The organism is Bifidobacterium hapali (assembly GCF_002259755.1).
GTDB classification, from domain to species: domain Bacteria; phylum Actinomycetota; class Actinomycetes; order Actinomycetales; family Bifidobacteriaceae; genus Bifidobacterium; species Bifidobacterium hapali.
Map to the genome: position 1 here is coordinate 1 of NZ_MWWY01000021.1, position 57,671 is coordinate 57,671.

The 57,671-nt window shown below is 54.1% G+C and carries 39 protein-coding genes, 2 tRNA genes and 1 pseudogene (1 of these 42 running past the window's edge); 12 read left to right on the forward strand and 30 right to left on the reverse strand.

All coding sequences use genetic code 11. The features are described from left to right. Together BHAP_RS04585 and BHAP_RS04590 are read left to right on the forward strand one after the other, a co-directional pair. A partial coding sequence (locus tag BHAP_RS04585) for an IS3 family transposase (RefSeq protein ID WP_143248737.1) occupies positions 1–589 on the forward strand: 589 nt, incomplete at its 5' end. Further along, positions 573–3,461 (forward strand): CAP domain-containing protein, encoded by a 2,889-nt coding sequence (locus tag BHAP_RS04590; RefSeq protein ID WP_094729579.1) that lies wholly within the window; start codon positions 573–575, stop codon positions 3,459–3,461. The genes BHAP_RS04585 and BHAP_RS04590, both read left to right, overlap by 17 nt. A gap of 194 nt (positions 3,462–3,655) precedes the next feature. Here the strand turns inward: BHAP_RS04590 and BHAP_RS04595 are convergent, their stop codons facing one another. Continuing rightward, positions 3,656–5,401, reverse strand: coding sequence for an ATP-binding cassette domain-containing protein (locus BHAP_RS04595; protein ID WP_094729580.1), 1,746 nt, complete (start codon positions 5,399–5,401; stop codon positions 3,656–3,658). A 185-nt stretch (positions 5,402–5,586) separates the two neighbouring features. Between BHAP_RS04595 and BHAP_RS04600 the strand changes: the two genes are divergently transcribed. From BHAP_RS04600 to BHAP_RS04610, 3 genes are all read left to right on the forward strand, one after another. Beyond that, positions 5,587–5,663 (forward strand) — tRNA-Arg (locus BHAP_RS04600). Between the two features lie 265 nt (positions 5,664–5,928). Continuing rightward, positions 5,929–6,774 (forward strand): SDR family oxidoreductase, encoded by an 846-nt coding sequence (locus tag BHAP_RS04605; RefSeq protein ID WP_094729581.1) that lies wholly within the window; start codon positions 5,929–5,931, stop codon positions 6,772–6,774. Between the two features lie 74 nt (positions 6,775–6,848). Then, positions 6,849–8,300, forward strand: a complete 1,452-nt coding sequence (locus BHAP_RS04610; RefSeq protein ID WP_094729582.1) for an aldehyde dehydrogenase family protein — start codon at positions 6,849–6,851, stop codon at positions 8,298–8,300. A gap of 924 nt (positions 8,301–9,224) precedes the next feature. Here BHAP_RS04610 and ileS read toward each other — a convergent pair. Beyond that, the gene (gene ileS, locus BHAP_RS04615) at positions 9,225–12,557 is read right to left on the reverse strand and encodes a mupirocin-resistant isoleucine--tRNA ligase (RefSeq protein ID WP_143248740.1); all 3,333 of its coding nucleotides are present in this window, start codon (positions 12,555–12,557) and stop codon (positions 9,225–9,227) included. 505 nt (positions 12,558–13,062) lie between these two features. Between ileS and BHAP_RS04620 the strand changes: the two genes are divergently transcribed. Continuing rightward, a complete protein-coding gene (locus tag BHAP_RS04620; RefSeq protein WP_094729584.1) occupies positions 13,063–13,470 on the forward strand; it encodes a GNAT family N-acetyltransferase in 408 nt (135 codons plus the stop codon). A 188-nt stretch (positions 13,471–13,658) separates the two neighbouring features. Further along, positions 13,659–14,618, forward strand: a complete 960-nt coding sequence (locus BHAP_RS04625; protein ID WP_244569310.1) for a D-2-hydroxyacid dehydrogenase family protein — start codon at positions 13,659–13,661, stop codon at positions 14,616–14,618. Positions 14,619–14,806: 188 nt separating this feature from the next. Here BHAP_RS04625 and BHAP_RS04630 read toward each other — a convergent pair whose 3' ends face one another. The 14 genes and pseudogenes from BHAP_RS04630 to BHAP_RS04695 form a co-directional block, all read right to left on the reverse strand. Then, entirely contained in the window at positions 14,807–15,745 is a 939-nt protein-coding gene (locus BHAP_RS04630; protein ID WP_094729586.1) for a hypothetical protein, read from the reverse strand. Between the two features lie 3 nt (positions 15,746–15,748). After that, positions 15,749–16,717 carry an ATP-binding cassette domain-containing protein gene (locus BHAP_RS04635; RefSeq protein ID WP_094729587.1) on the reverse strand — a complete coding sequence of 323 codons (969 nt, stop codon included), beginning with the start codon at positions 16,715–16,717 and terminating at the stop codon, positions 15,749–15,751. Then, positions 16,714–17,091 carry a GntR family transcriptional regulator gene (locus BHAP_RS04640; protein ID WP_094729588.1) on the reverse strand — a complete coding sequence of 126 codons (378 nt, stop codon included), beginning with the start codon at positions 17,089–17,091 and terminating at the stop codon, positions 16,714–16,716. Before BHAP_RS04640 ends, BHAP_RS04635 begins: the two co-directional genes overlap by 4 nt. A 98-nt stretch (positions 17,092–17,189) precedes the next feature. Continuing rightward, on the reverse strand, positions 17,190–17,963 hold the full coding sequence (locus BHAP_RS04645) for an ABC transporter ATP-binding protein (RefSeq protein ID WP_094729678.1): 774 nt from the start codon (positions 17,961–17,963) through the stop codon (positions 17,190–17,192). A gap of 4 nt (positions 17,964–17,967) precedes the next feature. After that, complete coding sequence (locus BHAP_RS04650) at positions 17,968–18,852, reverse strand: ABC transporter ATP-binding protein (protein WP_094729589.1); 885 nt, start codon at positions 18,850–18,852, stop codon at positions 17,968–17,970. Positions 18,853–19,152: 300 nt separating this feature from the next. Next, entirely contained in the window at positions 19,153–19,983 is an 831-nt protein-coding gene (locus BHAP_RS04655; RefSeq protein WP_244569311.1) for an ABC transporter permease, read from the reverse strand. Positions 19,984–20,078: 95 nt separating this feature from the next. Then, positions 20,079–21,056, reverse strand: coding sequence for an ABC transporter permease (locus BHAP_RS04660; protein WP_094729591.1), 978 nt, complete (start codon positions 21,054–21,056; stop codon positions 20,079–20,081). 170 nt (positions 21,057–21,226) lie between these two features. Then, the gene (locus BHAP_RS04665) at positions 21,227–22,858 is read right to left on the reverse strand and encodes an ABC transporter substrate-binding protein (RefSeq protein ID WP_094729592.1); all 1,632 of its coding nucleotides are present in this window, start codon (positions 22,856–22,858) and stop codon (positions 21,227–21,229) included. 143 nt (positions 22,859–23,001) lie between these two features. Beyond that, positions 23,002–23,655, reverse strand: a complete 654-nt coding sequence (locus BHAP_RS04670; protein WP_094729593.1) for a peptide deformylase — start codon at positions 23,653–23,655, stop codon at positions 23,002–23,004. A 114-nt stretch (positions 23,656–23,769) separates the two neighbouring features. Continuing rightward, on the reverse strand, positions 23,770–25,155 hold the full coding sequence (glmM, locus tag BHAP_RS04675; protein ID WP_094729594.1) for a phosphoglucosamine mutase: 1,386 nt from the start codon (positions 25,153–25,155) through the stop codon (positions 23,770–23,772). A 273-nt stretch (positions 25,156–25,428) separates the two neighbouring features. Next, entirely contained in the window at positions 25,429–28,038 is a 2,610-nt protein-coding gene (pepN, locus tag BHAP_RS04680) for an aminopeptidase N (RefSeq protein ID WP_094729595.1), read from the reverse strand. A 148-nt stretch (positions 28,039–28,186) separates the two neighbouring features. After that, positions 28,187–29,884, reverse strand: a pseudogene (locus BHAP_RS04685) (ribonuclease J); the annotation flags it as partial. 503 nt (positions 29,885–30,387) lie between these two features. Then, positions 30,388–31,281, reverse strand: a complete 894-nt coding sequence (gene dapA, locus BHAP_RS04690; RefSeq protein ID WP_420807711.1) for a 4-hydroxy-tetrahydrodipicolinate synthase — start codon at positions 31,279–31,281, stop codon at positions 30,388–30,390. A gap of 220 nt (positions 31,282–31,501) precedes the next feature. Then, complete coding sequence (locus tag BHAP_RS04695) at positions 31,502–32,281, reverse strand: hypothetical protein (protein WP_143248738.1); 780 nt, start codon at positions 32,279–32,281, stop codon at positions 31,502–31,504. Between the two features lie 163 nt (positions 32,282–32,444). Here BHAP_RS04695 and BHAP_RS04700 point away from each other — a divergent pair, with 163 nt between their 5' ends. Beyond that, a complete protein-coding gene (locus BHAP_RS04700; RefSeq protein WP_158216434.1) occupies positions 32,445–33,143 on the forward strand; it encodes a response regulator transcription factor in 699 nt (232 codons plus the stop codon). Positions 33,144–33,145: 2 nt separating this feature from the next. Then, positions 33,146–34,609, forward strand: coding sequence for a hypothetical protein (locus BHAP_RS04705; RefSeq protein WP_094729599.1), 1,464 nt, complete (start codon positions 33,146–33,148; stop codon positions 34,607–34,609). Positions 34,610–34,644: 35 nt separating this feature from the next. On the opposite strand, the gene BHAP_RS04710 is transcribed toward BHAP_RS04705, so the two are convergent. The 5 genes from BHAP_RS04710 to BHAP_RS04730 form a co-directional block, all read right to left on the reverse strand. After that, entirely contained in the window at positions 34,645–36,963 is a 2,319-nt protein-coding gene (locus tag BHAP_RS04710; protein WP_094729600.1) for a beta-galactosidase, read from the reverse strand. Between the two features lie 191 nt (positions 36,964–37,154). Beyond that, a complete protein-coding gene (locus BHAP_RS04715) occupies positions 37,155–37,799 on the reverse strand; it encodes a TetR/AcrR family transcriptional regulator (protein ID WP_094729680.1) in 645 nt (214 codons plus the stop codon). Positions 37,800–38,277: 478 nt separating this feature from the next. Further along, entirely contained in the window at positions 38,278–39,795 is a 1,518-nt protein-coding gene (araA, locus tag BHAP_RS04720; RefSeq protein WP_094729601.1) for an L-arabinose isomerase, read from the reverse strand. A 334-nt stretch (positions 39,796–40,129) separates the two neighbouring features. After that, positions 40,130–40,822 carry an L-ribulose-5-phosphate 4-epimerase gene (locus tag BHAP_RS04725; RefSeq protein WP_094729602.1) on the reverse strand — a complete coding sequence of 231 codons (693 nt, stop codon included), beginning with the start codon at positions 40,820–40,822 and terminating at the stop codon, positions 40,130–40,132. A gap of 48 nt (positions 40,823–40,870) precedes the next feature. Continuing rightward, positions 40,871–42,508, reverse strand: coding sequence for a xylulokinase (locus BHAP_RS04730; protein WP_094729681.1), 1,638 nt, complete (start codon positions 42,506–42,508; stop codon positions 40,871–40,873). Between the two features lie 601 nt (positions 42,509–43,109). On the opposite strand from BHAP_RS04730, the gene BHAP_RS04735 reads away from it, so the two are divergent. Next, positions 43,110–44,252: an alpha/beta hydrolase gene (locus BHAP_RS04735; RefSeq protein ID WP_094729603.1), complete on the forward strand. Its 1,143-nt coding sequence runs from the start codon at positions 43,110–43,112 to the stop codon at positions 44,250–44,252. Positions 44,253–44,351: 99 nt separating this feature from the next. Here BHAP_RS04735 and hisC read toward each other — a convergent pair whose 3' ends face one another. The 9 genes from hisC to BHAP_RS04780 form a co-directional block, all read right to left on the reverse strand. After that, positions 44,352–45,479 (reverse strand): histidinol-phosphate transaminase, encoded by a 1,128-nt coding sequence (hisC, locus tag BHAP_RS04740; RefSeq protein WP_094729604.1) that lies wholly within the window; start codon positions 45,477–45,479, stop codon positions 44,352–44,354. Between the two features lie 66 nt (positions 45,480–45,545). Further along, positions 45,546–46,367 (reverse strand): fumarylacetoacetate hydrolase family protein, encoded by an 822-nt coding sequence (locus BHAP_RS04745; RefSeq protein WP_094729605.1) that lies wholly within the window; start codon positions 46,365–46,367, stop codon positions 45,546–45,548. A gap of 52 nt (positions 46,368–46,419) precedes the next feature. After that, complete coding sequence (locus BHAP_RS04750) at positions 46,420–47,475, reverse strand: class C sortase (RefSeq protein ID WP_169713167.1); 1,056 nt, start codon at positions 47,473–47,475, stop codon at positions 46,420–46,422. Between the two features lie 175 nt (positions 47,476–47,650). Beyond that, positions 47,651–48,481 (reverse strand): YggS family pyridoxal phosphate-dependent enzyme, encoded by an 831-nt coding sequence (locus BHAP_RS04755; protein ID WP_094729606.1) that lies wholly within the window; start codon positions 48,479–48,481, stop codon positions 47,651–47,653. Positions 48,482–48,554: 73 nt separating this feature from the next. Then, complete coding sequence (locus tag BHAP_RS04760; protein WP_094729683.1) at positions 48,555–49,757, reverse strand: glutamyl-Q tRNA(Asp) synthetase; 1,203 nt, start codon at positions 49,755–49,757, stop codon at positions 48,555–48,557. A gap of 125 nt (positions 49,758–49,882) precedes the next feature. After that, positions 49,883–50,851: a DUF3152 domain-containing protein gene (locus tag BHAP_RS04765; RefSeq protein WP_244569301.1), complete on the reverse strand. Its 969-nt coding sequence runs from the start codon at positions 50,849–50,851 to the stop codon at positions 49,883–49,885. 723 nt (positions 50,852–51,574) lie between these two features. Beyond that, positions 51,575–52,309: an MIP/aquaporin family protein gene (locus tag BHAP_RS04770; protein ID WP_094729607.1), complete on the reverse strand. Its 735-nt coding sequence runs from the start codon at positions 52,307–52,309 to the stop codon at positions 51,575–51,577. A gap of 380 nt (positions 52,310–52,689) precedes the next feature. Continuing rightward, positions 52,690–52,763: transfer RNA gene (locus BHAP_RS04775), tRNA-Lys, on the reverse strand. 327 nt (positions 52,764–53,090) lie between these two features. Continuing rightward, positions 53,091–54,602 (reverse strand): tyrosine-protein kinase domain-containing protein, encoded by a 1,512-nt coding sequence (locus BHAP_RS04780; protein ID WP_244569302.1) that lies wholly within the window; start codon positions 54,600–54,602, stop codon positions 53,091–53,093. Positions 54,603–54,972: 370 nt separating this feature from the next. Here BHAP_RS04780 and BHAP_RS04785 point away from each other — a divergent pair, with 370 nt between their 5' ends. Then, positions 54,973–56,244 carry a hypothetical protein gene (locus tag BHAP_RS04785; protein WP_420807712.1) on the forward strand — a complete coding sequence of 424 codons (1,272 nt, stop codon included), beginning with the start codon at positions 54,973–54,975 and terminating at the stop codon, positions 56,242–56,244. 133 nt (positions 56,245–56,377) lie between these two features. Beyond that, on the forward strand, positions 56,378–57,671 hold the 5' portion of the coding sequence (locus tag BHAP_RS04790) for a xylulokinase (protein ID WP_094729608.1). Its footprint extends 218 nt past the window's final position; only the first 1,294 of its 1,512 coding nucleotides appear in the window; the start codon lies at positions 56,378–56,380; its stop codon lies beyond the right edge, outside the window.

Sequence of the window (57,671 nt, forward strand, 5' to 3'; positions counted from 1 at the left end):
GCCCGTGTTCAAGAGCGCGAAGCGCTACTCCTCGTACAAGGGCGAGATCGGCGGCGCGCCCGCCAACCTCGTCAACCGCGACTTCCATGCCGCGAACCCGAACGAGCTGTGGGTCACGGATATCACCGAGTTCAGGATCCCGGCGGGCAAGGTGTACCTGTCGCCGGTCATCGACTGCTACGACGGTATGCCGGTCGCCTGGACGATCGGCACGAGCCCCAACGCCGCATTGGTCAACGGGATGCTCGGGGACGCGTGCGCCACGCTCAGGCCCGGCGAGACGCCGATTATCCACTCGGACCGGGGATGCCACTACCGGTGGGACGAATGGATCCGCATCTGCGAGGAGCACGGCCTGACTCGGTCGATGAGCGCGAAGGGCTGCAGTCCGGACAACGCGGCCGCCGAGGGGTTCTTCGGCCGGCTCAAGCAGGAGTTCTTCCACAAGCGAGGCTTCCAAGGTGTCTCAATCGACGAGTTCATCACGTTGTTGGACGAGTACATGGTCTGGTACAGGGACAAGCGCATCAAGACCGAATACGGAATGAGCATCATGGACAAACGCATCGAACTTGGGCTCGTCGCCTGAACGCGCGTGCTATCGTTGCGAACGACTATTCAAACAACGAAGTCCAACAAAACGTCACCTCCCCCGACGCGACAACACTGCATCGCAGAACACGGAAAATGTCAATCAGCAAGCTGCTCCGACAAGCGTCACCGAAGCACAAGCAAAGGCCGATGCAGCCGCTGCCGCACTAGCAAACGCGCAACAGCAATTGACTGCAGCATCCGACGCGCTGCAGTCAGCAAAAAACGATCAGACCAACGCACAAACTGCAGTAGATCAAGCCGAGAAAACCGTCACGCAAGCGCAACAAGATGTTGCAGACGCTGAAGCAAAAATCTCACAGGCTACTGCTGACGCCGCAACCGCGCAACAGGCAATCGACGTAGCTAATCAGCACATTGCAGATACACAAACTGCTGTTAACAAAGCACAGGCTGACAAGACAACTGCGCAGAATCAGTTAACGAACGCACAAGCCAACAAGAATGCTGCCGACAAGACCGCAGCAAACGCTCAAGCGAAGATTGACGCCGCAAACAACGCCATTCTCGCAGCACAAACCGCTAAAGACACTGCAACAGCAAACAAAACGAAAGCACAAAACGCTAAAGACGCCGCCGATGTAGCCGCACAACAAGCGAAAAGCGACAAGGCTACAGCGGAAGCTAATTTGGCTGCTGCACAGCGCGAACTTAATGCAGCGCAAGCCGCCAAGACCACAGCCGATCAAGCAAAGACAACCGCTGCTAAGCAGCTCACGCAAGCCCAGCAAACCGAAGCAAACGCCAAAACCGCTAAAGACGCCGCCGATCAACTCGTCAAAAACCTCGAAAACAACACGCTCGACCTCACCAAACTCGAACAGGCACTCAACACAGCAAAAGACGAGAAAACCAAGGCCGACAAAGCAGTTACCGTCGCACAGAACGCGAAAAATGCTGCTGATCAAACCGTAAGCAACGACGAAACGGCGCTCGCAACAGCAAAGAAAACTGCCGCCGACTTGCAAGCTAAGGCTGATGCGGCGAAAACTGCCGCAGATGAGGCAACGACCAAGCTGGCGCAAGGTTCTCTTGCTTATTTCCAAGATCGCGCAGGAAAAGATAGCCTCGCGTATAAAGTACTGACCGATAAATCAGTAACACCGTATCTAGATTATGTACACATCGGTAAATCAGGCGATGCTACGACGCTGGATAACATGCTTGCAGCGCTTGACTATATTGATGAAGGCAATCGTATTCGCAAGGCTGATGGGCTTAGCGAATTACAAGTGTCTGACAGTTTGATGGCCATTGCACAAGCTAATGCTGGATGGGCTGAACATATTATTGATCACTCTCATCAGCATGATTCGTATGCTGCAGAGAACCTTGCATGGGGAGCTCGCGACCCATACGTTGGCTGGTATACCGAAGAAAAAGCCATCTGGGACAAGGCAGTGGCCGCAGATCCCACATTAAAGGATCTGTCAGCATATGAGATTTATACTCAGCATCCTGATTTGTATTGGCAAGTCGGTCACTATCTCAATCTTACAAATCCTGACGGCAAGGTGACAGGTTTCGGCGTCAGTCAAAATGGATACGTCACCTATCAGGGTTACACCATGAAAGACGTCTACGCACAGGAAATCAGCACAGCAAAAGATGATGGCCGCGTGATGACCACCACTGAAATGCGTGACGATATTCAAGCATATAAGTCGTCACTAGAGAACGCCGATCAAACGTACAAGGACGCGCAGGCAGCGGCAGATACGGCAGCTGCAAACGTGAAAACTGCAGAATCCAAGCTCACTGCGGATAAAACTACCGCTCAGCAGGCAGCAGATGCGTTAGCATCCGCACAGCAGACAGCCAAAGAGAAAGCTGCCGCGGTTGATATTGCGCAGAAAGCATACGATGACGCGCTGGCAGCACAGGGCGACAAGTCGGAAGCGCTGAAGAAAGCGAAGGCTGATCAGACTGCGAAGACTGCCGCGTATGAAGCTGCTCAGAAGGTCACTGCAGCCGCACAGTTGGCACTTGATAAGGCGACTGCCAAAGTTGAAGCAGCGCAGACTGCGGTAGACAGTGCAAACGCTAAAGTCGCAGATGCTCAGCAGGCTATTAATCAGGCTGATCAACAAGCGAAGGATGCAGCGGCGGCTGCAACTCAGGCAGAAGCACAAATCGCACAGGCTGATACTGAACTCGCTGCTGCTGTGAAAGCTGAGGAAGCGGCGCGTGCTGATCATTCTGTAGCAATAGCGGATAAAGCGAAAGCCGATGCGGCTGTTGCAGTAGCTCAACAGGCTGTTGATGCAGCGAACAAGGCGATCGCGAAGGCTGATGCTGAACTCGCCGCTGCACAGAAGACTCTTGATCAGAGTACTGCTGATAAGCAGACTGCGCAGGCTCAACTGGATGCCGCGAAGGCAACGATTGCTAAGTATCAGAATGCCCCAGCTGCTCTTGGCAAGGCCAAGACGGCATTAGCTGAAGCACAAGGTACGCTGGTTGCTGCCAAGCAAGCAGTCGCCAAGGCCGAAGCAACGTATGCAGCTGCTCAGCAAGCGTATAATGCGGAGAAGGCAGATAAAGATGCTTCCGATGCCGAGCTCGCTGCAGCAAAGAAAGCCCAGGCTGATGCCGAGGCTGCGGCGGCAGCAGCAAAGAAGAAAGCCGAGGAAGAAGCTCGTAAGAAGGCAGAAGAGGAAGCCGCTAAGAAGAAGCAGGCGGCCGAGGCCGCTAAGAAGTCTACGAATAAGACTGTGCCAAATACTGGCGCGGATGCGACTGCTGTCGCTACTCTGGCTGCAATCCTTACCGTATCTGGCACCGGATGTGTACTCATGCGCAAGCGGTATGCTCGCCACGCGACCGGATGGGTGTCAAGCGAGCAGTAAATTTCCACTCTCTGCCAGTATCCTGCGCATTAACAAGCTAACGAGTTCACTACCTCTTATAGCTCGTCTCCCCTTGTTAGGGGAGCCGAGCTATAAGAAATTTATCGTCGTTGCGTACACTTATCATCTCCGCAAATAGGTTGTGTAACCTTTACTCTGAGGATCATTAAAACAATCTTTTTTTCATTTATTTGTCACATCTCTTCTATATGTTTTTGACTGGAAAACAGTTCTGAAAAATATGTTCCTTTTTTAGACAAATTACAGTATGACCCTGATTCTATAATATGCCCATTATGGAATACATAAATACGATCTGCATTACGTAAAGTCCATGCTCGATGAGATATGATTATAGTCGCATATTCATGGGAATCTTTTTTAATTTCCTCAAATATGGATTCTTCTGTTTGCGCATCGATATTGCTGGTTGCTTCATCAAAAATGCGAATTGGCGAGTCTCTTAATATGAGTCGCGCGAGAGCCAGTCTTTGCCACTCTCCGCCAGAAAGTCCTTGGCCGTTCCATTGGTTTCCGAGCTGTGTATCCAAACCATTGGGCATATTCTTGACCATGGTGTCTCCATGTGCTTGTCGTAATGCCTCCCACAGTGCACCATCGCTTACTTCTTTGCCTTGAATTCCCAATAATAGATTTTCTCGAACTGTTAATTCATATCTTCCGTAATCTTGCGTAAGAACACTAATAAATTGATGTCGCTGTTCATATCCCATTGTTCTAAAATCGTGACCATATATCGTACACCTGTCGCATTTATTTTCAATCATGCCTAGTAGGCCCTTTATTGTAGTAGTTTTACCAGCCCCATTTTCTCCTACAAAACCTACTATCTCGCCCCGTTTTACAGTGAAAGAAATATCCGATATTGACGGCTCTTGCTGATCTGGATAATATGCCGACATATTTTCTATTGATATATAATCATCTTCACATATTATTTCTTGCTGTTGTGCTACGTCTGGTATCGCCGTGGTATTGCAACAATCTTCTACTATATTTATGAAACGCATATATGCCGATACGGCGTTAGATGATGACAATAATTCGCCTAGCGCATATCCAACATTGCTTGTTGCTCCAATACCAGACAGCACACCTACGATTCCACCTGCTATTGATGCTGTATCAGCTCCTGTTGAAATCATGGTGAGTAGTGCGCAAGATAGAAGAACTATAGAGCAAAGTCCCGCTATTCCATCTGTCAAAATTGAGAACTTATCGAGCTTTGTAAACAATTTCCTTATTGTACTTCTGTTGCTGTTTGCCCACTCAGCCATACAATGTTGACTATCATACAACGACAATTCAGATGCCGTGCTTTGCCCTGACAATACACTTTCTCGATATTGTGCTTGTCGAGTACATGCAGAGATCTTATCCCAGTAAGACCCTTCTTTCTTGGCATAAATCATGGTTGCAATACTGAGTGGTAATAAGCAGGTAAAAATAAACGCAGACGATAATGGACTAATTGACCATATTGTTATCAGCAGTGAACAACATACTGTGATTGCAAAAAGAACGGATTGCAATGCCACTATTTGCATTCCAAGCTTTGATGAATTGATTGCTTCTCGTGCTGCTTGCCCTGCGTTGCTTATATCTGAACGTATAATATGTATTGGTTCGAGACGAGCATATTCAAGATTTAATTGACTATGTGCTTTCTCTATAATGGCACTTTGGAGCATGCGCTGTAACGTGTAATCAATTTGTTGTATTGATAAATATCCTGCAACAAGTATTCCTACAATACAACCTAATAATAATGCAGTTGATGTATCATTATTGTTTAACGCTGACGTTAGTTTTGCTACCAAAATTGTCTGTGCACTCGGTATTAAGGCAACAAGAAAATTTAATACAGTAGATACTATGGTCTGTATAGGAGCATTATTATAGGCGTTTTTATACTCCATATGCTTGCTTGATGTACATTAAGCTTCTTCGCTTGCTGCGTCACTGCGGTGCTCATAAATATATGATATACGGAATAGTATAGAACAACCGACCGTTCCCAACACAATAACTCCCCCAATATCAACCACAGATACCGGCCATGTTGAATACAGTACTGCCGTACTGATATACTGTCACCTCGTTTGGCCCCGTAGCTCAGGTGGATAGAGCATGTGACTTCTAATCTCAAGGTCGCCGGTTCGAGCCCGGCCGGGGTCACCATATTGACAGCGTGAGTGGCGGAAATCTCTCACTGAGCAGCTCAGTGAGAGATTTCCGCCACTCACGCTGATATTGCTGACGTCACCGATATGCGGCAGTTTCCTCTGCTAAAGAATGATACGTCCACACCAGCCGTAAGCATATAATTCCACCGCAATCGCTCGCACTTACAACCTAAATATGTGACATTATACGACAATTCGTCAATTATCCGACGTTAACCAGCCTATGATGAAGGTGATATTACGGTAGGGTTGGAGGTTTCATGCACGTAACACATCGCTTCGCAGGAGCGTCAGCAGTAATCACAGGCGCCGGTTCAGGTATCGGCCGGCTCATGGCCGAACGTATCGCAGCCGAAGGAGGCAATGTCGCAATCTGGGATATCAACAGCGACGCAGCACACCACACTGCAGATGCAATCAACCAATCCCCCACTACTCACGGTCACGCGGTCGCGTTCGCAGTAGACATCACTGACAATACTGCAGTCCAGCAGGCGGCGCGCGATACGATCACCGCACTCGGTAAAGTCAACATACTCATTAATAATGCAGGTATCGTCTCCGGTGCAGATTTCGAACAGCTTACCGAGCAACAGATTCGCCGCACATTCGCAGTGAACACGTTAAGCCTGTATTGGACCAACAAGGCACTACTGCCAGAACTTCGTCGTCATCATCGCGCGGTAAGTGTTACCGTTGCTTCAGCAGCAGGACTTGTCGCCACAGCTCGACAAACCGACTACGCAGCAAGTAAGTTCGCCGCCGTCGGTTTTACCAATGCGCTACGTTCGGAGCTCAAGAAAACTCACTCGTCCGTGCGCACGCTAGTGGTGTGCCCGTATTACATCGACACCGGTATGTTTGCAGGCGTGACAACGCGATTCCCACAATTGCTACCGATTCTCAAGCCGGAATATGTGGCCGATCGCATCGTGGACGCGATCGCAAAGGGTCACGAACGGCTTATTTTGCCGCCATTTGCCGCTGTGGCAACTGTAGTCGCTGCATTGCCGCCAGAACTATCCGATCCAATCTATGCGTTGTTTGGATTGAATGACTGTATGGATGCGTTTGTTGGTCGCAGCGGACAGTCACAGCACGCATAACACGCATAACACGCAAGTGCAGATAACCGCTAACGTGTGAATCAGCGATACATCATCTCTGAACGGAAACGACAATGACATACGAGACAATCAATATACAGACTTCTCAAGTGAACGATCATTCGACCCAATCAGCACAACAAATCGTTACTCACTTGCGTCATACGTTCCGCTCTAACAAAACCAGATCACTTAAGTGGCGACGTTCGCAGCTGAACGCAATGGAGCGTTTATTGCGTGATCATGCGGATACACTGACTCGCGCAGTGCGCAACGATTTCGACAAGCCAATCTCCGAGACGATGCTCATGGAGATTAACTTGATACTCGAAGAAATTCGATTCGTACGCCCGCGTCTAGCACATTGGTCAGCACGGCGCATGAAGCCGATTCATTGGCTATTACAACCGGCAACTGGGTGGACAGTGGCTGAACCGAAAGGCGTAGCACTCGTAATTTCTCCGTGGAATTACCCGATTCTGCTCAGTCTTGAACCAATGGTTGATGCGATCGCTGCTGGCAATTGCGTATGTCTCAAGCCTTCAGAACTCTCCCCCGCTACCAGTCAAACGTTAGCGGATCTCATTCCACGCTATCTTGATCGCGATGCGTTCGCCGTTATCCAAGGTGGCCCTCACGAAACAAGCAAGTTACTCGATCAATCGTTCGACCATATTTTCTATACAGGCGGCGGCCGAGTTGGCAGTATCGTAATGGCAGCGGCAGCGAAGCAGCTCACACCAGTAACACTGGAGTTAGGCGGCAAATCGCCGGTATTTGTGGACAGAACTGCAAATCTTGACGTAGCCGCGAAACGTATCGCATGGGGTCGGTTTATCAACGCTGGACAGACGTGCGTCGCACCAGATTATGTGCTCGCAACGTCCGATATTGCCGACGATCTCGCGCAACGTATCGCGCGCGCCACGAAACTGTTTTTCGGCAACAATCCACAACAATCAAATAGTTACGCCCGTATTATTAACGAACGACATTACGATCGGTTGATGTCACTTATGCCGCGTGCTGATGATCCGTCGTCGGCCGCACATGTCGTTTGCGGCGGAACGGGCGATCGCAGCGACCGTTATATTGCACCAACCGTGCTCACGCATGTGTCAGCGAGTGCACCAGTGATGCAAGAAGAGATTTTCGGACCGATTCTGCCTGTGATAGAGATTGCTGACGCCGCATCGGCAATTGCGTTTATCAATGCGCGACCACGTCCGCTGGCATGTTACGTATTTTCGCGGCGGCGTACCGTACGTCGACTGTTTGAACGAGAGACAAGCTCAGGAGCGCTTGGATTTAACTTACCGCTCGGTCATTTGATTTCGAGCCGACTGCCGTTTGGCGGTGTGGGAGCGTCCGGCATGGGTTCGTATCATGGATACGCCGGTTTTCTTGAATTCAGTCATGTCAAAACGGTAATCAGTAAACCAGCGTTTCCTGATACGCTGGCATTGGTATATCCGGCGTATGACAACATCAAGCGCATGCTGATCACCGCGTTGGCACACATGTGACTGGCAGTATTTCAATCCGTGCTCTCCGTACACAGATCTGTCGCTAAACAATCAACAGATTCCACCTATCCATAGCACAATCGGCGAACCATCCACCGCTACCTGCACATTTGTGATGCTCAAGTCGTCTGCGCTGGCTTTGCTGACTGAGGACTAGGTCGATGCGCGTGGCGGTTTTGCTCGCTTGAGCAGTGCTCAGTGAGCAAAACCGCCACAACCCATTCTGCGTGGCAGAAAACGCTCGCTGAGACCACTGTCAGCGAGAGAAAACCGCCACTCAGTGCTCCCATCCGTGTTGTGCTCTTGCAACGTGCAATCTGAGAGGCAGATTTTCGATTGCGCATGAGTCTTTCTTCAATCTGAGAGGCAGGCGTTCTTACCGCATTCTGCATTCCGCCCTCATATTAAGAGGTTTCGGGGATATATATTAGCCTTGTAACCGAACTACGGTGCCTCTCAGATCGCAGAAAGACCCCTGCAAACAGCGAAATCTACCTCACAGATTATAAAAGACCCCAATTATCCCCAATTACCACACCCACAAACCAACCCGAAACAACACAAACTTCCCATACCCCACTCGCCGTTGAACCTACATTCATAAATTCGTGAATGAGAGCGCTAGGCAGGAACAAATCTAGAGCGTTCCCATCTAGCACTCTCAGCGAGCAAGTTATCACTCATCAACCACACTATATTTCAATCCACATGTCCGATGCTATGCGCACAAGACATGCCAAATCGGAGTTTATCGCCACTTGAATCATTACAAACTTCATAGTGTGGTCTATTAGAGCTGTAGAAGGAGAAAGACTCCCTTCTCCATCTACAGCAATGGGGTGGACCGGAATCCGGTCCACCCCATTATTCAGCAGTTACGTTATATCGTCGTCAGATTTGCTACAGACGGCGATATGCAGCAGCTCACGCCTTAACGACGTTCACAGCCAACTCGCTAGCTTGCGCATCGGAGACAATCTCAACGCCCGCTTCAGCCAGCGTCTCGCGCGCGATGAGGTCACGGAACTGCTCAGCCTTTGGCGCATCAGCTGCCGGCACCGTGAGCTTCAACGAGATACGATCCGCAATGTCAAGTCCGGCGTCCTTACGCGCATCCTGCACAGCACGGATCACGTCACGGGCGTACCCTTCAGCCACGAGATCGTCATTCAACGCCGTGTCGAGGATCACGAAACCACCGGTCGGCAGTGCTGCGGACACGGATGAAGCTGCTTCAGCAGCATTCTCCTCTTCCACGCGGTTGATGAGCTCATATTCGCCGCTCTCCAACGCCACATCACCGTTCGGTGTCGCGACAACAGGCGCGCCGGTCGCAGCATCCACATGCCAGTCGCCACTCTTGGACGCCTTGATCGCGAACTGTACCTGCTTGCCGAGTCGCGGACCAGCCGCACGAGCGTTGACGCGCAGTTGATGAACAATGCGCAGACCCTTCGTACCAGCATCCTCCATCGTGCAGAACTCGATATCCTTCACATTGAGCTCAGACTTGAGAATGTCAGCATACGCTTGAACATCATTCACATCTTCGACCACAACGGTGAGCTTGGCGAGCGGCTGACGAACACGAATCTGCTCAGCCTTACGCAGTGACAACGTGCCAGAGACAACCTCGCGCACCTTCTCCATTGCGTTGACCAGCTGCGGATTGTCAACCAGCACGCGACCGAGTTCAGTCGCTTCACCACTCGCAGCATCCGTCACGAACGGCCAGTCAGTCAGATGCACTGATTCACCACCGGTCAAGCCGCGCCACACGGATTCAGCTTCCATCGGCGCGAGCGGCGCGAGTACACGCATGAACACTTCAAGCACGGTGTATAGCGTGTTGAATGCGTTCGCGTCCTCATTCCAGAAGCGGTCACGAGTGTTGCGAATGTACCAGTTGGTGAGCACGTCGATAAAGTCGGCGGCCGCATCGCAAGCGTCAGAAATCGCGAACTCGTCAAGCGAGCGTTCCACCGATTCGACCAGTCGGCGCGTACGTGCCAACAGGTATCGATCCATTTCCGGCAGAGCCGCGACCTCGTCAGCGCGCAACGCACGAGCATCGAATCCGGCGCCCTTATTGGCTGCGTTCGCATACAGCGTGAAGAAGTAGTAGGAGCTCCACACCGGCAGCATGACCTGGCGAACCGTGTCACGAATGCCTTCGGCGGTGACGATCAGGTTACCGCCGCGCAGGATCGGCGAGGACATGAGGAACCAACGCATCGCGTCGGAACCGTACTTGTCGAACACTCCATTGACATCCGGGTAGTTGCGCAGGTGCTTGGACATTTTCTGACCGTCGGAGCCGAGCACGATGCCGTGGCAGATTACGTTCTTGAATGCTGGACGATCGAACAGCGCAGTTGCCATGACATGCAGCAGGTAGAACCAACCGCGCGTCTGGCCGATGTATTCGACGATATAGTCGGCCGGGAAGTGCTGTTCGAACTTTTCCTTGTTCTCGAACGGATAGTGGAACTGTGCGAACGACATCGAACCGGACTCAAACCAACAGTCGAGCACGTCGCTAATGCGGCGCATGGTCGACTTGCCGGTCGGGTCGTCTGGGTTCGGACGAGTCAGATTGTCGATCCACGGGCGGTGCATGTTCACGTTGCCATCGCGGTCACGCGGATAGTCTCCAAAGTCACGCTTCAGCTCTTCCAAAGAACCGTATACGTCGACGCGCGGATACTTCGGATCGTCGGAAACCCACACAGGGATCGGAGAGCCCCAGAAACGGTTGCGTGAGATCGACCAGTCACGCGCGTTCGCGAGCCACTTGCCGAACTGACCGTCCTTGACATTTTCTGGAATCCAGTTGATCTGCTGGTTCAATTCCAACAAACGCGGCTTGATCTTAGTAACAGAAACAAACCACGACGACACCGGCTTGTAGATCAACGGTGTGGCGCAACGCCAGCAGTGCGGATAGGAGTGTACGTAGCTCTTCTCTTGGAAGAGGATCGCACGATGTTCCTCAGGGATGGACGCGAGCGGACCGTCACCGGCGCGTAGGTTACGCAGGATTGGCAGGTTGGCGTCAAACACGAACATGCCCTCATATTCTGGGCACTGTGCGGTAAAACGACAACCAGCGTCGAGCACATCCGTGCTCTTGATACCGTGCGCGTTGAGCGTGTTCATATCGTCTTCACCGTAAGGAGCCTGGTGAACCAGACCAGTACCTTCAACGGTATCGACGTAATCAGCGGTGAAAATCGTGTAGCCGTTCGGACCGGGCACATTGCCTTCCGATTCGGCCTTGTCACCCGCAAAATATGGGAATACTGGCCAGTAGCGGCGGCCTTCGAGTTCTGAACCCTTGAGTTCGCGCACGACCTCGTAGTTCTCACCGAGTTCCTTGGTATAGTGTGGCAGCAGGTCTTTGCCGAGGTAGAACTTCTTGCCAGCAAACTTACCTTCGGTGGGCTTGACTTCAACGTAGTCAATGTCTGCACCGACTACGATAGCGAAGTTGGTGGGAACGGTCCACGGCGTAGTGGTCCAGAAGACAGCGTAAGCATCGTCTTCATCGCGCATTTTGACTGCCACAGACACAGTGGTGTCTTGACGATCCTGATATACGTCGGCGTCCATACGCAGCTCGTGCGCCGAAAGCGGCGTGCGATCCTTCGGGCAGTACGGCAGCACGCGATAGCCCTGATACGCGAGACCCTTATCGTACAACTGCTTGAAGGCCCACATTACTGATTCCATGTATGGAATATTGAGGGTCTTGTAACCGTGCTCGAAGTCCACCCAACGAGCCTGACGATGCACATAATCTTGCCATTCACGCGTGTACTTGAGCACGGAAGCACGGCATGCATCGTTGAACTTGTCAATGCCCATCTTTTCGATCTGATCAACCGAATCGATGCCAAGTTCCTTCTGCGCCTCAAGCTCAGCAGGCAGACCGTGCGTGTCCCAACCGAAAACACGGTTGACCTTGTGACCTTTCATGGTCTGGTAGCGCGGAATAACATCCTTCGCATAGCCGGTCAGCAAGTGACCGTAGTGCGGCAGACCGTTCGCAAACGGCGGGCCGTCGAAGAATACGAACTCGTTCTGGCTATGGTCGCCAGAAGGACGACGTTCAACTGACTTCTGGAACGTGTCATCTTTGTCCCAGTAGTCGAGAACGGTTTCTTCCATGTTTGGAAAGCTCGGGTTTGGCGCGACGGATGCGGTTTCGCCGCCCTCGTTTGCCTTGGGGTACACATGACCGGTGGTTTCACTCACCATGATTCTCCTGTCAATGTTTTGCTCTGTCCTACAGCAACTTCATTGGCATATCGTTAAGCGAGCCTCGCGGCGCGCATGACGGTCAATGTCATTACTGCCTACGAGGACGATGATCAGCTGGCTTCGGCTGTGCGCCGACCGCCGTTCACCGCGGTACCACCTCGCTTGTCGCACACCGTCTGTGTCATGTCGAAACATGACGAGTCACTATGCGACCGCTTGAGTTCGGCTATCTCGGGCCGATCCCGTCGGTTCTACTAAGTGCTGTTGTATGACACTCGTCACACAACAGCACTGTTCTTCCGAAGACTCCCCGCTGATAACGGATCACTGCCTTGACAACGCGCCTTATCATAGCACGGTATCGAGTCAAAAACCCTCCTCGCAATTCCACCATCACGCCATATCGTGGACGCGACAGCAAGTATGCATTGTTGCACACCATATGATGAGCGAACATTCACCACATATTGACGCGACAATACCGCAGCGAGAAGTTCACATGACCATCACCTACACTGAAGAACGCACGTTTACTCGAGAGCAAGTGCAGCAGCTGTTCCGTTCAGTTGGATGGGTATCGGGTGAGTATCCTGACAAGTTGTATCAAGCGTTGATGGGCTCTTCGACGGTAATTTCAGCATGGGATGGTGACCGACTTGTCGGCTTGGTGCGCGCACTGGATGATGGTGCAATGCTCGCATACATGCATTACGTGCTCGTTGATCCTGACTATCAAAGACATGGTATTGCTGGGCACATGGTCAAGATGATTCAAGAGAAGTACCGCGATTTCTTCTATGTCGAAGTCATGCCGGAAGAAAGTAAGAATGCGTCATTCTACGAGCGTTTCGGATTCAAGGTAATGACCGATGGCGTTGCTATGCAAACTGTTAATCCGAACTGGTGAGTTGGATGTCAGCTGCCGTGCCGAACGCTCATACGTTCACACTGCCGCGTTAGAGTGAACGTATGAGCGAACCGCACACCCAGAGCACGCAACACCCACAGCAACCGCAGCGCACACAGCGCATACAGCACACGTATCCGCGCGTGATCGAGACTCAACCCGAGCGCACTGACCTGCCGCTGGTGGTGATGCCGAGCGTTATTGAGTCCATGATTGGCCCGTTCACGGCGAATCTTGAGTTGTTGCATGATATTGCGCGCGTTCGTATGTATACCGATTGCGTATCTGACAGCGACATGATTCTCGCGCGTTCTGCTGACGCCGATGCGGTGATGGTGATCGGTTTTCACGTACCGGATGCCATGCTTGACCGATTCTGCGGATTCGACGGCAGGGCAGGTCATGTACGTTGTTTTGCGTTCGGCGGCACTGGTGTGGCGAGCTACATTAATTTGCAGCGTACGCGCGAGCACGATGTGCGCGTATGCAATATCGTGCATTACGGCGATCATGCGGTGGCTGAGCACACGTTTGCACTGATTATGGAGCTGGCACGCGAAGTCGGACGGCTCAATACCGAAGTCAAGAACGGCGATTGGACCGGCGCCGACGGTTACGCATTGCACAATAAAACGTTAGGCTTGGTGGGATTCGGCGGTATTGGCCGTGCAGTGGCGCGCATTGCTCAAGGATTTGGCATGCAGGTGGCCGTATGGAATGCGCATGTTGACCCGAGCGTTGCACGTACCTTCGGTGTGACGTTGATCGACGATATGGGCGATCTCATGGCGGCTTCAGATATTGTGAGTTTGCACTTGCCGTTGCTTGATTCCACGCGAGGTATCGTAACAGCTGCTGTACTTGATCGTATGCGGCCCGGAACGTTGTTTATTAATACTGCGCGTGCTGAGATTATTGAACCGGGCGCATTGTCTGCGCGATTATCACGCGGCGATATTCGCGCTGCACTCGACGTATTTGATCACGAGCCGTTGCCGATGGACGATCCGCTGCGTAGTGTGCCGGGCATTATATTGACTCCGCATGTAGCGTGGCGCAATGATGAAGCGTATATCGGTTTAACCAAACAAGTCGTGCAATCAATCGCCTCGTTTTTCACCGGTGGCACGTTCAACATAGCCAACTGACATCGCGCTCTTGGTTCCCCTTGTCAGGGAGCTGTCGACGAAGTCGACTGAGGGGTAGTAGCACCCCTTGACTGTTCCAAAGGTGTTGACTACCCCTCAGTCAGCTACGCTGACAGCTCCCCTGACAAGGGGAGCCGAGAGATCTAGCAAGAGAGCCGCTGTGATAAAACAGGATCGTCCACGATCAGTCAGATCACACGACGACGCGAGGAGTGAACTTCGCGGCGCAACGTCATCCGGTTTACAACAAATGCACATATCGCAAACAGCAGCAGCGAGAACACCAAGGCAATCCACGCAACATACGTCATATCCTGACCACCACTGTCGGTATATCGAATCACGATGCCTGTCAGGACATTGCGCGTCCAATGCACGACTCTCGGCAGCGCAGCGCTATACGAATCACCGGCATACCACACTGGTCGCATGAGTTCAACTATCACAATCACTATGCCGAGCAGTACCACTCCGCCAATACGCCGTACCGTATTCCCGTTGACCACCCACGCCATCACCGCACCGACTAGCATGCCCAACGCAGTAACGATAAGCATCAACGAGAAGAACTTCATCGAGATATACAGCCAGTCATACGACACGATGCTTGACGTCTCGCACAGCGAACCGGATGTCCATTCGTCCAAATTTCTACAGTGAGCCCACGCATACTGGAATCGATCAGATCGTGAACTTTCCAAATACGCCAGCATACTCTTGCCTGATTGAGGCGCGGATTGCGCAGAACGTGTCATTGCAATACCCATATATCGCACTGGCATAAGCACCAACGTCGCCGCCGCCGAAGCTACCGCGCCCGCAATCAGCGACACATTCACGAACGACCGCCGCGAGACACCGTGACATAGTTCCACATCGAAGAATCCAACAAACCAGATCACGCCTACCGCAAATAGGAACGAAAACATGCGGCCTTCCAGATCAATACCATACGGTGAGAAGCCAATCATCGCGGCCTTGCCATCACTCGACTGCGCATAGGCAGTATACGCAGATATAGCGATCCCCACGAGCGGAATGATGAGCATAGTCGTGTATAGAATGGCACATCGCTTTGCCATCGTCGTTGCTTGACGACTGAGTCGGCGCGGTTGACGAAGCATCATTAATCACTCCCCCTTCGCTGTGAACAGTGTAGATGTTGTGGCCGTTGCAACTGCCGCAGTCTCAATAACGGCTGGCAACGATTCACTGAGAGCCGAACGCGCTGCGCTCGCTTCACCTTCAGTTACGGCGATGACATACTCTTGCAAGCTAAGCTCGCTGGTGACGATACCGTCCGGTAACTCGTTCGCATCAACGCCACCGCGAACGGTCACGTTGGCAAGTCGACCGAGTGTTTCGTAAGTGAGTACGGTAAGACATGCGTCAGTGACGAAATTGCTGACGGTATGCGCATCGCCAACCAGCGTTGTAGCGAGTGAATTGACTGATTCTGCAGCGAATTCATCCGTTACTGTACCGCGATCGAGTATGATCGCACGTTCGATAACGCCCGCGATCTCATTGATGATATGCGTTGCGATAATGATGGTGCGCGGGCAGCTGGCGTATGATTCGAGTACGAATTGGTAAAAACGCTCGCGACTTGCCGCATCAAGACTACTGACCGGCTCATCGAATAGCACTACGTCAGTCGGCACGCACAGGGCTGCGACCAGTCGCACGATCTGACGTTGTCCACGCGAAAGCTGACTGTACGCACGGCCTGGTTCGATGCCGAATTGGGCAAGCATACGCGCAGAAAATCCCCAGTCAAAACCACCGTAATAGCGTTCCTCGCGGCGGAAGATTGAGCTGACGCGTACCGGCCAGAGGAATGGCAGCGTTTCGTTGACGAGGTAAATGTGGCTTTGTGCTTGCTCGTTATCTCGTACGTTTACACCGTCGAGATTGATTGAGCCAAAGGTAGGTAACAGGCGATTCGCGATAAGACTGAGCAGCGTGGATTTGCCGGCACCATTGCGACCAAATAGGCCGTAGATAGCGGGTTGCAAAACAAGATTGACATGGTCGAGCGCAGCGACGGCGGTATTCGAGCCATATGCTTTAGTGAGATTGGTAATCGTCAGGTTCATGGTTGATATTCCTCCCTGATGATGGCGTTGAGTTCATTGACATCAAACCCAAGTCGTTTGGCTTCCGTGACGAAATGTGGAACTTGTTCGCTGAGAAATTCGTTGCGTTTGGATTCCATCGCCCGCCTTTGGCCGCCGGTTGTTACGAACATGCCCAATCCCCTGCGTTTTTCGAGCAATCCTCGTTCGACGAGTAGGTTCATGCCTTTGAGCACGGTCGCCGGGTTGATGCGATATGTTGTCGAGATCTCGGTAGTACTGGGGACTTGGTCGCCGTCACGATATGTGCCGGCGATAATCGCCTCGGCAAGCTGGTTTGCGACTTGTCGGAACAACGGCTCGCCACTCGAATCATCAAAGCGCACGGATTGCATCACCCCTTACTCATGCGATGCACCAAACTTCATTGGTTAGTTACTTATGTAACTAACCATATAACCAATGATTGCCGTTGTCAATCACGCCAGTTCAGTCAGAGCGTTGCGGCGTCGATGAGTTGGCGCGTGTAGTCAGACGCCGGACTGGCGAGCACTTGCTCAGTTGGACCATATTCTTCAACATGACCATCGTGGAGTACGAGAACACGGTCGGCGACGTGCTGAACGATGCCAAGATCATGAGACACGATAATCATCGCCATGTCGCGCCATGTCTCACGGATAGTGGCGAATGCATCGAGAATCTGCAATCGCGCGGCAACGTCGATTGCACTCATCGGTTCGTCGGCCAGAATGATCTTCGGCTCGTTGACAATCGCGCGCGCGATAGCGACTCGTTGCGCTTGTCCTCCAGACAGATCAATCGGGAAACGGTCAGCAAATATTGTCGGATCAAGACCGACCGTCCGCAATGCGGCACACGCACGATTGTCAATCTCGACGCGAGACAGATCTCGGCGTTGAATACGCAACGGTTCAGCAACGGATTGACTCACACGCCAACGCGGGTCAAGCGAGGAAAACGGGTCTTGAAAAACCAGTCCTGACTCGCGGCGAAGATTTGCGACCGGCAATGGATGACCATTATATGAGACCGTGCCTGAATCAGCTGATTCCAGACCGAGCATAATGCGCGTCAGCGTGGATTTGCCCGAACCAGACCCGCCGATAACCGCGAGACATTCGCCGGGATATACGTCAACAGACACGTCAAACAGCACTTGCTTGCGGTGTTGGCGAGCGCCACCACGGCCGAAATACTTATCAATATGGCAAGCAGTGAGAACGGGTGTAAGTTCAGTAGTCATGATGTCACTCACCATCCTCTTGGCGTATGTCCGAGTCGTATAGCCGAGTATGCGTTTGCTCAGTTCCGCCGCGCGAGGCAGTCATTCCAGTCACACAAGCCGACGTTGCGGCAATCGTTGCATTGTTGAGCGACAACTCGCGAGCTGCCGAGACGAGATGCACGGCTTGTTCTGTGGAAGGATGATCAAGCAGATCAGCAGTAGTACCAGTTTCCGCGATCGCACCGTTGTCAAGCACGTAGCAACATGTAGCCGCTCGCGAGAGTACAGCAAAATCATGGGTGATGAACAGCATAGACGCGCCCGCATCATCGACTAGCGATACGAGTAGATCAACGATATGTCGTTGCACGATTGAGTCGAGTGCCGTGGTTGGTTCGTCGGCGATGATGAATCGCGGTGACGTGATCAAAGCGGTTGCAATGCCGACGCGCTGCTGTTGGCCGCCGGAAAGTTCATGCGGATATTTCGTCGCTACGTCAGCAGGAAGCCCAACTTTGTCGAGCATCGCTTGCACGCGATCGAGTCGTTCAGTACGAGTCAGATCGTAGTGCAATCGCAATGGCAAGGCGATCTGCCGAGATACGGTCATCACTGGGTTCAGCGATGCGGCCGGATTTTGAAACACCATACCCACATATCGGCCGCGCAGATCAGCTAGTTCGCGATCGCTTGCCCCGACGATCTGACGATCTGCAAGCCGAATTGAACCAGATACGGTTGCGTTTGTCGGCAATAACCCCATAATCGCGCGCGATATCATCGACTTACCAGACCCAGATGAGCCGATCAATCCAACGCGCTCACCATCAGCAATATCCATATTCACGTCTCGAATAATGGACTTGCCGTCAATGGTCACATTTAATCCGCGAATCTCAACGCTCATGTGAGTTCTCCCTGCCGGACAGAATCTCGATTCATATTCGTTCTTGCGCCGGGCTGTGGCGATGATATGTTGCCCGACACACTCAAGGCCGTTCGGCCAAGCCTACGGTCGGGCAACATATCATCGCCACAACCCTCGTTCATATTCATCACATGCTCTTCTTCTACACAAAACGTCGCTTTCATATGTCTTCGCAGGGTGTGGACGATAGTGTGTTGCTCGACCGTAAGACTTGGCCGAACGGCCCGGAGTGTGTCGAGCAACACACTATCGTCCGCACCCCACCCCGAATCATCATGATCATCTTCGTAGCCCTGTGTTGGTCAGCGGGTCGATTGCATCACGCAGCACGTCACCGAACACGTTGAGCGCGACGACCACCACGGTAACAATCAGTCCCGGCCACAATACAGTCAACGGATACACGTTAATGAACTTAACCGACGTGGCAAGCGAATGTCCCCAACTCGGTACGCCAGATGGCACGCCAATACCCAAATATGTCAATCCACTTTCGGCAAGCACAGCCGTGCCAGCCGACAGGGAAAGCTGTACGAGCAGTACAGGAACGATATTCGGCACGATATGCCGCGTAAACACCCACCATCCGGACGCGCCACCGGCCATTGCCGACTCGACATATGCCGAACGTGCGGCCAATAGTGCAGCCGACCGTGCCACACGAGCCAAATTCAGTCCGTATCCAAATCCGCAGGCTACTACGATCACCGCAATTGATGCGCCGAGCGGCACGGCAAGAATCAGTGCAAGCAGCACGGTCGGGATCGAAATCAACGCATCGATCACGACCACGGACGTTGCAGCGAGCGCACTACAACGTGTCACCATCGCGGCGACCAGCAACATGCCGAACGCAGCGGCGAACAGGACAGTCAAGATCACGATAAGTAAATTCGTGCGCGAGCCGGCCATGAGCCAACTGAGCACATCCGCTCCAGTACCATCAGTACCAAGCCAGTGCGCAGCGGATGGCGCAGCCCACACATGGTAACCGTCAGTAGCGAGCAGTGGCTGCGGCGTCCAGAATATCGATACAATCGCAACGATCAGCCATAATCCGAGCACAATCAACGAGAATTTACCTTCACTGCGTTGCCACAGCGAACGCATGATGATCGTTGCAGCTGGCTGCGCTGACGATTCCGCAGCCGCAGACTGAGCAGACTGAGACTGAGATCGAGATTGGCGAGACGTCGCTGACTCACTCATGACACCACCTCCGATATGTTCGCCACCGATGCCAGTCGTGGGTCAAGCGCGCGATGCAGCAGATCAACCAGCAGTCCACATGCCAAGAAAAATGCGGCAAGAAGGAACAGTTCGCTTTGCACAGCGATCAGGTCACGATTGCCAAGGTCGGTCACCAGACCGGAGCCGATGCCGGGCAGTGCGAATAGGTTTTCGATCACCATGACGCCAGTGATCATTTCCGCGAAGGTCAGACCGATCACCGACACGAGCTGCGGCATGGCGAGTCGCAAGCCGACCTGTATAACCGCTTGACGTCGTGTCATGCCACACGCCATTGCCATGTCAATATGACCGGATGCCGCAATGTCGCCAAGTGCTGAACGCGTGTATCGCATCAGCGAAGCACCGACGATAATGCCAACCGTGAGTGCTGGCAAAATCAGCGACCAAAGCGCCGTAACCGGCGTCGCCCAGCCGTCAAGAGGAAATCCTTGCGAGGGAAACAATCCGATAAGACCGCTGCCGCGCGAAAACAGTAGGACCAGCAACAGGCCGCCCCATAGGGCCGGAATCGCCCCGCCGATCAAGGCGATCACATGAAACGCCGTACGCGCCCACGACGAGCGTGCCAACGTGGCCGCGACCCCCAGCGGAATACCGATCAGCATCGCGATCAGCAAACCGAGCACAATGAGCGGAAACGTGATCGCCGCACGCCCAGCAACAAGCGAGGTCACCGACCGACCGGTTAAAATTGACGTGCCAAAATCACCGCGCACCAATCCCCCAGCCCAGTCCAAATACTGGACAGTCAGCGGACGGTTCAAACCAAACTGTTCGCGCAGCGCATCCACTCGTGAAGCCGGCGAGTTGAGTCCCGCCATCACAGACGCCACATCGCCCGGCAGAATCCGCAACGCCACAAACACGACCACAGACACGCCAAACAGCGCCGCCGCAAACAGTAGCAATCGTCGAACTATGAATCTCATGGTCTTCCTTCATGGCAAAACGTAGCGCAACATACCAACGTAACGAGCGTGGTGTTGGGATATGCTGCTCGCGACCGTAGGCTTGGCCGAACGGCCTTGAGTGTGTCGCGAACAGCATATCCCCACACCACGCGGTCACCGCACAACGCTTGCGATACCGTTCAAACTCACTACTTTGTGTAGGTCACGTTGTAGAGCGGCAGCAGCGTCTGGTTGAGGTTGACCGGGAACCCCTTCACCCCGTTCGCCCATGCCGTAGTGACGCGGTAGTTGAACAGCCAGTCGGCCGGCGCATCCTCGGACACGAGTTTCGCAGCCTTGGCGAGCAGCGTGTCACGCGTAGCGTCGTCAGTGGCAGCGATCGCCTGCGCGTACAGTTTTTGCACTTCGGCGTTGTCGTAGTTGTAGTAGTACGTCGGGTCCGCCCACTGGTAGAAATCGTGACTTTCGTTGTGATCCACGAGCGAAATATCGTAGTTTTTGTTTGTGTACACGTCTTGCAGCCATGTGGAGAATTCGACGACGTTCACCTTGAGGTCGATACCGATCTTAGCGAGTTGCGAGCGCAGTTGGTCGCCGATTTCCGTGCCATAGATGTTCGCATAGGTGATGGTCAGTTGCAGCGGTTTGTCTTCGCTGTAGCCAGCCTCAGCCATGAGCGATTTGGCTTTGTCGAGATCATACGGATAGAGGCCGGTCAAGTCTTCGTAACCCGGGTCGAGCGATGGGATTGGGCCGCCGAGTGCTTTATCAGCGCCGCCGCGCGAGGCGATGAGTTCGTCGTGGTTGATGGCGTATCGGATGGCTTGGCGCACGCGTTTGTCGGCAGTTTTCTCGCCTTTCGAGTTGAACGCCATCACGTATTTGTCGGTGTCGTCGCCGGCTTTGACGGTGTAGTGTTCGCTGTCTTTGGTGAACGGTGCGGCGAGATTTTCGGTGATTGGCGCGAGGACTTGCACGTCGCCTGATTTGAGCGCGTTCACGGCCGCGTTGTCGTCAGCGAGATACTTGATGATGACGGTCTGTGTCTTGGCTTTGTGCGTACCCCAATATGTCGGATTGACTTTGAATGTGATCGAATCGTTGGTCACGAACTTGTCAAGCAGGTACGGGCCGGAGCCGATCGCTTCAGTTTTCGCATCGTACTTGGCGTCCTTGTCGAAGACGAGTCCAGCGCGTCCGGTGAGTGTCCATAGCAGATTCGAGTTGGCGGTGTTGAGCGTGATTGTGACAGTTTTCGCATTATCGTTCGCCGTGACGGACTTGACCATGTTCAACGATTCGGCGTCATGATACTGGTTTTTGATGAGCTGGTTGATGGACCAGCTGACATCCTCTGCGGTGAGTGCGTCGCCGTTGGAGAAGGTCATGTTGTCGTTGAGATGGAACGTGTACGTCAGGCCATCTGCGGATTCGTCCCAGCTTTTGGCGATGGCTGGCACGACTTGGTTGTTTTCGTCGCGTGCAACAAGACCTTCGTACACGTTGCCGATGAGTACTTGGTCGAGTGCGGACCCGGATGTAGTACGAATATCAAGATTAGTGGGTGTGAGTTTGAGTCCGATAGTGATACTGTCGGCTGTGTTCGATGCAGCCACGTTACCAGTTCCAACGACTGTAGTATTGGTTTGCTTGTTTGGTTTGACGATGTTCACGCCGACGACGATTGCGATAACAGCAACGATTGCGATGATAGCCCACAGCCACCAACGGTTGGGGGTTTTCGCTGATTTGACACGGCCTTCGAGGCTTTCGTCGGTGGTTGCGCCGGTCTGCCCGTGCGCACCATTAGGTTCTGACATGGTTCTTCCTCTGCAATTATGGCAATTATGCGTATATAACAAAACGGCTAGCCGCCCATATGGGTCGACTGCCGTTTGTTATTGTATCGCCGATACTAGTCGTGCGAGTACCTCGTTTGTAGCAAAGCTATCAAATCGCAACGCTACAGCGTGAAGCCAAGCTCGGCCGCAGCTTCGGTCGGCACTGGATCGTCAGCCCACAAGTCCTCAAGGTTTTCCGTAGTGGCAAGCGAACGAATCTCAGCTTTGTCGATGTACAGTTCGCCGCTTAAATGATCCGTTTCATGCTGGAAAATGCGTGCCGGCCAACCGTGCAAGTGTTCTTCGTGACGGTTGCCGTCCTCGTCCTGCCAACGTGCGGTAATATCGAGCCAACGCTTGCGTACAGCCTGATATCCGTCGAAACTCAAGCAGCCTTCGTAAAAACTGCGGGTTTCCTCTCCAGCTGGCTCATAACTCGGGTTGATAATGACGTGGAATGGGAATTCGGCGATTTCACGGGGATCGTCTTCATCATTGCGAAGGTGATCTTCGACAACAGCGAGCGCAAGTCCGAGACCGATTTGTGTGGCGGCAAGTCCCACGCCAGGGGCTTCGAGCATGGTGGTATGCATGGTGTCGATGAGCTTGTCGAGTGTTTTACGGCTCAACTGACCGGTGTATTGTGCGGTTTGTTGCCGTAATACTGGTTCGCCGGCTTGCACGATTGGCAGAATGTGCTCTTTGCCGCCGGTTTTGATGAGTTGTTCAACGGCGCGGTTGAGTTCGATGTCGACTTTGGCGTTTTTTGTGAACATGAGTAGTGGTTCCTTATCGTTCCTTATGTGTAAGTCGTGGAATGTGAAAGAGCCGTACGCGTGCTGAGAATATGCGCACGCGTACGGCCAAACTTGCAGATGCAGGAGAAATTACTACAGGGCGAGTTCTTCAGCGACAACCGCTGCGAGGCGTGCGCACACTTCATCTGCCTGCTGCTGGGTGGCGGCCTCGGCCATCACGCGAACCAGCGGTTCGGTACCGGACGGACGCAACAGCACACGGCCGGTATCGCCGAGCAGCTTGGATTCGCGTTCGACAGCAGCCTGTACTTTGGCGTTTGTAGTGGCGGCCATTTTGTCGACGTTTGGCACGTTGACAAGTGTCTGTGGCAGTTGAGGGAAATCTGCAGCAAGCTGCTTGAGGCTCTTACCGGAACGGACAACTTCGTTGCACAGGGTGAGTGCGGTGAGCGTGCCGTCACCGGTGGTGGCAAATTCGCGGTTGATGACATGGCCGGACTGTTCGCCGCCGAGCGTGTATCCGCCGCGCAGCATCTCTTCGAGTACGTAACGATCGCCAACAGCAGTCTGTACGGTCTTGATGCCCATGTCTTTGAGGGCGAGCTTCAGTCCGAGGTTGCTCATCACGGTCACGACGAGTGTGTTGTCTGCGAGTTTGCCGGCTTCTTTCTTGGCGCGTGCGAGAATGCCCATGATTTGATCGCCGTTGACCATGTTGCCGTCTTCGTCCACGGCGAGGCAACGGTCGGCGTCACCGTCGAACGCGACACCCATTGCAGCGTCGGTGGCTTTCACCATCGCCTGCAATTGTTCGGGATGAGTGGAGCCAGCGTGCTTGTTGATGTTGTAACCGTCCGGAGATGCGTTGATGACCATGACTTCGGCACCCGCACGACGCAGGGCTTCGGGGGCGACCACAGAGGTTGCACCATTAGCACAGTCGGCTACGATCTTCAGACCCTTGAGCGGCTTGGGCTGGGTTTTGTCTGGGTTGAGCGGCGCGATTGTGGACACGAGATGATCGATGTACAGGTTGGTTGCGGTCACGGAATCATGGCTGATACGGCCGACACCGGCACCGGTCGGGCGTTCCCAATCTTTGCCGAGTACGGCTTCAATGTCGTCTTCTTTGCCGTCGGGCAGTTTGAAACCACCGCGCGCGAAGAACTTGATGCCGTTATCGGGCATTGGATTGTGCGATGCGGAAATCACCGCACCCATCTCGACGTTGAGCACAGAGGTAAGGTAGGCGATGCCAGGAGTTGGGATAATACCCGCGTCAATCACGTCGAATCCGCCGGCGGCCATGCCAGCCGACAGTGCCGCGGCGAGGAAATCACCAGAAACGCGCGTATCACGGCCGACCAGCGCACGACGACGGCCTTCAGGCTGATCGTCTTTAGTACCGGAGTCTCCCAGCACGCGCACAGCAGCGTCACCCAAGTCAAGTGCCAGTTTTGCGGTCAGATCTTTGTTCGCCAGTCCACGAACGCCATCGGTTCCGAACATTTTCGGCATAGTGCTATTCCCTCACAGTCTGTGATATCGGTTGCCCAATGCCAACCACGTAGCATCAGGTCCTGTCCGTGCACCATCGTACCTAATCAGGCCGGCAACACTGCCCTGCCACACGCGAATCATCCCGGTTCCGTCACATACGACTGTGGGCATGGACTGCTCATAAGGAAGCGGAATATCACCGTTTCATGATCAGTCCATGCCCACATCAGACCGGTCTGAATAAATCTGTGTCAGGAGATCAATTCAGACCGGTCAGGATACTATCTGGTTTTACAGAGCCGCATTGAAGTCACGAACCTTGAGCGTGCGCTGCGAAGACTCGACGTTGCCGCGAATGATGCGCTGAAGCGCATTGTCGGCCGTCTCATGGCTGGCGAGCCACTCGTTACCGAGTTCAACCAGCGTAGCCGGGTCCGCGTAAGCCGGGTACAAACCTTCAAGTAAGGCTTCAGCCATGTGGAAGGTCTTGTTCTCCCACACCCAGTCCACCGTCTCGAAATACTGTTCAGCATATGGCTGAGCCAAATCAGCGCGCGGCGTAGCGGCGAATCCACGAGCCACAGCCTCAAGCTGAGAGTTCGTCAGCTCGTCGTTGTGAAGCGCCTGATCCCATGCCCATGCCTTCGCGTCTGCCGTGCCACGCACTGCGCGCGCACCGTAAGCGAACTCGCGGTTTTCAGTCGTGTCACGCTTGGCAAGCTGCGCATCAATATCGGCTTCGTTGAACACGTTCACTGAAGCGAGTGCGTTGACCAGCGTCCACGTGAAGTTGTTGTCGATGTCAAGACCTTCCAGCTTGACCGTGCCATCGAGTAAACCGCGCGCGTTAGCAGCGAACGCATCATCGCCTTCCTCACCGTATCCGAGGTAAGCGGTGGCAAGCTGGAACTGCTGATCAGAGCCAGCAGGAGCCGCGGACGCGAGCTTCCACAGTTCAGCAGCCACATGCTCGATCACTTCAGCACGACGTGCCGGTGCCGTGTAATGCCATGCGGCCGTGCTCATGCAAGCGAGCGCGTAACGGAACGTCGTCGACTCAGTTTCGTTCGCCAGCAGTCGCAGCGTCGTATTGACAAACTGTTCAGCAGCCAGCTCACCATCGCGCGTCATATCCCACAGAGCAAGCCAGATGACCGCGCGAGCGAGCGCATCGTCGAAACGGTGCAGGTTCGCGAGCGCAAACTCAAGCGAGGACTGATCGAAGCGCAGCTTGGTGTAGGTCAGATCGTCATCGTTTACGAGAATCAACGCTGGACGAGGCTTTCCAGCAGCCTCGCTCACCACGGTTGTCTCACCGTCAACGTCAAGCTCGAAGCGATCGGTGCGCACGATCTTGCCGGTGGCCGTGTCCTCGTTGTAGAAGCCGACAGCAAGTCGGTGCGAACGCAACACTGGGTAATCGATCGGCGCAGACTGCTTGAGTGTGAGTGATGTGATCGTACCGTCGTCCGCAACAGACACGTCAGTGGCGATCGTGTTGATGCCGGACTGTTCAAGCCACTGAGCGCTCCACGCCTTCAAATCGCGGCCGGAGGTCAGTTCGAGCTCATGCAGCAAGTCAGCAAGCGTGGCGTTCGCGTACGCGTGCTTGTTGAGGTACGCGTTGATGCCCTTGAAGAACTTCTCGCGGCCCACGTAGAACACGAGTTGCTTCAACACGGAAGCGCCCTTTGCATACGTGATGCCATCGAAGTTGACATACGTGTCGTTGAGATCGTTGATCGGCGCGACGATCGGATGTGTGGTCGACAGCTGGTCTTGACGCAGCGCCCAGCTCTTCTCACCGGAGCAGAACGTAGCCCATGCGTCGTGCCATTCGGTGGCCTCGGCGGTGGCGAGCGTGGACGTGAACTCGGCGAAGGATTCGTTGAGCCACAGGTCATTCCACCACTTCATTGTCACATAATCGCCGAACCACATGTGAGCCAGCTCATGCAGAACGGTCACGACACGGCGTTCGGCGAGCGCATCGGTGACCTTGGAATCGAATACGTAGGAGTCGCGGATGGTGACCATACCGATGTTTTCCATCGCGCCCGCGTTGTATTCGGGCACGTAGATCTGATCAAACTTGGCGTACGGGTAGGGCACGCCCCACGTCTTGTCGTAGAATGCGAAGCCCTTCTTGGTGATGTCGAACAGGTAGTCAACATCCTTGGCGAACGCTGCGGCGAGCGATTGACGGCAATACTGGGCCATCGGCACGACACGGCCGTCCTCGTTGCGGTAGGCAGTGTGCCATTCGGCATACGGGCCAGCGCAGATCGCAGTCAGATAGGAGCTCATAGTCGGCGTGGTTTCAAAAACCCATTCCTTAGTGGTTTCTGCTGCGTGATCGCCAAGCGTACCTTCTTCAGTGGTTTGTTCGCTGGCAGTGACCGACTTGACTGGCATGTTCGAGGTGACGATCCAGCTGGATGCGGCGAGCACGGAGAAGTCGAATGTGGCCTTGAGATCGGGCTGATCGAACACGGCGTAGACGCGGCGAGCATCCGGCACTTCAAACTGGGAGTACAAGTAGACATTGCCGTCAGACGGGTCAACAGAACGGTGCAAGCCTTCACCCGTGTTGGAATAGCGGCACAATGCCTTGACTGTGACCTCATTATGCTCGGCAAGATCAGTTAACGCAATGCGGCTATCAGCGTACGCGGTGGCTGGGTCGAGCGAGCGACCGTTAAGCGTAATTTCGCTCACTTCGTCTGCGATCAGATCAAGGAATGTGGATGCGCCCGGTTTCGCGTCAAAGGTGATAGTCGCGGTCGAACCGAACGTTTTCGCACCGACGGTCAGATCAAGATGGACCGCGTAATGAATTGGCTTGAGGACGATTCCTGCTCGCTCCTCAGCTTCAACGCGGGTGAGATTTGCTCCTGACATATGTTCTCCTTGTGGAATTGTATGTTGGCTTGCCTTGCCGGCAAGCCGTTGTGCACAGCACGGCTAAGGGGCAGTCAAGAAGCTTGACCTTCTGACTACCCCTTAGCAGCTACTTGGCTCCCCTAGCAAAAGGAGCCGCAAAAGATGATCACTGTTCGATCACGTCGGTGGCAATATCAGCCACAACCGGCACGATCATTGGCTTGCGGTGCAATTGACGCGCAACCCATCCGCCGAGCGTACGACGCATGATCTGCTGCAACTTGTACGTGTCACGAGTGCCAGTCATCATCGCATCGTTAAGCTGTTCCACGATCTGATGACGGACACGATCGAATTCGCTTTCGTCTTCAGCAACTGCGTTGAGGAAGATCTTCGGACCGGACACAACCTCACGATTGTCTGTATCGACGACCACGAAGCTCGACACGAAACCTTCAGTGCCGAGAATACGACGCTTTTCAAGCTCTTCGTCAGTCAGTTCACCGATCGAATCACCGTCAACATACACGTAGCCGCACGGCACCGAGCCAACAACCGCAGCTTTACCGTGGTACAGATCAACCACGTCACCGTCTTCAGCAAGCACAACATTATCCGGGTCCACGCCAGTCTTCACTGCGATCAGGCCGTTCGCAACCAGATGGCGGTTCTCACCGTGGATTGGCATCGCGCACTTCGGCTTAACAATGTTGTACATGTACAGCAGTTCGCCCTCATTGCAGTGACCAGAGACGTGAACTGCCGCGTTATCACGGTTGACCACGCGCGCGCCAAGCTGCACGAGCTTGTTGATAACCTTATACACTTCGTGCTCGTTGCCCGGAATGAGCGAGCTGGCGAGAATAACCGTGTCGAACTCGTTGATCGTGATATCGCGGTGGTTACCGTCTGCGATACGGCCGAGCGCGGCCATCGGTTCACCTTGCGAGCCAGTGCACATGTAGACGATCTTGTCGTCTTGCACATCGTGTGCCTGCTTCAAATCGATAACCGTATCTTCTGGCAGATGCAGGTAGCCAAGATCGGCGGCAATCGACATGTTACGCACCATTGAGCGGCCGACAAACACCACTTTACGACCGTACTTGTGCGCAGTATCAACAACCTGCTGCACACGGTGAACGTGGCTAGAGAAGCTCGCAACGATAATCTTACGGCTGGCCTGTGCGAACGCTTGGTCGAGAGCCGGTCCGATTGAAGTTTCCGGCTTGACAAAGCCCGGAACTTCAGCGTTCGTTGAATCCATCATGAGCAGATCAACGCCTTGCTCACCAATCTTGCCGAATTCTACGAGATCGGTGATGCGATGGTCGAGTGGCAGCTGGTCGAGCTTAATATCGCCCGTATCAATCAGCGTGCCAGCTGGCGTCTTAACATACACGGCGAGCGCGTCTGGAATCGAATGCGTTACGTTGATGAATTCAAGCTGGTACGGGCCAACCTTCATCTTGTCACGGCCGGTAACCGGAACCATCGTCGGATGCTGATTGTGCTCCTTGCACTTGGCTTCCACGAACGCAAGCGTGAGCTTGGAGCCGATCAGTGGAATATCCGGGCGCAACTTCAACAGGTACGGTACGCCGCCGATGTGGTCTTCGTGGCCGTGGGTGAGTACGAGTGCTTCAACCTTGTCAAGACGATCCTTGATGTAGTCGAAGTCCGGCAGGATGAGATCAACGCCAGGCTGTTCTTCTTCTGGGAAGAGCACGCCGCAATCGATAAGCAGCAGATGACCGTTGTATTCGATGACGTTCATGTTGCGGCCGATTTCGCCAAGACCGCCGAGCGGAACGATACGCAAGGAACCCTTGCGATACTTCGGCGGAGCAATCAGTACAGCATCCTGCTGAGGAGCAGTGGCCGGCTGACCATTGCGAGCGATGCGACGACCGCCAGCATTATTGGAGCGTGAGCCGCCACGACCGGAATTGCGCGAAGAACGCGAACGAGTGTTGCCAGATGACGAGGCAGATTCAGACTGATCGTCGCGTGAGTCGTTTCGACTGGTGCGTTCGCCGCGATCAGCGGTTTTACTCGTTCGATGTGAACGAGTAGTACGGGTGGCTTTCCGCTCGTCTACGTCGAGATCGTCGAGTAGGTCAACAGCTGCCTGAGCGGCGGCCATCTGTTCGGATTCGCTCTGCGGTTGAGCTGAGCTAGAGCGTTGAGTGGTGCGCTTGCGCGCGGTATGTTCAATGTGTTCTTGTTCTGTGACCATTTCCTAGTTGGTTTTCCATTACTTGGTGTTCCCGCCTGTGCTGGGAACGACGTGTGTGTTGCGTCCGTACCGGCGTGTGCGCATGAGGCATGTTTGCGCGGCATATTCCGGGTATTGCGCGGTACGGTTTAGTGCAGCAGACCAGATGCTCGCATGCCATTTTCGGCGCGGCAGAATTCTTCTGGACCGGGGCCGACGTTCGGCAAGCGCATAGTGGTGTCGTCAAGAACACCACGCACTTTGAGAGCGGCCTTGGCCATGACTGCTTGGAATCCGTTGCCATTCATAGCTTCGACGAGCGGAGCGAGCTGTACTGCAATACGCTGTGCTTCACGAATGTCGCCGCGGTCGAATGCATCCGAGAGCTTGCGCATCGGGCCTGCGGCCGCGTGTGCGATTACGGAAATAATACCGACTGCACCGACCGACAGGAACGGTAGGAATAGTCCGTCATCGCCGGAGTACCATGTCAAGCCAGTTTCCATGCGCTTGCGAACTGCGCCAGCGATATCACCGGTAGCATCCTTGACAGCTGTCACATGATCGAGTTCAGCCATACGACGATACGTTTCCAGCTGAATGTGCAGACCCGTACGGCCGGGCACATCGTAAATGATGATCGGTTTGTCAGCGGACTCGTTGACTGCCTTATAGTGCTGGAAGACGCCATCTTGCGAAGGACGGGAATAGTATGGCGCGACGACGAGTACGGCGTCGGCACCAGCTTCCTGAGTCTGCTCGACCATGCGCACGGTGTGTGCCGTATCGTTCGAGCCAGCGCCGGAAATAATCGGCACGTCAACAGCCTCACGAACGGCTTTAACAAGCTCTACTTTCTCATCCATGTGCGTGGTGGGTGATTCGCCCGTCGTACCGTTGACAACGATGCCATCTGCACCGTCTGCAACCAGCTGTTTGGCGAGTTTCTGCGCAGCATCATAATTGATGGAGCCATCAGAATTCATAGGTGTGACCATTGCCGGCAGAATGCGCCCAAACGGGGCCGGGTCCAGAAGATGCATCGTCTCACTCATACGACACACCGTACTTCTCGGCCGGGACGCGAGAGGATGACGTGTAAGGATGCGTACCAGCATCCGAATATCGAGCGTAACTGCGCGCAATAATGGGACCTGCGCGCAGTTACGCTTATTTTTCACGCCAAAATCCAGCATAACTGCGCGCACCCGTTGTTATTGCGCGCAGTTACGCTGGATTACAGCAGGCCAGTACCCTGATCAGCTACGAACCGATTGAGTAGAGGTTTTCGTCGTAGCGCAGAATAATAGTATCGGTCGAATCAGGGTCAGCAGGAATAGCTGGCTGATGTTTGAGCGTGTACGCCTGATTGCCGCTCGTATCATCGCGTCCGATACCGCGCGAGAATCGCTTATCAGAAGTAACGATTTCGCCATCACGCCACCACCATTCTCGAATCTGACCTTTGCCATCATGATGAATCGTGGCTGGCTGATTAGCATTGTCTTTCTCAGCCCAATCCGCATCACTATTCGGATCGAACCACAGTACACGTACTGACAATTTCGTCGTCGAACCGTCGTACGGAAGCAGTTCAGCATTCGCATATGTACGCTGAATAGACGGCGCAGTACCGTCGATCACTAACCGCAGTACAGACTGACGGCCGGCGCGCACATCATCCATAAACTTGGCAATCCGATCACTCGTGCCACGCGCGTTGAGATATACCGGGAAATCCTCGTCGTCAACAAGCTGCCAGCCATATACCGCTTTGCCACCGTATATGTAGCCTTTCGATTCCAGCTCATCGCGCGTTATGGTCGGGCTAAGTGACACCAATTCGTCGACGATTTTCTGCGAGGTCATGCGCGTCTCTCGCTGCCATACAAACGCACCCGTAACAATGATCGCGAACGCGAGAAATGCAGCCAACAGCCACCACCATGTCGGTCGGCGTGTTATGGACGGCACTGCGGGCGCATTGCGCGGCACACTCTGCGCATCGTGTGTATCGTGATTGTGCATTAATGACTTGTTCATGACGACCTCCTCGTCATCGTGCTGCGTACCGGAGCGGCTACCGACCGGCGGATTCGCCGATGATTTCACGTTACAGTGTTTCCATTGTCTCGCGCGATTGCGCGACATGCGCCGCATGACATGAAGTTCTGGCACGATGTCATGCGAGTCTAGACTGAACAACATGACACAGCACGCGCAACATCGATCAGTTTCGGTCGCGATCGTAGACAATGACCGTATGGCCCTTATGGCGTTATCATCGCTGCTGCCGCGCGCTGGATTCACAGTGATCTGGACCGCGCAGTTAGGTGCGGCGGCGATTCAGCGGTGTATTCGTGCCGAAGACCGACCAAATGTGCTGCTGGTAGACATGGCGTTGACTGATATGACTGGCATTGACGTGTGCCAAGCTGTACATCGTTGGACGCCCACGTTGCCGATGATTGGCGTGACTGCGTACGATCCGGATGTCTACCGCAACGCTGCGATCAGCGCTGGCGCAACTACCGTCATCAGTAAGGATGATATCGCAGCCATTACTACTGCGATTCGCACGGCAGTGTCGGCAGGATCAGCAGGATCAAACGCGCACAATCAGTCATCATCGAACCAACCAGACGACGCTGCTTCGTCGACTCCACCTCAATCCACCGCCGTTCAACACACTGCAGCTCAGCCAGCACGATCATTCGCACTGTCTGCACAACAAACTGCAATCATGCGAGGCTATGCAGACGGACGATCCACTGATGAAATCGCCGCTGAACTCGGTATTTCGAAAGGCACGATTTTCTCACAAGTTGCACGTGTACGAGAAAAACTGCATGCGCGCGATCGCGACGAAGCCGTCGCCCTGTGCCGACGATATTTAAGGATGTAACTATGGGCAAGCCAAAGCTGTCAATACTGTCGACGCTGTCACGACTACTGCCAGTAGGTCAGTCACCACATTGTCGTCTCTCTCGAAACCGTCGTGATGGTCGCAGCACATCGCAGGATGAGCATCATTCCAACAGATTCCGCTCGAACGATACGAATGCGAGCGCGAGCGCGAATCAGGACCGACCGTTATTCGCAAATGGTCGCACGCGCGTATTGTTAGCGTGCTCATGCGTGCCACCAGTGATCGAAACTGCGTATATGTGTTCAAACGGTGATGGTAACGATGTCATGATCCTATTCGCATTGTTGTCGGTTATTGGGTGCTTGACGATGGCGTTGTTGCCACGCGTGGGCGGCTGGCTGATCGTCACACTATGGGCGGCGCGTTGCGTAATTCCAAGTACCACTCCGTTATCGATACTGTTTTGTGTACTTATGGCCGTGACCGTGATGGCATACCGTTCATTGGCGATGTCTGTACTGGCATCCGTGGCGGCGGAAAGTGCGACAGCGGCGCGTATTTGGCTGTATCCGTGGGATTCGTCAGTCGTTGCTACAGTGTGCGCGACGGCTGCGTTCCTGCTTGTCGCCTTGTGGCTCGGGTCGATGATGGGCTGGCAGGAGCAACGTGAGCGCGAGGAGCGAGAACATGCTGCACTGTTGCGACGGCTAGCAAATCAGCAGCTGGCAACGCAACTGCATCATTCCGTTGCAAATGATTTGACGACGATTATGCTGCTCACCCAACAGTTACGATCAGCAGTGAGCAGTTATGATCAGTCCAATACGAAACTCGTTAATCTCATCGAGCAGACCACACAAGAATCGCTACGTAAAGTGCGCACTTTGATCACGCAACTCGATCAACCTAGCGATGCCACAACTCAGCACATACCATGTACATCCCGTCCGGCAGCATACATCGAACCAACTGTCACAGTAGATAATTCGTCATCTTCGCTGTCCATACGAGACGAGTCGCCCAACCGACAGCAGACGCACGCAACCAATACTGATCGTCTAGACACACTTACCGCCAACGAACTGCAATCAGCAACGGCAAACTATGATGAGCGACTGCATGCCCACGGGCTAGCTGGCATGTCTCTTGTGAATGGCGAGACGGCATGCGCGTGCACCGCCGATCGCAAAGCAGTACTTCTCGATACACTGCGTGAAATAGTCGGCAACATGATGAAATATGCCGATCCTGCCGCAGGATACTGTATTGCCATCACGCTTGCCCCGGGACTGGCGACACTATCTGCATCTAACGGTGTTCGGCAAACGCAAGAGCACATGCACGAGAACATGCAAAACTCGCCGTCGCATGCATCCGATGCGCTCAGCGGCGGCACCGGATTGCGCCGATGCCGCGACGCTGCTTGCACACTCGGCGGCGAGTTCACCGCCGAACAAGATGGTGAGTCATGGACCGTGCTGCTCACCCTGCCATTGGCGTGAGATTGCTAGCAGCACAAGCCGCTGTGAGCTCAGTGTCAGCTGGCGATCACAGCGAGATTCCAGCGCGGCAAAGTGAGCTCATCACCTGAGGTCACGCGGTCACCTTCGTTAAGATTGAGCTCGGCAGTGGCAGTCTCATCAATTAATCCGTTAACCGCAATGATCTTCGGAGCTACAACGACTTCACCGGCAACCGGACTTGCGAACGTGACCGACTCGGCAGAGTAATTAAGCAGGTAGGTTACCGTCTCGCCGCGTGAATTTGTACCTTGACGGACCGTGATTACAGCGGGAGCTACTGCGGGTTTGCTGGGTTTGTTGATCGCCGTCGCAGATTCTGCTGGTGGTTCAACCGCAGGCTCAGTCGCAGACTCAACCGCAGACGAAACAAACGGCATAGCAACGTCAGCGTTCGCGAGCGCCTCGCGCAACACAGCGCGCGTCGCATCAGCATCAAGTATGGTGCCAATCCACTCAGCACTACCCTTACCGAATGCGTGACGCGTGATAGCAGCGTAATCAGTCCACGCGTAATGACCGTAGTGGGCGAGCACTTGCGTATGCGTATCAGGCGCCGGCTGATCGGCAGTTTCAGCGTCAAACCGTGCGTCACCGTTCGGCTTGAGTAGTTCGATCAGCGTGTCGGCTTGCGCATCTGGCAGTCCGGCAAGTGACAACGAACCAGCTGGTACGGTTGTGCTATCCCCCGCCGTATCCCCTGCTACATTCTTGTCAGCACCAAATACCACCGGTACATGTCCCTTCGGCGGCGTGATCTGGTTGTAACTCATACCAAACACGTCGGTGAGGTTATGCGGCGCACGATCATGCCATACCGTTGTTTCTTCATCAGACACAAACGAACGCAACGTTGCGATCAAATGTCCACCATTCGCAACGTAGTCACGCAACTGCGCAATCGTCTCATCAGACGCACAATACAACGCAGGAGTCACAATCACCGAGTAACGAGCGAGACGTTCAGCTGACGCATCATCCGGCAGGAAATCACATTCTACGTTGAGTTCAAACAGTGCGTCGTAGATACGACGCACGACGTCGTTATAGTCCGCACCGCCACCCCAGCGAGTGCCACTGCCAATACGGAACCCCTCAAGCGCAGTCAGAGCCTCGTTCGACACCATAATCGCAACGTTGTTATGTTTGGTCAGGTGCAGCAGTCGCTCGCTGATCTGCGCACGCGCAATCTCTCGACCAAACACGCCCGCCTCCTCGTACGTCGAGTTCGGCTCAAGATCGTGGCTCAGCAAACCTTTCCAATACGTCTCGAACGAGTTGTGAATCGAGTGCCAATGCCAGTACTCGACCATATCCGCACCGGATGCGAGATGAGAGTAGGCTTGCAACCGCATTTGACCGGGGAACGGAAGCCATCCGTGGTTGCCTTGCGCCTCGGTTTCAAGCACCAGATAGTTCGCACCATCCTTGAGCGAGCGAGTCAAGTCACCACCGAACGCGATTTCTTTACCCGTCAAGTCGTCTTGCGTGGGATGATAGATGTCGCAACCCGCAATGTCGAGCGTGCGCGCAGCTTTGAAATGGTCAACGGCAGGCTGGACACCATATGAGCTACCTTTCCAGCCGAAGTCGAAGTTTTGTGTGATGAATTGATCGTCGCGCGCGTATTCGCGTACGATATCGGCTTGCCACGCAAGAAATTCACTGACCTGTTCACGGCGGAACCGGTCAAACGCACCGCGCAACGACTGGTTGATCGTATTGGTGACGTCGGGAAAATCTTCCCAAGCGTTAATTCGATTCGACCAGTAGTCAAGTCCGAAGCGCGCGTTAAGTTCGTCGAGATTGTCGTGGAATCGCTCGCGCAGATGTTTGACGAACAGCGCCTGCATGTCTGGACTCACGCAGTCGTAATACTTGGTTTCGTTATCGACTTGATAGCCGATAACAGCCGGATGGTTGGCAACGTGTGCGATGAGCTTGCGAATGACGCGTTCGGCATAGTATCGGTATGATCCGTTGACGATGTCCATGATTTGCCGAGGACCGTATTTGCCCGGGCCGTTCGGCGTGACAGCGAGTACGTCCGGGTGCATACGAACCAGCCACGTTGGCACCGCGTAAGTTGGCGTGCCGACGATGACTGAGATACCGTGACGATGTGCGCTATCTAACGCACGGTCGACATGAGACCAGTCAAAGATGCCGGGTTGCGGTTCGCACGTACTCCATGTCGATTCTGCGATACGAATGACGTTGATGCCTGCATGATTCATCATTGCCATATCTGTGTCGATGCGATCGAGGTCTTTTGGCATGTATTCGTCGTAATATGCCGCTCCGAACAGGAAACGGTTCACGGTTTGTGTGCTCATGTCAGCAGCTCCTTTGCGATACGTTTTAATCTGTCAGTACAGAGTCAATCAAAAGTGACGATGTATTATTAAGCCCAACAATTATTATATCTAACAGTTATTAGATAATAATGATTATATGGCGAGGATGATATGACACGCCGGTTTATAGGTACGGTTAACGAACTTCTGGCGCAGGATACTAGTCGTAATTAACGGTATCGATCCCACATGGGTGAGGGGAAAATCATACGCTCGAATATAATCCATTCATCTACGAGATCGATTGGCGGGCGACGCATGAATCTCAGTTGCACGCCGTCCATTGCCTCAATGCACTGACGCACCACTGGTCTCATTGACTCGCTCCACTGCCCCATCTGCGGTGGAATCCGCCACTGATAACTCGAATAATAGTGCCAAGTTCGATTTGGTCGGTCATCGAAATACTCGTGCAACGGGTGATCTGGGCTGAACGCTTCCGTTTCGAGAATCATGTATAAGCGCATGAGTTCGACACGTTGCGCATTGTGCCGCACAAGGTAGCGCAAGTATGCAGGAAAGAACAGATTATCAGGGTCACTGCCTGGCAGGCCGGTTGCTATAAAATCATCGATGGTGCCACTCGCATCGTAAGCGTCGGTGACAAGCATCGACAGTAATCCTTCTTTGGTGCCAGCGTAATGAAGCAGTCCGGGCTGACTCATGCCGACCGCTTGCGCGATTTCACGCAACGATGTACCGTAATAACCCTTTTCACCGATCAGCCGCACTGCTGCATCAACGATTTCGCGCCGCCGCTCTTCAGGCGTCTTACGAATGCGCTTGTTTACTGTATGCTGTTTTGCCACTGCCATACGCGTCAGTCTACCGAACGGTAGATATCTCCCATGATGCGGTAACTCTCCCATGATGCGGTAATTCATATCGGCCTCGATCTGTCAAAACCTTGGAATTAAGCCATTCTGCGAAACCGCACCATGGAAGGTTTACCGCACCATGAGGAATTTACCGCATCATGGGAGGTTCACCGCACCATGAGGTCGCATGGCATATACGCAAGTAGGCCACTCGGCGTAATACCGAGTGGCCTACTATAGCGCAGGAACGAATCCGTCAATCGGTGACGGCTTGCCGTCGCTGATTGACGCGTGCGGAGACCGCCGTCCGAAGACGAAGGCGTACGAAAGTACGTCGAGCCTGAGGAAAGGCGGTATACGCTCCGTCAATCAGTGACGGAGTCATTAATGAGATGCGCGCGGCCTCTAGGCGTACCGAGGGAAGGCGTACGAAGGTACGTCGACCGAGGAACAACGACGAGGACGCGCCATCTCATTAATGACGGTTGTCGAGACGGTGGACCATTTCGCTCAACTCCAGCTCCTTCTCGAACTGGCGAGCGTTGGTGTTCTCGTCGATGACGGCGAGTTCAACACCGGCGATGCGAGCGAAGTCTTCCCAAGCCTCACGACCGACGGAAGTGGTCATGCAGGTGTGGTGAGAACCGCCGGCGGTGATCCAGCACTGGACAGCGGTCTTGAGGTTCGGCTGCGGCTTCCAGACGGCACGAGCGCACGGAAGCTCCTTGAGGGAGCCCTGCGGCTCGACGACGTCGACGACATCCATGAGCAGACGGAAGCGTTCACGCACATCGGACATGGAGACGACGACCGCATCCTTCTTCGGAGCGCCGGAGAAGACGAGACGCACCGGGTCAGCCTTGCCACCGATACCGAGCGGGTGGATTTCGAGCTTCGGCTTGGCGATGGTGCCGATGGACGGGGAGACTTCGAGCATGTGAGAGCCCATGTCGAGTTCGTCGCCTTCGGTGAAGTTGTAGGAGTAGTCTTCCATGAGGGAAGCGCCACCGGTCAGGCCGTAGCCCATGACGGCGCCGATGCGCACGAGGACAGCGGTCTTCCAGTCGCCTTCAGCAGAGAAGCCCCAACCGTATTCGGACGGGAAGCGCTGCGGGCCAACGCCCGGCAGCTGCGGCAGAGCGCCGAGGTCTTCGAAGTTGTCAACGCCGGCGGTGCAGCCGTTTTCGCGCATCATGTTGACCATCGCAGCCTCTTCCTTAGCTGCGATGTACAGCGAGTCGTACTTGGCGTCGAGCAGTGCCGGGTCAACGTCGTACTTGGCCTTGTAGTCTTCGATGATGGCCTTGACCTGATCATCCTTAACGGCTTCGTATGCGGCGACGAGTTCGTTAACAGCCCACGTGTTAATGGAGGCGCCGAACACGCGCTCAGCTTCGGTCTTGTCGCCTTCGGTGACGGCAACGTTACGCATGTTGTCGCCCCAGCGCATGACCTTCATGTTGTTGGATGCGTCCCAGCCGGCGCAGGCGCGTGCCCAAGTGCCAACTTTCTCAGCAACTTCCGGATCGGTGTAGTGGCCGACGACGATCTTACGCTTGATGCCGAGACGGGAGACGATGTAACCGAACTCACGGTCGCCGTGGGCGGCCTGGTTCAGGTTCATGAAGTCCATGTCGATGGTCTCCCACGGGATTTCCTTGTGGTGCTGGGTGGCCAGCTGCAGCAGAGGCTTGGTGAGTACTTCGAGACCGCGAATCCACATCTTGGCCGGGGAGAAGGTGTGGCACCAAGTGATGACGCCGATGACGTTCGGGTTGGCGGAAGCTTCGACCATGAACTGCTTGACGCCGTCGGAGGACTTCAGGGTCGGCTTGAGGACGATCTTGGCCGGGATCTTGCCGGTCTTGTTGAGGTAGTCGACCATTTCCGCGGAGTGAGCGGCGACCTGACGAAGGGCTTCTTCGCCGTACAGGTCCTGCGAGCCGACGCCGAACCAGATTTCCTTGCCCTCAAAGGGGTTTTCCATTGCCATGTTTGGCTCCTTTGTTACTTCGTTGTGGAAAAAATGTATGTGGCGCTGTGTGATACGCGACCTAACTCATAGGTATCACGTCACATCCTGCACCCGCGTGGTGGAAAATGCTCGCTGAGGCGGTGCTCAGCGAGCATTTTCCACCACGCACGTTGGTTAGTGGCGGTTTTCGCTCGCTGACAGTATTGTCAGCGAGCGTTTTCCGCCACGCAACGGTCTTACGTCAGTGCTGACGGAGCCAGCGGTGAGCAAACGAGTGCGGCCTCTAGGCGCACCGAGGGAAGCGGTACTAAGTACCGCGACCGAGGAGCAACGACGAGGACGCTCCGTTTGCTCAGTGCTGGCCGTAGACATTCTGGTAGCGATCGTTAAGCTTATCGATATCCGCCTGCGGGATCTCGATGATGTCGCCGAGCTGACGAGCTGCCCACATGGTGTGTGCAACTTCCTCAGTCATAGCGGCAGCCTTGACGGCAGCTTCAGCATCCTTACCGATCGTGAATGGACCGTGGTTCTGCATAAGCACAGCCGGGGACTTCGGGTACTTCTTGAGCGTCTCAACAACGCCTTCACCGATCGCTTCGGAACCGATCAGACGGAACGGACCAACCGGCACCGGGCCACCGAACTCATCGCCCATCATGGTCAGGCCGCACGGAATGTTCTGACCGGTCGCAGCCCATGCGGTTGCGTAGGTGGAGTGCGTGTGCACAACACCGTACACGTTCGGCATGTGACGGTAAATGTATGCGTGAGAAGCAGTATCGGAAGACGGTGCTTCAGTACCGTCAACGACGTTGCCGTCGAGATCGCACACGACCATCGAACCCGGGGTCAGATACTCGTAACGAACGCCAGACGGCTTGATAACCATGAGATCAGCAGTGTGCAGACGCTGGGACACGTTACCTGCGGTCCACACGACGAGGTTCCACTTGATCAGCTGCTCGTGCAGCGTGGCAACTACTTCGCGCACCTGCTTGACTTCGGCGCGAACTTCAGGACCGTAATCGGCGAGAGTGGCCATAATATTGGTTTCCTTTCGGATTGATTAGTTGACGATGATTGACGTGTACTAGTTTTCGAGCGGAATAGCCTTGACTGCGGCGTGCTCGATCGGCAGTCCCTTGGTGAAGCGGCCGAAGAAATCCTCGAATCCAACGACATCGCGTGCATCCGGCACTTCAGTAACGGAGGCAGCGTCTTTGAACACGCGACCGTCAAGATAGTCGGCGAGGTTGGAGCGATCTTCGTTAGTGTGCCACAGGTAGTCAGCGAGCACAGCCATACCCCACGCACCGCCTTCAGAAGCGGTGGACATGACCTTGATCGGCGTATTGAATGCGGCGGCAAGGATCTTCTGCGCAACCTTCGGCGTAGCGAAAATACCGCCGTGACCGACGAGCGAGTCGATTTGCACGTGCTCATCCTTGGTCATCACGTCCATACCGATCTTGACCGGGCTGAATGCGCTGAACAGCTGGGCACGCATGAAGTTCGCAAGGTTCATGTGAGCTTCAGGGTTACGTGCAAAGAGCGGACGGCCTTCTTCAAGTCCAGCTAAGAACTCACCAGAACGGAACGGATAGTTGATGAGGCCACCGCAGTTACGATCAGCGTTGTCTGAGATTGCAGTGCGGAACAGCGTGCCATACAGTGTGCCTGCATCAACTGGAGTACCGAGCGCTTCAGCGAACTGGCCGAACAGACCAACCCACGCGTTGAGGTCAGAGGTGAAGTTGTTGGCGTGGCTCATGCCGGCAAGATCGCCGGCTGGCGTGGTGACAAGATCAACTTCAGGGTGCAGACGCTCGAGCTTGTGTTCGAGCACTACCATTGCGAAGATCGAAGTACCAGCGGAAACGTTACCTGTACGTACACGCACAGAGTTGGTGGCAACCATACCAGTTCCAGCGTCACCTTCAGGCGGAGCGAGCGTGATGCCGGGCTTCAATGTACCAGTCGGGTCAAGCAGCAGTGCGCCCGCTTCGGTGAGCGTACCAGCCGGAGTACCAGCAACAAGCGGAGTCGGCAGCAGATCTTCGAGCTTCCACGGCTGTGCAGCAACTTCTGGCAGGGCATCGAACTGCTTGATAAATGCAGTTTCGTACGTATGCGTGGTCGGGTCGATCGGGAACATACCGGATGCATCACCAACGCCGAGTACTTTCTCGCCAGTGAGCTTCCAGTGAACGTATCCAGCGAGCGTGGTGAAGTAGGCCACCTTGGAGACGTGCTCTTCCTTGTTGAGCACCGCCTGATAGAGATGTGCGATGGACCAGCGTTCAGGAATGTTGTACTGGAACAGTTCGGAGAGCTTTTCGTGTGCTTCGTGCGTGTTGGTGTTCTGCCATGTGCGGAACGGCACAAGCAGTTCGCCATCCTTATCGAAAGCAAGGTAGCCGTGCATCATTGCTGAGAAGCCGATGTGTCCAACCTTGGTGAGCTGCTCGCCGTATGCAGTGTGCACGTCGTTGGCCATAGTGGCGTAGGCCGTCTGCAAGCCCTTCCAGATTTCATCTACCGAGTAGCTCCACAGACCATTTTCCAAGTGGCTAGCCCAGCTGTAATCGCCCGATGCGATGGTGGAATAGGTGTCGTCGATCAGCACGGCCTTGATACGCGTGGAGCCGAATTCAATACCGAGCGAAGTTTTGCCCGCACGGATCTTTTCGGCGATGGTCGCGACCTGATCGGTGTCGTTAGTTGCCATACGTTCGATCTCCTTTTGCCCGAGCGCCACCATCCACCCCTTCGGAGAATTGTTAACGCTCACATTTACCGATCATTATTGTAGCGAGCTCACGCGATGAACACAACCTCGCCGTGTCCTGATTCAGATTGATAACGAGTTATTAACGCAATAGATAGGTTTGCTCTTCGATGCTCTCGTTCTATACAACTACGGCATATGCCGAAGAGTTACAGCTCCAAATGTGATATTCCGGCGGATGACTTGGCAACTTCCGCCGAAATATCACAAAAAACAGCCGGAAAATGTGATATTCCGGCGGAATATATTGCTATGTCCGCCGGAATATCACACAAATGACCAGTTTTGCGTGACATTCCGGCGGAGGACCATGCGACTTCCGCCGAAATATCACAACAAGACTCACGCGATGGATTGAAACGGGGCAATTCCATCGCGTGACCTATGCTGACGCCCAAACAACACCCACCTACTGAGCCACGCCCCGCCACGAAGCGCCCGCCCACTGAGCACACAGTCGCGCAAATAGTCGAATACCCATCACCGTGTGTTCGCAGCGCATTAATATGGAGCCACTACACCACTTACCAAAGGAGGCACAATGGCGACTATTACTAATCCACACAATGCAGACACGGATGCAACTGTCAGCACACCCGTAACCACAGAAAATCCAGCAGCACCATTCGACCCGAACCTTGCCGAACAGTTCACTGCATGGACCGAAATCGACGGCGATCTCGCTAACCTGCCAGCCGAACGCGCGCAAATATTCCGTAACAATCGTTATCAGACCGCACAATTCGACCTGCCACGTTCCGCATACTGGCACGATCCCGACGGCATCGACGCGATCGAAGATATCGCGTACCTGCCCGACGTAGGCAACGATCGCACTGGCACAGACATTGGTACAACCGGTCAATGCCGCGGCCATCTGCTCGACATCTATCTGCCGCACGAAGCCACAGTACGAGGCGGCCATACCACGCCCGTATACATTGACGTTCACGGCGGCGGATTCACGTACGGATATAAGGAGCTTAACCGCAATTTCAACACGCATCTCGCGTCGCGTGGATTTGCGGTTATTTCACTGAATTATCGACCTGCACCACAAACTGATCTCAAAGGTCAGCTTCACGATATACAGGCGGCTTTGCGATGGGTGCGATCAGCGTTGCCGCAGTATCCAGTTGATCCGAACGCAGTGTTTATTACTGGCGATTCAGCTGGCGGCGCGTTGGCATTGCTCACGTTGGCGATCGAAGGCAGTTCGGATGCGGCGCGAGCGTTTGGTGTCGAACAGGCTAGTGGATTGCGGTTTGCGGGAGGTGCGCTCGTGTGCGGCGTGTATTCGCTCGCGTCGGCTGACGAAGGTCGTAAAACATGCGGCATCGGATATGATTCCACCAAACGACGTTCACTCGAGCAGATGCTTGGCACTGAGTTTTTCGCTGGACTTGAAGATGCTGATCCGACGTATTTAACTGCGGAAAGTATCGTGAGCAACGTTGATTTGCCACCGTTGTTTATTCTCACGTCTAGCGATGATTTTCTCGAAGCTGACTCGCTTGCCCTTGCTGCAGCACTGTCGCGTAAGGGAGCTGATTTTGAACTGTCTGATCGCAAAGTTACCCGCCATGAGACGCTCGGCCACGTCTACCCTATCGGCATGACGTGGCTCGATGAAAGTCAGCAAGCTCTCGATGATATTCGCCGTTTTTCGTATGAGCGATGCTAGTATCCGGCGCCAGAAGCTCGTTAACGACTTCACTACCTTTATAGAAAAAATGGCTCCCCTTTTGTCAAGGGGAGCCGCAATAGCATCAAAGACGACGACTTAGCGCGACGGTGACCACTGGTCGGCGACGGCCGGCAGTTCGTGGATAATCGCCGCGCAGGTGTCAATCACAAGATCGTTGGCTTCGTGCGTACCGATCGAAATACGGATACCATCGCCGCTGAATACGCGCGCGATCACACCGGCTTCAGTGAGTTTTTCAGCAACCGTGTCAGTCAACTCGCCCAGCTGTAGCCAGAAATAGTTCGCACCCGACGGCGGCACATGCCAGCCCTGCTCAGCTAACGCCGTCATAATACGGTCACGTTCTGCGATCAAATCACGCACGCGCTCTTCCAACTCATCCTGCGCATCAAGCGACGCTACGGCAGCAGTTTGTGCCACGTCAGACACCGCGAACGGCAAAGCAACCTTGCCCATTTCCGCAATCACTGGCGCCGGTCCAATACCGAAACCAATACGCAGACCAGCTAAACCGTACGCTTTGGAGAATGTGCGCGCTACGACCACGTTCGGATAGCGGCGGAACAAGTCCATGCCGAGTTCAGTGTCCGGGTCAGTGTTGAACTGGTAGTACGCTTCGTCGAACAGTACGACCACATCCTTGGGCACTGCATTGAGTAACTGTTCAGCTTCGGCGCGCGACACCGTAGTACCGGTCGGATTATTCGGATTGTTCACAATGATCAGTCGCGTACGATCTGTGACAGCGTTGATCATTGAGGGAATATCGTGACGCAGATCCGCAGTCAGTGGTACTTCGACTGGGGTTGCGCCGGAACCGCGTACGATAATCGGATACGCTTCAAAACTGCGCCACGGGAAGATGACTTCCGTACCAGCGCCGGATAGTGCGTTGACGAGTTCAGTAATGACTTCAGACGAGCCAGCGCCAAGAATGATTGAGTCCGGGCTGACATCGTACTTAGCTGCGAGTCGTTCAACGACTTTCCAACCGTGCATGTCAGGGTAACGGTTCATCGTGGTCAGCGCAGTGGAATCGATGGCCTTGATGACAGACGGCAGCGGACCGTATGGATTTTCGTTGCTGGAGAGTTTGAACGCGCGACGGCCGGCCGGTGCCGGTTTGCCTTGACGATAAACCGGGATGGACGCGAGATCGTCGCGATGGCGGAATGCAGCGATGCTTTCCTCAGATGCGCTCATAATGCATACCTTTCTTTTGATGGTCTTCTGATGGTCTTCTGATGACCCTTGAATAACCTGTTCAGCTCAGCCTTGTACGACAACGTTACGCAGGTCACCGATGCCCTCGACGTGCACGATGGTTTCGTCGCCGGGGTCGAGATGACCGGATGCGTTCGGAGTTCCAGTCATGATGACATCGCCTGGCAGTAGTGTTGAGAAGCTTGAGATAGCGGCGATCTGTTCGGGAATACCGTGGATGAGATTCGCGGTCGTACCGGATGCCATTGGTACATCTTCACCGTTCAACGTGAATGAAATTTTCGCGTCACGCCAGTCAAGATCGTCACGTGCGACAATCCACGGGCCGAGCGGGCAAGCAGTGTCAAAACCTTTCGCACGCGTCCACGTCGGGTCCATGCCTTGCAGATCACGCAGCGTAACATCGTTAACGCATGTGAAGCCGAGCACATAATCCATAGCTTTATCAACCGACACGTTCTTCGCAATACGGCCGATTACGACTGCCACTTCCGGCTCGAAATTCATGTCGTGACTGACCGGCGGGATAACAATCGGATCATCTGGGCCAATCACCGACGTGGATGGCTTGGTGAAAATCACCATGTTTTCTGGCGCGTGCGCAATCTCGGAATGCCCAGCTTCATGCATGAACTGAGCGTGAGCTTCATAATTTTTCGCTAAACCATACACTTTCGACGGCAGTACTGGAGCCAGAAGACGAACGCCATCAGCATCGATAGCGTACCGTTCACCAGTCGGCTGCATCGTGCCAGCACCGAACGGGTAACCGTCCAGTTCAATCAAATAATCCTTATGATCAGTTGGATCATTCTGGACGAATGCGTAGCGGGGAGTTCCATTAAGGGAAAATCGTGCAATTCTCATACCGCACCAGTGTAGTCCAGACACGTCACGCGCCGCGCAATTAACCGCTAGCTCACGAACGCGGACGCCACGCGGCGTGCCGCATCACCATCCACGGCGCATGCCGCATACGCGAAACAATCGCCACCAAGAGCCAGCCGCCCAGCAATAATCCACCACCCAATAACAGCGCATCCGTACGCCCATCATGTACATCTGCCGGTTCAGGAGCCGGCACCGGAATCTTGACACGATGACCGCTGACCAACAGTCGATGCGTGTTCACACCATACGGTGTACACGTCATCAACGTCAAACGATCCTCACCCTGAACAATCTTTAACTGGCTCGTATCATCCGGCAAAATCACGCTAATACGGTCAACCTGATAACCGATCGTCTCCCCCATCACCTCAACATACATGAAATCGCCAGTTTTGACCTCGTCAAGCCGAGTAAACATCAACGCTTCCACCAAACCACGATGACCAGTAATCACCGCATGCGTCGATGCACCACCAACTGGCAAACTCGTACCATACAAATGTCCAGCGCCGGACGCAAGCGCCTCCTCAGACGTGCCATGATAAATCGGCAACTCAATCGACACTGTCGGCACACGAATCGTACCCATAACCCCGTTGCCAGCATCCAGTAACGACTGATATTCCTTATCTTTACTCGCCGCCGAATCCTCACCCTTCGCATGAGAACCGCCACCTTGCGAGGAGAACGGGTCAATCGCCTCACCGAGAATCGGCTGACCAGACGTCGCAAGTTTCGCATTATACGCATGCGCCGCTTTCAGCGCATTCTCAGCTTGCGGATACGGCCATCCTTCGACATGCGCCGCTGACTGCTGCGACGTGCGCGCCAACTCTAACGAACTGCGATACTGCAACGCAAGGGGAAAACCAGCCACACACACTGCAGCAACGAGTAACAGTACCGTGAACACGCGCATGAGAATCAGCGAGCGCTTGAGACGACGACGCTCATCAGATACATCCGACACGTTGATCGTTTGAGCAAACGTTTGATCGCCGTACGAACGATACTCAACTGAGCCACGCGCGCCGTGTGCACCCCGCCGATGCAACCCATGCGACGGCCGATTCATCTGCCGCATCAACGGCCTCCCCACATCATTTGACAACCCACGCACAGTCTACCGCCCACAGCGCGGGCATTCTACCCCCGTGATGAGGTAATCCTTGTGCAGTACAATACTTGTGCAGTACAATCTGCAACATCTGCAACATACATCAGATAAAACAGTTAGCGAGCACAATCAAATCACAGAGTCAGATAAACGCACGCTCGCCAAAAATAGCTGTACCCACGCGCACAATCGTAGAACCTTCCTCAATCGCGAGCGCCATATCGTGCGTCATACCCATCGACAGCTCACAGCAATGCTCAGTCCCGGGCGTTGCAGCCGCAAGAATAAGATCGCGCGTTTTGCGTAAGTGAGCGAACCCACGGCGGATGGTTTTTTCATCGTCAACATGCGCACCAATCGTCATCAAACCTTGCAAATCAAGACCATCGAGCGAACCGATACGTTGCGCAAGCAGAATTGCGTGCGCCGGATCACAACCCGATTTCGATACTTCACCCGATTCATTGACCTCCAGCAGTACGCCAACAGTAATGCCATGCATGACTGCGCGGCGAGCAATTTTCTCAGCTTGTTCAATGGAATCAACTGATTCGATAGTGTCAACAACCGGCAGTACTTTGCCAATTTTATTTGATTGCAACTGGCCGATGAGATGAAATGGAATGTGCGTGCGTGGCGCGTGTGCTGAGGTCTGACTGCCATCAGACTGCACACCCAACGTAAACCCACGCTGTGCACACAAACGCTGCAAACCGGCAGCTTTAACCGCAACCTCTTGCGGCCTATTCTCACCGATCATACGCACACCAGCATCAATCGCAGCCATGATCTCGCCAACATCACGAGTTTTCGTAGCAGCAAGCAACCGCACAGACCCCGCGTCACGTCCTGCATCAGACTCAGCTTGCGCGATCGTGTCAAGTACCCGACGCACGCCGTCCGTAATCTGCTGCACTCGTGCTGAATCAATCGTTTCGTTCGCAAGATCTTTGTGATCCATATACGCCGTCATGCTACACTCCCCTGCTGTCGATTCGTATCTATGATACTCACGCCGACATGCCATCAGTCAGCGCGACGTAATGTCAATGCGCGCCGGCATCATCCGATCCAACAAAATCTGCAAACGGATCATCTGGCACACGCCGATCACTCCTATTCGCAGCCAATCGCTCCCACGAAAAATGATCGATAAGATCGCGCGCCGCACACGGCTCAGGCTGCGCAAGTAACCCAAGCAGCCACGCGCAGTAGCCGATCACACGGTGCGCACTCACACCTCGCGCTCTCAACACACCCATGTCAAGAGAACGTTGACGCTTAGCCAAACGCTTGCCAGCAGCGTTGTCAATAAGCGGTAAATGAGCGAACGATGGCACACCGACTGACGTCGCAGCAGATACCTCAACAAACGCATTATCAGATACCTCATCAACAGATGCGCTCGCTACTGTGCTGTCACTGCGCTCACTGAGGTCACGGTCGTCACTGTCGTCGCTGTCGTCGCAGTTATTATCAGCCAGCCAACCACTAGCAATCAGCTGCTCTCGAATGTAGAGTTGCAACGCAGTTGATCGCAGCAGATCACGGCCGCGCACAACGTCAGTTACACCCATGTCAAGATCGTCAACCGTCACCGCAAGCTGATACGAAACGATACCGTCCGCGCGACGAATCACCGTATCACCAAGGTCGTGCGCAAGATTGAATGTTTGTGAGCCGAACACACGATCAGTAAATTGCACGTTGCGATTGGGCGCGAACAAGCGGAGCGAATGCTGATCGCCGTGCTCAAGACGTGCGCGTGTTTCGTCAGGATTATGCTGCAACAGTCGTCTACAAGTGCCGGGATAGACCACGAAGCCGTCGCCTTCTTGCGGCGCAGATGCGGCACGAATATCGGAACGCGAGCAGAAGCATGGATATATAGCGTTTGTGCGGAATGTGAGATGATCGGCGGTGACAGTCGCGCTTGATACACTCGGTGAACACGACGTGCTTGAACTCAACGTACTCAACATGCGAATCGCGTCGGCGTACCGGTCCAACCGCTGAGACTGATATACCGGTTCTCCATCCCATGTCAGTCCCAACCAAGTCAAATCGTCCATAATCCAACGGTCAGCGTCTGGCAATACGCGCGGCTGATCAATATCCTCAATCCGCAAAATAATGCGGCCGTCGGCAGCGCGCGCGGACAACCACGCGGCAAGCATCGCATAAACATTGCCCAAGTGCATACGCCCAGACGGTGTGGGTGCGAACCGACCGACGACAGGAGTTCTCATTGCCCTTGTCGTGCCAGTCACATCAGGCGTGCCAGTTACAGGAATCGTCCCAACCTCGCCAGTCACATTACTTAAGTCAGCCACAACGTGTGCAATATCGAGCATTTCGTACATCGCCACGTCGCTCAGCCAATCCACAGTTCATTGTCGAGCGGCCACTCGTTCGGCACACAACCGTCGAGATGCATGGACTGTTCTTGCATAAGTGGCGCGCGCTGACCGGCGCCCGCACACGTCGTTTCGTTATCGATGTGACCGAGTCGGTGGCCGACCTCATGATTGATGACCATCTGCCGATAACGGCTGAGCGTGCCGCCCGCGTCCAACCACGCGTCAACAGCGCCGTTCCAGCGGTCGTCGTTGACGATAACCTCCTGCCCGACGCGGCAACTGTACTGCACGGAACAATACGAGGAAAATGTAGGTAAATACTGCGCTTCCGACAGGATGATTGCCATATCTGCGGATGCGCACGCATCCTCGGGCATCTGCTCGAAAATCGCACCAGCGCGCGGCCATCCTTGCGGATCGTTGAGCGTAGCGTATACAGCATTCGCGAACGCCGTCGCATTACCCACGTTGCCTTTAGTTTGCAGGCAGTACGTGTAGGTGACCGGACTACCGGTGCCAGATGCTGCGGTTGCTGTTTGCGCGGTTTGTTTCGCACGCTCGAAGATTGCCGACTTTTGCGCATCAGTGAGTGGCTGCGCGGTTTTGTCTGCAGCTAGTGTTTTCTCGATATCGGCGGCTTTAGGATCGGTGTTTGTGTCGTTGGAGTTATTATCTGATGGTTTCTTGCTGTCGGATGATACGTTGGACTGTGAATTGGTTGTTGACGCACTCTTGGACGATGAGTCAGCGGTATTAGACGTGTCTCTATCATTGCTAGCCGCGTTACCATTAGTTGAGTTGCGCGGCTGATCAATCTGCGACTGTTGCATTGTTCGAGCCGCTTCTACTGCGTGACCGGACGTGATTGTAGATACGATAGCTGCAGCCAGTATTATCACGATAATAGCCATCACAACGATGCGACGAATCACAAACACATGATCATTACGCCATTTGGACTCACGCGGCTCTGGCCGTTCCATTACTCACTCCTCACACCTTCTCATCATCTGCCCATCATATGCATGCGCACGTGCCCCACGCGAGGGCGAAGCCAGTATACGCATCACCCATGTAACGGTCTCGACGCGCACTGATCAGCGTGGCAGAAAACGCTCGCTTAGACCACCCTCAGTGAGAGAAAACCGCCACACGGCATATATATATTTCAAGTCACCCCACACTCGCCCAGTATGGAGTGGCAGAAAATGCTCGCTTGAGCAGTGTTCAGAGAGAGAAAACCGCCACACGGTTACTTCTACCCGCGTTGCACTCATGCAATATGCAATCTGAGAGGCAGATTTCGCTGTTTGCAAGGGTCTTTTTGCAATCTGAGAGGCAGCGTGGGCTGAACACAAGGCCAATATATACCCCCGAAAACCATTAACATGAGGATAGTATGCAGAACATCTGCCTCTCAGATTGCAAAAAGACCCTTGCACGATCGAAAAACTGCCTCTCAGTTCGCAAAAAGCCTTCAAATCACCGCACACCGCACAAAACACGATCACACAGGCCAACCTAAAACACCGCAGAAGCCCCCATAGCCCCCACTCACAGAAAGCTGAAACACTATATATCCGGTATAGCCGGGACTAGATAACGCCACATATACCAATCCGGCGGCCCCTTTTTTGTGAGGAACCGCCGGATTGATATATGCTTGTCAGCCGATCATTGAGATCGCTGGCCGATTACGAGTTAGATCAGGCTGCGAAGAAGAACGAGAACAACCATGCGCCGATAATCGCGCCCACGATCGGAGCTACAACCGGAATCCACGCTTCATTCCAACGCGACGAACCCTTGTGAGGAATAGGCAGAATGGCGTGTAGTACGCGCGGCATAAGATCGCGAGCCGGGTTCAAACCAGGGCCAGTCGGACCACCCATCGAAGTGACGAGGCCCCACACAATGAAGCCAACCACGATCGCGGCGGCAGCCGGGTCCTTAACACCCCACGGGTCCATCAAGCAGCACAGTGCGCCGAACACGAGCACGAGCGTACCGAACATCTCGTTGACAAAATAGTTGACTTTCTTATCGTCGGCATCGCTCGTGCAGAACGAAGCAAAGATTGCCTCGGCGTCTTCAGTCTCCTTGTAATGCGGGTAATACGTGAGATAGACAATGAACTGGCCAAGTGCTGCACCGAGTAACTGGGCAACGATGTACGGCAACACATCACTCCACGGGAACATGCCGTTGATGGCCTGAGCGATGGTCATGGCTGGGTTAATGTGTGCGCCGGAAATGGCCCCAAACATGAGAACAGGGAACATAACACCGAAGCCGTAACCCATAGCAATGTTGAGCCAACCGGCATGATGACCCTTGGTATTTTTGAGCTCGACGTTGGCGACAGAGCCGTTGCCGAAAATCATGAGGATGGCAGTACCGAAGAATTCGGCCGCCAGCTTAGTGAATAGTGAGTATTCCACTGCGGTTTCTTTTCTCTCTCGAACTGGTGTGGGATGACAATGACGCGCGGACGTGTCAAACAAACGATGCAATGCTACGCCAAGGGCTGAACCGTGCCGCCTGTTCGGCGCGGCGAACGTTGCGGAACTAGGTTGCACAAGATACTGCAGTGGAGCATATATCGAGTACAACACCACTCGTGTCAGTGCGTGGCGGTTTTCTCTCGCTGACGGTGAACTCAGCGAGAGAAAACCGCCACACACTGACACGAACCCGCCACACACCCAACACGAGTGGCAGAAAATGCTCACTGAGAAGCACTCAGTGAGCATTTTCTGCCACGACCCCGCACCAGCAACAGAAAAGCCCCGACCGGGGACCGGTCGAGGCTTTCAGAAGGTGCCCCCGCAGGGATTCGAACCCTGGACACGCTGATTAAGAGTCAGCTGCTCTAACCAACTGAGCTACAGGGGCAAGGCTCAGTCGCTGCCATGTTTCATGCAACAAACGGCTAATATACTCCCATTCCCACACAACGCAACCACCGGCGTGTCGCACACACCGACGAACTTCTGCATTAGAAGTTCGTTTGTAATGCTCTTGGCCCCATTTGTCAGAGGAGCTTCATTGCAGACAACTGAGGAGTAGTCAACACTCTTTGAATGTTCCAGAGATGTGACTACCCCTCAGGCCGCTTCACGGCCAACTCCCCTGACAAGGAGAGCCGAGTTTATAATTCAGCGGTCAGCTCATCCTGCACTTATAAACGCGCTACGCGACCAGCTCAGTACCCACTGCACATCACTTGGAACGGCGCGCAGTACTCGACTTACGACGATTCTTGCCACCCTTCTTGCGGCTTGACTCATCTTCGTCATCATTGTAATAGTAGTTACCGTAACTGCTGGTCTTCTTGCTTTCCCTCGCGAAGTTGAAGACAAATCCAGTCACAGACACACCGAGATTGTCAAGCTGAGCCGCAATATCACGCAACTCACGCTTGTCGGTCACACCGCGGCCAGAAACCAGAACGATACCGTTGCCCATCGCGCCGAATATTGCCGCATCGTTCGCCACGATCATCGGCGACGTATCAACGAGCACATAGTCGTACTGAGTGAGCGCCTGACGAATCAACTCTTTCATCGTCAGCGAGTTCAGCAACGAAGACGCGTTTGGCGGCTTCGGGCCAGCCGGCATAATGTGCAGATTCGGCTTCCAGTAGCGCTGTACAACATCCTTCACTGCTGCCTGACCAGACAGAACGTGAGTAAGACCAGCATTACCTTCGAGCGACAGCTTGTTTGCCACAGACGGGTGGCGAAGATCAGCATCAATCAGCAGCACGCTTGCACCGTTCTCCGCAAGCGTTGCCGCAATATTGCACGACGTGGTCGTCTTACCTTCATTCGGACTGACCGACGAAATCACCACGAGACGAGACTTTGTGCCTTCGACCGGCTGCGTAAACGACAGGTTCGTACGAATACGACGGTATTCCTCAGCAATAGGGCTGCTTGGTGCAGACACCATAACCGGAACTGACTTATCGAGGCTCTCGTCAGATGGAATGCGGCCCATAATTGGTGCATCAATGATCTCCTGCAGATCGTGCGCTTCTTGAATATGGGTCGAGAGCAAATCTTTAATCAAGGCCACAAACACGCCAAGAATCACACCAGCCACAATGCCAATCGCCATATTGAGTGCAACCTTTGGCGAGCTCGGCGACGTCGGTTCGTACGCCTGCTGGACAACAGACAGCTTCACCGGCGACTTTTGATCGGACGCATACAGCGAAGTCTGCACCACCGAACTCAACGACTTGGCGACAGCGTTTGCGATTGACGCAGCCTGTTGCGCGGAATCATTCTCGACAGTAATGTTCACGAACGCTGTCTGCGACGGATTAGTCACTGTCAGCTGACCCGCGAGCTGCTTGACTGTCATCGTCAAACCCAGATCGTCAATGACTGGCTGGAGAACCGATTCGGTGGTAGCCAGCGTCGGATATGACTTAATCTGGTTTGAAATGTACGAGCTGGCGTTGTTCACACTGGAAATATCGCCACTGTTAGCAGCCGTATCACTGTATGTGGCGAATACCTGCGCCGTAGCCGAGTATTTCGGCGGTACGAGCAGTGTGTACGCGCAAACAGCCGCAAAAACGACGACAAACGTCACAATGGCTGCGATAACATGCTTGCGGATAATCCGCAGCATGTCCATCAGAGTCACGCCGCCGTCTCGTCCATCAACAGACTCAGCCTGTAGCTGACCCTGTTGGAGTCCATTGTTCTCTGTGGAAACCACGAGGTTCTCCCTCTTCAATCAACGTGAACACAAAACAGACTGATGATATCAATCAGGGTGTACCCCCACAGACCAACTATATTTCTCTACTTTTCGTTCATGCTTACACCATCTTTAGTTCTCACATGGCACAACACTGATTTCGCGCTTTTTACAACAATTTCATTACCATTTCGTCACCGATCTCGACATTGTGCACACATTCGCTTGGTAAGGTACAGACAGAATCAACGAGAGGACACGTCGCATGAGCACGAGCACATCATCAGTAAACATCACCGCCGAACCGCCGTTGCCGCCACTCACCAACTCCTCACTCACCGCGACCATCAGTCGCATCACGATTACGCCGTCTGATTTACTGCTTTTTATGGCTATCGCCATGCTCCCGTTCGACGGTACTAAAGTTGGTATCACGCTGCCGTACTGGACACCGATCTCACCGTGGCTTTTCGCCGCTTACGCGCTCGTCAACTGGCGTTACCTACGCAACACCGCGCGACGTTTTCTCCCATTTTTCCTCTTCCCAATTCTGCTCGTTGTCATGTCGTTCTACGGATGGCAAACTATCGACGTTCAGCCAGCAGCAATCGCAAAATCACTGCTATCTGTACTACTTGGTCTCGCGTGTCTCGCCTCACTCGACATCGCGATTCGACTGAAACAACTGCCTGTTCGCACGCTTGTAACCGCGCTCTTTGCCGCATATATTGTCGCGCTTGGCACTGGCATACTTCAGTATGTTGCGCTTGAGAAAAACTGGAACTGGCAGCCGGTTCGCGTGTACTTTTGGCAACTGATCTACCGATATTACGCGAGTCAACGACCGCAGTTTATGTTCGCTGAGCCAAGTTATATCGGTATGCACCTGTTCGGCGTACTTCTGCCAGTTTTCTGGCTCACTCGCGACCGTCGTATCGGCGTACTCGTACCGGTTTTCGCGATTGCAGCGATTGCAATGGGATCGGGGACGCGTATCGTACTCGACTCGATCGTCGCCGCGATCTTGTGGATGATTTCCGCGGTCAACTTCCGCTCGCGCCGTCTCACTGCTGGATTTGTCGGTGCGTTAAGTCTCATGACTGGCGGTGGCGTGAGTGCGCTGCTGTTCAATCCACGACTTAATTCGCTCGCGACGAACGGTTTGTTGTCTGGCGACGGGTCGATGAGCGCCCGTATTTTCCACATGCTCGCACCAATGTGGGCATGGAAACACGATTTCAGTCATCTTCTCTTCGGCTGGGGTTCGGGCAATATTTATGCCGCAGTACGTAACGGCTACGCGGGCGCACGCCGCTGGTACAACGCGCACGGCGGCATGGCAAGCACTGAGATTGATGGACTGGCGAAGGCTCCTGCAAATACGTTTACGATGAGTGCGTATGCCAGTTTCATCACCGAGTTTGGACTGCTCTGTTTCCTTGCGCTGGTAGTGCTGATTATGACGCATGTGACCGTGCATCACGCGTGGAGTCGGCAAACAGTATGTTGGCTGGTTTTGGTTGCGTATTTGTATGTTCAGTTTGAATCGTACGCATTTTACGCACTGCCGCTTATTGTGTGGGCTACTGGAGTTCACGATATTCGCAAGATTGACGAGAGTAGTACCGACAGGGGTGTTGGCGACTTGAGTACGGATTAAGCGCGGATTGAGCGCCCTGCGTCAGGAGTTGCGTTACTATCACAGCGCAGTCTGACGTCGTGATACACTGGACTCGATAGTTTAATGATCTAACTTACTGATGATCATACGTATTCCAATGCAAGGAGGCACTATGACCCGAATTCTGGTAGCTGGCGTCGATACGTCCACACAATCAACCAAAGTGCGTGTCACCGATGCAACGACCGGTGAGCTGGTGCGCTTCGGTCAAGCGAAGCACCCGGACGGCACGAGCTGCGATCCGAACGCGTGGTGGAACGCGTTCCTTGAGGCAAAAGAGCAGGCCGGCGGACTCGACGACGTATCCGCTCTGGCGGTCGGTGGTCAGCAGCATGGCATGGTACTGCTCGACAAGACCGGTCACGTAGTGCGCGATGCACTGCTGTGGAATGACACTCGTTCGGCACCGGACGCAGAACGTTTGATCGCGCAACTAGGCGCACCAGACAAAGCTGAGGATGGTTCTGAGGCAGGCTTCAGTGATGATCCGGTGATGCGCGGTCGCCAGCGTTGGGTGAAAGCTGTTGGTTCGTCGCTGGTCGCATCGCTGACGATCACAAAAATCGCGTGGATTGCTGCAAATGAGCCGGAGCATGCCGCTCGCGTTGCTGGGGTCTGTTTACCGCACGACTGGCTGAGCTGGCGTATCGCTGGTCACGGTCCGGTCGATGCCGATACTGATACGAACGCGACTGCCGATCTGAATGCACTGTTTACCGACCGCTCCGACGCGTCCGGTACCGGTTACTTCGACTCCGCAGCCAACACATACCGCATGGACCTGTTCAAGCTGGCGTTCGGCCGCGATGATGTGATTCTACCTCGCGTACTCGCGCCAACGGAAACAGGCGCGATCGCTGACCCTGCAATCGCTGGCAAGAACGTACCCGGCGGCTGCATTATCGCTCCGGGCGGCGGCGACAACGCGATGGCCTCACTCGGCCTCAACATGGGCGTGGGCGACGTTTCGATCAGCCTTGGTACGTCAGGCGTAGCAGCGGCTATCTCCCCGGTTCCGGCGTATGATATGACCGCTTCGGTGACTGGATTCGCTGACTGCACCGGTCACTGGTTGCCGCTTGCCTGCACGATTAACGGATCGCGTATTGCGGATGCCGGTCGTGCTGCACTCGGCGTCGACTACGATGAACTCGCTGATCTAGCCGCACAGTCAGTGCCGGGAGCGCAAGGACTGACGCTCATCCCCTACTTTGATGGAGAGCGCACACCGAACCGACCGGACGCGACCGCAACGTTACACGGTATGACGTTGCGTAATACCACGAAGGCGAATATTGCGCGCGCGTTTGTGGAAGCGTTACTATGCTCGCAGCGCGACTGCCTTGAGCTGGTGAAGGGACTCGGCGTGGATGTGCGTCGTATTCTGTTGATCGGCGGCGGCGCGA

Bases quoted from the DNA above. Each gene is read 5' to 3' on its own strand.
- BHAP_RS04640 (WP_094729588.1), bottom strand. From the start codon at position 17,091: ATGCAATCCGTGCGCTTTGATGATTCGAGTGGCGAGCCGTTGTTCCGA.
- BHAP_RS04715 (WP_094729680.1), bottom strand. From the start codon at position 37,799: ATGGCAGTGGCAAAACAGCATACAGTAAACAAGCGCATTCGTAAGACG.
- hisC (WP_094729604.1), bottom strand. From the start codon at position 45,479: ATGAGCGCATCTGAGGAAAGCATCGCTGCATTCCGCCATCGCGACGAT.
- BHAP_RS04730 (WP_094729681.1), bottom strand. From the start codon at position 42,508: ATGGCAACTAACGACACCGATCAGGTCGCGACCATCGCCGAAAAGATC.
- BHAP_RS04670 (WP_094729593.1), bottom strand. From the start codon at position 23,655: ATGTTCACAAAAAACGCCAAAGTCGACATCGAACTCAACCGCGCCGTT.
- BHAP_RS04650 (WP_094729589.1), bottom strand. From the start codon at position 18,852: ATGAGCGTTGAGATTCGCGGATTAAATGTGACCATTGACGGCAAGTCC.
- dapA (WP_420807711.1), bottom strand. From the start codon at position 31,281: ATGCATCTTCTGGACCCGGCCCCGTTTGGGCGCATTCTGCCGGCAATG.
- BHAP_RS04735 (WP_094729603.1), top strand. From the start codon at position 43,110: ATGGCGACTATTACTAATCCACACAATGCAGACACGGATGCAACTGTC.
- BHAP_RS04750 (WP_169713167.1), bottom strand. From the start codon at position 47,475: ATGCGGCAGATGAATCGGCCGTCGCATGGGTTGCATCGGCGGGGTGCA.
- BHAP_RS04620 (WP_094729584.1), top strand. From the start codon at position 13,063: ATGACCATCACCTACACTGAAGAACGCACGTTTACTCGAGAGCAAGTG.
- araA (WP_094729601.1), bottom strand. From the start codon at position 39,795: ATGGCAATGGAAAACCCCTTTGAGGGCAAGGAAATCTGGTTCGGCGTC.
- BHAP_RS04785 (WP_420807712.1), top strand. From the start codon at position 54,973: ATGGCTATCGCCATGCTCCCGTTCGACGGTACTAAAGTTGGTATCACG.
- BHAP_RS04695 (WP_143248738.1), bottom strand. From the start codon at position 32,281: ATGAACAAGTCATTAATGCACAATCACGATACACACGATGCGCAGAGT.
- BHAP_RS04705 (WP_094729599.1), top strand. From the start codon at position 33,146: ATGGGCAAGCCAAAGCTGTCAATACTGTCGACGCTGTCACGACTACTG.
- pepN (WP_094729595.1), bottom strand. From the start codon at position 28,038: ATGTCAGGAGCAAATCTCACCCGCGTTGAAGCTGAGGAGCGAGCAGGA.
- BHAP_RS04610 (WP_094729582.1), top strand. From the start codon at position 6,849: ATGACATACGAGACAATCAATATACAGACTTCTCAAGTGAACGATCAT.
- BHAP_RS04725 (WP_094729602.1), bottom strand. From the start codon at position 40,822: ATGGCCACTCTCGCCGATTACGGTCCTGAAGTTCGCGCCGAAGTCAAG.
- BHAP_RS04635 (WP_094729587.1), bottom strand. From the start codon at position 16,717: ATGAACCTGACGATTACCAATCTCACTAAAGCATATGGCTCGAATACC.
- BHAP_RS04660 (WP_094729591.1), bottom strand. From the start codon at position 21,056: ATGAGATTCATAGTTCGACGATTGCTACTGTTTGCGGCGGCGCTGTTT.
- BHAP_RS04700 (WP_158216434.1), top strand. From the start codon at position 32,445: ATGACACAGCACGCGCAACATCGATCAGTTTCGGTCGCGATCGTAGAC.
- BHAP_RS04655 (WP_244569311.1), bottom strand. From the start codon at position 19,983: ATGCGTTCGCTGTGGCAACGCAGTGAAGGTAAATTCTCGTTGATTGTG.
- BHAP_RS04665 (WP_094729592.1), bottom strand. From the start codon at position 22,858: ATGTCAGAACCTAATGGTGCGCACGGGCAGACCGGCGCAACCACCGAC.
- glmM (WP_094729594.1), bottom strand. From the start codon at position 25,155: ATGCCGAAAATGTTCGGAACCGATGGCGTTCGTGGACTGGCGAACAAA.
- BHAP_RS04755 (WP_094729606.1), bottom strand. From the start codon at position 48,481: ATGACGGCGTATATGGATCACAAAGATCTTGCGAACGAAACGATTGAT.
- BHAP_RS04760 (WP_094729683.1), bottom strand. From the start codon at position 49,757: ATGAGAACTCCTGTCGTCGGTCGGTTCGCACCCACACCGTCTGGGCGT.
- BHAP_RS04605 (WP_094729581.1), top strand. From the start codon at position 5,929: ATGCACGTAACACATCGCTTCGCAGGAGCGTCAGCAGTAATCACAGGC.
- BHAP_RS04645 (WP_094729678.1), bottom strand. From the start codon at position 17,963: ATGACTACTGAACTTACACCCGTTCTCACTGCTTGCCATATTGATAAG.
- BHAP_RS04630 (WP_094729586.1), bottom strand. From the start codon at position 15,745: ATGATGCTTCGTCAACCGCGCCGACTCAGTCGTCAAGCAACGACGATG.
- BHAP_RS04765 (WP_244569301.1), bottom strand. From the start codon at position 50,851: ATGGAACGGCCAGAGCCGCGTGAGTCCAAATGGCGTAATGATCATGTG.
- BHAP_RS04710 (WP_094729600.1), bottom strand. From the start codon at position 36,963: ATGAGCACACAAACCGTGAACCGTTTCCTGTTCGGAGCGGCATATTAC.
- BHAP_RS04745 (WP_094729605.1), bottom strand. From the start codon at position 46,367: ATGAGAATTGCACGATTTTCCCTTAATGGAACTCCCCGCTACGCATTC.
- BHAP_RS04595 (WP_094729580.1), bottom strand. From the start codon at position 5,401: ATGGAGTATAAAAACGCCTATAATAATGCTCCTATACAGACCATAGTA.
- BHAP_RS04625 (WP_244569310.1), top strand. From the start codon at position 13,659: ATGCCGAGCGTTATTGAGTCCATGATTGGCCCGTTCACGGCGAATCTT.